Origin of the sequence: Streptomyces sp. OR43, from assembly GCF_008042275.1 — a bacterium.
Taxonomy (GTDB): Bacteria; Actinomycetota; Actinomycetes; order Streptomycetales; family Streptomycetaceae; genus Streptomyces.
The window spans coordinates 1-40,959 of sequence record NZ_RDBK01000025.1 but is presented as its reverse complement, the minus strand read 5'-3'; the positions used below and the strand labels follow the sequence as shown (position 1 = coordinate 40,959).

Genomic DNA, 40,959 nt, shown 5'->3' with positions numbered 1-40,959 from the left:
CCGTACTGCATCCGCATGGCGAAACGGCTCGGCGGCTGGGCCGCGGCGCCGTTGCTCGGCGTGGTGGCCGTCGTCGACCTGCTGCGCTACGGGCCGCTCGGTGACTCCATGCCCTCCTGGCTGAGCATGCTCAACATCCTTCCCGGCTGGCTCTTCGCGTACCAGCTCGGCGTCTCCTGGGCCGAGGGCCGGATCGGGAGGCGGGGCGCCCGGTTGCTGCTCGTCGGCGGTGGCGTGCTGTTCGCCGCGCTGCTGCTGCTCTTCCACTACCCGGCGTCGATGGTCGGGGTGCCGGGCGAGGCGCGTACCAACTCGCATCCGCCGTCGCTGCTGGTCCTCGCGCTGGGCGCCACGCAGAGCGGTGCGGCGATCCTGCTGCACGGCCGGATCGGCCGGCTGCTGCGCAGGCCGCTGGTGTGGGCGCCGGTCGTCGTCGTCAACCTGTCGGCGATGACGATTCTGTGCTGGCACCAGACGGCGATGCTGGCCGCGGCGGTTCCGGCGTCCTTCGCCGGGTCGGTGCCGGGACTGACGACCGGTCCGGACACGCTCGGGTGGATCCTGGCCCGGCTGGTCTGGATGCCGGTGTTCGCGGGGCTGCTGGTACTGATCGCCCGGTACGCGCGGAGGTTCGAGGCGCCGTGGAAGGCGGGGACCCGGGCCGCGAACGCCCGCCGGGCGATGGCGGGCGTGCTCGCGGCTGGGTTCGCGGTCTTCGCGCTGGGGCTGGCGTGAGGCCGGGCGTGCCGGGCCCGGAGCTCCCCAAACACCCTCCGCGCGCACTCCATCAGATGTGGTGAACCCCGCAGCTCGGAGGGGGTGTTCGCCCACTTTGCCGAGCAGGATGGCGTCGTACCACCCCCCTTCCTCCGAGGAGTACGCGCATGTCCGAGACGACCGAGCCCAACGTCGGTTCGTTCACCCTCAGCGGCCACCCGGCCGCCGAGCCGGTCGAGGTGCCCGAGCACGTCGAATGGCCCCTGCCGAACGGCTTCGCCTGGGTCTTCCCCGGGGAGGGAAACAACGGCGAGCTCGTCCGGCCCGTCATCATGGCCGACGGGTTCAACCTCGGCCGGAGCAAGCTCGACGTCCTCTACCAAGGGCTGGAGGGAGGCGGTGACTTCGCGCTCATCAGCGAACTGCGCCGGCGCGGCAGGGACGTCATCCTCCTCGGCTTCGAGGAGCGCAGCGCGTCGATCCTGGACAACGCGGAGGCGGCCACGGCCGCCATCATGCGGACCATCGCCGAGCAGGTGGGCAACACCCCGCTGGTCGTCGGCGGCTTCAGCATGGGCGGCATCGTCACCCGCTACGCGCTCGCCAGGCTCGAGACGCAGCGGATGGACCACCGGACCGCGCTGTACTTCTCCTACGACAGCCCGCACCGCGGCGCTTCCATCCCGGTCGGGGTGCAGGCGTTCTCGCACTTCATCCCCTTCGCAAACGACTTCGCGAAGCAGATGGACAGCCCGGCCGCGCGCCAGATGCTGTGGCGCCACTACGACAAGGACACCCGCACGGTCGGGGTCGCCCCGGAGCGCACGGAATTCCTGTCCGCGCTCGACCGAGTCGGCGGCTGGCCGCGGGTCCCGAGGACGCTGGCCGTGGCCAACGGCCGCGCCGACGGGGTCGGCCTGCCGGAGGTGAGTCCCGGCGACATCGCGCTGAAGGTCGACCGGATCTACCCGGGCACCACCTTCTACGCCCAGGCCCAGGGCAACGACGTGACCGTCGCCCAGCTGAACCGCAGGTTCCCCAAGGACGAGCAGACCGTCACCACCAACGGCTTCCCGGAGATCGACGGCGCGCCCGGCGGCACCCTGCACACGTACAAGATCCTCGCCGACACCCTGAAGAAGCTCGGTGGCGCGACGGATCTGCGGTACGAGAACGTGTGCTTCGTCCCCTCGGTCAGCGCGGTCGCGATCCGCGACGTCGAGAAGCAGGACGACCTGTATGTGAACATCGACAAGCTCGAACCGCAGGAGAGCGAGGTGGACGAGTTCCTGTGTTCGTCCACGACGACCGGGCACACGATCATCACCGAGGAGCTGTGCACCCGGCTCCTGGACCGTCTGCCCAGCTGATCGAGCCCCGCCCGTCCGGTGCGGCCGCCCGCCGCACCGGGCGGGCGCACCGGGCCGCGCCCCGCGCTACTCGCGGGCCGTGGCCGTCGAGCTCATGTCCGGGTAGCGGTCCCCCGCCACCTGGTCCGCGATGGGCTCCAGCAGGGCCAGTTCCTCGGCCGACAGCGTGAGCCGGGTCGCGCCGATGTTCTCCAGCAGCCGGCTGCTCTTACGCGTACCGGGGATCGGCACCACGGTGAGGCCGTGCACCTGCGCCCGCTGCTGCACCCAGGCGAGCGCCACCTGGGCGGCGGTCGCCCCGTGTGCGGCGGCGATCTTGTGGACCGGCTCCAGGAGGGCGGCGTTCGTCTTCGCGTTGTCGCCGGTGAAGCGCGGCTGGAACTGCCGGAAGTCGTTCTTCCCCAGGTCCTTGCCCGCGTCCGCGAACGCCCCGGTCAGGAACCCCCGGCCGAGCGGCGAGTACGGCACGAGGGTCACGCCCAGTTCCACGGCGGCGGGCACGGCGCTGCGCTCGACGTCCCGGCTGAAGAGCGACCACTCGGACTGGAGGGCGGCGATGGGGTGCACGGCGTGCGCCTCGCGCAGCTCCGCGCCCGTCACCTCGCTCAGACCGAGCTGCTTGACCTTGCCCTGCTCCACCAGCTCGGCCATCGCGCCGACGGACTCCGCCAGCGGTACGGACGGGTCGCGGCGGTGCATGTAGTAGAGGTCGATGACGTCGGTGTTCAGCCGGCGCAGGCTGTTCTCGACGGCCCTGCGGATGTACGCGGGGTCGTTGTTCACGCCCCGGTAGTGCGGGTCGTCGTCGCGCCGCTCGATCGCGAACTTGGTGGCGAGGACGATCTCGTCCCGGTGTGCGCCGACGAAAGGCGCGATGAACTTCTCGTTGGCGCCGCTGCCGTAGACGTCAGCGGTGTCGAAGAGCGTGACACCGGCCGCGAGCGCCGTCTCCAGCGTCTCGCGGGCGGCGGCCTCGTCGGTGTCGCCGTAGAACTCGCTCATCCCCATGCAGCCGAGCCCCTGGACGCCGACCTGCGGGCCGTCCTTGCCGAGCTCCGCGGTCTCGATCTTCTGGTCACTCATCAGGCACTGGGCCTTTCCGGCGCCCGCTGGGCGCCTGCGTAGAACTCGATCTTGTAGTCGAGGACGGCGAGCGTGTCCTGGAGCTCCGCGATCCGCGTCCTCACGTCGCGGCGGGTCGCCTCCAGCAGTTCCTTGCGTGCGTCGAAGGTGTGGTCGCCCTCGCGCAGCAGCTCCGCGTACCGGACCATGTCGGCGACCGGCATGCCGGTCAGCCGCAGCTTGCCGACGAAGCCGAGCCAGTCCAGGTCGGCGTTGGTGAAGCGGCGCTGTCCCGTGTGCGAGCGGTCGACGTGCGACATCAGCCCGATCCGCTCGTACCAGCGCAGCGTATGGGCGCTCAGCCCGGTGAAGGCGGCCACCTCGCTGATGGTGTAGCGGTCCTGACCCTCGGGGCGGMGGTGGGGCCGGGGGGCCGACGCGCAGGTGTCCACCCCTGTCGAAGTGGTCTCCGCCGCCGTCTCCGTCACCGTCATGCCCTCCACGCTAGAACCCTGGAGTGCACTCTAAGCAAGTACCACCGGATGCGCGTTTCGGTCATTGACTCCAATGGCTAATACCGATAGCTTTTAGCTAACAACATTAGCTCCAGCTCTGGAGGACGTCATGACCGAATACCTCGCTGTCGACGGTGGCACGATCGCTTACGAAGTGACGGGGTCCGGTCCACTGATCGTTCTCGCGCACGGCATGGGTGACAGCCGCGCCGCGTACCGCACGGTGATCCCTTCGCTCGTGGCGGCGGGCTACCGGGTCGCCGCGGTCGACCTGCGCGGCTGCGGCGAGTCGAGCACGGGCTGGCCGGACTGGAGCCGCACCGCCATCGCCGGGGATCTGCTCGCGGTGATCCGCCACCTGGGCGGCCCGGCCGTGCTCGTCGGGCACTCGATCTCCGGCGGTGCCGCCACGGTCGCCGCAGCGCGGGAACCCTCGCTGGTCACCGCGGTCGTCGAGTTGGCACCGTTCACCCGCAAGCAGTCGGTCCGTCTCGGCGACCTGCGAGTGAAGCGCTTCCGGCAGGGCATGCTGCGCCTGCTCGGCACGGGCGCTCTCGGCAGCGTGCCGCTCTGGCGCTCCTACCTCGACGTGGCCTACCCCGGGGCGAAGCCGGCCGACTGGGACGAGCGGCTCGGCCGCGTCGACTCGCTGCTGCGCGAGCCGGGCCGGATGAAGGCCCTCCAGGGCATGGGCCGCAGCGCCCCGGTCGACGCCGGCGCCCAGCTCGGCAACGTCCGCTGCCCGGTCCTGGTCGTGATGGGCACGCTCGACCCCGACTGGGCCGACCCGCACGCCGAGGGCTCGGCGATCATCGGCGACCTGCCGTCCGGCCTCGGCCGCCTGGAGATGATCGAGGGCGCCGGGCACTACCCGCACGACCAGTTCCCCGACCAGGTGGTCTCCCTCATGCTCTCCTTCCTCGGCTCGGACGCCTCCCGTGCCTAGGGCGGGCCTGGACCCGGCGGCCGTGGTCGCGGCCGGTGCGGCCCTCGCCGACGAGGTGGGCCTCGGCAACCTGACGATGGGTGCGCTGGCCCAGCGGGTGGGCGTGCGCACCCCCTCCCTGTACAAGCACGTGAGCAGCCAGGAGGACCTCAACCGTCGCATCGCGGTCCTGGCGCTGAGCGAGGCCGCCGACGCCGTCGGCGGGGCGATCCAGGGGTACGCGGGCCGCGACGCCCTGGCAGCCGCCGCACGCGCCTTCCGCGCCTTCGTGGTGGAGCACCCCGGCCGGTACGCCGCGACGATCGGCCTGGAAGCGTCCGGCCCGGACGATCCGCTGGCCGGCGCCGGGCAGCGGCTGCTCGACGCGTTCTCGGCAGTACTGCGCGGCTACGGGATCACGGCACCGGATACGGACCACGCCCTGCGCATGCTCCGCAGCCTCCTCCACGGGTTCGCCACGCTGGAAGCGGGCGGAGGCTTCCGGTGGAGCACCGACATCGACGAGAGCCTGGAGTGGCAGATCGCGTTCACCGACCGGGGTCTGCGCGCGCTGTGACCCTGCCGGCCGGGGCATTAACCTCGTACGCATGCAGAGCCTGGCGATGATCGAGAACTGGCCCGTCCCCACCGCGGCAGCAGCCGTCGTACGAGCGGACGGCACCGTCCTCGGCAGGCACGGCCCCACCGCGCACCGCTTCCCGCTCGCCTCCGTCACCAAGCCGCTCGCGGCCTACGCGGCCCTGGTGGCGTACGAGGAGGGCGCGATCGAGCTCGACGAACCGGCGGGCCCGGAGGGCTCCACGGTCCGGCACCTGCTCGCCCACACCAGCGGCCTCGCGTTCGACGAGCACCGGGTCACGGCCCCGCCCGGGACCCGGCGGCTGTATTCCAACGCGGGCTTCGAGGTCCTCGGCGACCACCTCGCGAAGGCCACCGACATCCCGTTCCCGGAGTACCTGCGCCAAGCGGTGCTGGAGCCGCTGGGCATGACCGCGACGACACTGGACGGCTCCCCGGCCCGCGACGGCGTCTCGACGGTCGAGGACCTGGTGCGCTTCGCGGCGGAGGTCCAGGCGCCCAGGCTCCTGGATCCGCGCACGGTGCTGGAGGCGCAGAGCGTCGTCCACCCCGGGCTGAAGGGCGTCCTGCCGGGCTACGGCCACCAGAACCCGAACGACTGGGGCCTCGGCTTCGAAATCCGCGACCACAAGGCCCCGCACTGGACCGGCGCTTCGTCCTCCCCCGCGACCTTCGGCCACTTCGGCCAGTCGGGCACGTTCCTCTGGATCGACCCGGTGGCGGGCGCGGCCTGCGTGGCCCTCACGGACCGCGCGTTCGGCCCGTGGGCGGCCGAGGTATGGCCGCCGTTCACGGACGCGGTACTGGCGGAGCTGGCGGCGTAACCGGGTCGGCGGCGGGCCTCGGCGGGGCGGCCAGGCACTCGAACCACACCGCCTTGCCGCCGCCATCGCGCCGCGCCTCCACGCCCCACTTGTCGGTGACGGCGTCGACGAGGAGCAGCCCCCGCCCGCCCTCGTCGAGAACGTCACCCTCAACCGTGCGGGGCAACTGCGGCCAGTCGTCCGCCACTTCGACGCGCACGCCCTCGCCGCCCGGGAGCCGGAAGATGAAGGTCTGGCACCGGCGGCCGGGCACGTGCCGGACGACGTTGGCGATGAGCTCGGTGAGCGCGAGCTCCGCGGCGTCGGCCACGGCCTCCAGCCCCCACCCGTTGAGGTAGAGCCGCAGGATGCGGCGCAGGTGCCGGGCCGAGTGCTCACCCATGGCGAAGTCGGCGCGGTAGACGGGCTCTTCGGGCGACCCAGTCCGGGGGGCGATTACGTGATTCATGTCACCATCGTGCGAGCACGTGACTACGCTCGGCTACGTACGGAAACGAACGCCGCGAGGCGTTGCACACCGGAGGTCCTGCCGTGGCCAACGTCCAGACTCTCGACCCCAGCGCATCCCCACTGAACTACTACGGCTGGGAATTACGTCGCCTGCGCGAGGCAGCGGGCCTGAACCAGGCCCAGTTGGGCGAGATCATCTTCTGTACGGGCTCGCTGATCGGCCAGATCGAGACGACGAAGAAGGTCCCCACCCGCGACTTCTCGGAACGGGTCGACGCGGCGCTCGGTACGGACGGCACGTTCTCCCGGCTGATGGGCCTGGTCCTGCGGAGCCAGCTGCCGACGTGGTTCCAGCCGTACGCGGAGATGGAGGCGAAGGCCGCGTACATCTCGACGTACCAGGCGCAGTTGGTCTACGGGCTGTTGCAGACGGAGGGGTATGCGCGGGCGGTGCTGGCCACCGGGATGCCCGACGACCTGGACGGCTTGCTCGCCGCCCGCATGGAGCGCCAACGCATCCTGGAGCGCGAACGCCCGCCGCTGGCCTGGGCGGTGCTGGACGAGGCCGTGCTGCACCGGCCGATCGGCGGCCATGCGGTCATGCGCGCCCAACTGGCGCGGTTGTTGGACTTCACCACCCACCGGTGGATGCGCATCCAGGTGCTGCCCTTCTCGGCCGGTGAACACTCAAGCCTGGCTGGCTCATTCAACCTGCTGCGCTTCGACGATGACCCGGACGTCGTCTACACGGAAGACCTCATCTCCGGCCACATGACCGCCAACCCCGACACGGTCCGTGAGGCCTCGCTCCGATACGCTCATCTGCAGGCCGCCGCCCTCTCCGTGGAGGACTCGGCGGCTCTGATCGCCCGCGTGATGGAGGAGCGTTATGGAGACCGGCCCCGGCTTGAAGAGCGCGCAGTGGCGTAAGTCCAGCTACAGCGGAAACACCGGCGGCGAGTGCGTCGAGTGCACCGTGACCGGCGGCGCGACTTGGCGCACGTCCTCGTACAGCGGAAACACCGGCGGCGACTGCGTCGAGGTCGCCGACGGCACCTGCGGCGCCGTCCCCGTCCGCGACAGCAAGGTCCAGGACGGCCCCGTCATCGTGATCGGGGCGGGCGCGTGGCGCGGTTTCGTGGAGGGGTTGCGCGGGGCGTGACGCCTCGCCTCTCCTGCGACGCACTGTTCGCGACCTCGACGGCGTGATCCGCCCTTGGTCGGCTGCGGACGAGTGGGAGCGGGAGCACGGGCTTCCCCTCCCCGCGCTCGCAGCCGTGGCGATCGACCGCCTCACAGGAGTTCGAGGCAGCCACCGAGAGTGAAGACAAGCCCGCACATGACGACGAGAGTCGCGACCCGCCGGAAGAACCGGGCGGAGGGCGCTGTATAGGAAGGCCCGAGCTCGCCGCGCGCCTGCATCACCCGTGCATGGTTGGCTGCGGCCCAGCTCTCCAGTCCGCGAGCGGCTCCCCGGACGTTCAGGGCGACCGCTCCGCTCAGGAGAAGTAGCACGGGACCAACGGTCAGCAGCACAACAGCCGTCATGGCTCCCCCAGGTGGTGTGATGATCACCCGGACCCTAGCAGCGCCCAGGAGCTCTGCCCCCCTTCCGGACCGGAGACTGCCAGCACAGGAATCCTGCCACTATTGAACGCGTTCAGTAACGGGCGTAGGGTGTGGCCGACACGCTCGCAGGGTGGCATCCGGGGGCCGGGGAGGGCGGGATGGCGCAACCGTGGGACGGGCGGGCAGCGAACCGGCCGGGCGCGGCGCCGTCGTCCGTGTCGATGGCTGTCCTGTGCGTGGTCATCGCCGCACTCGTGCCGGCGTGGACCGCATGGTCCGGCGGCGGCTCTTCGCCCGGAGTCGGCGCACTCTCCCTCGTCATGGTGCTCGGGCTGCCGGCCCTGCTGGGTGGGAGCGCGTTGCTGACAGCCGTATACGTTCTGCCGACCGTGGCCCTGGGGCATTGGTTCGGGCGGCTCGCGGGCCAGGGGCGACGGTGGTGGTGGGTGGCGGCGACCACCGCGCTGGGACTGCTGCCCGCAGCCGCCCTGACCGTGATGGTCCGCGTGCTGCGGAGCGGAAGCCCTGCGTGGCAGCAACTCGCCCTCGAAGTGCTGCTGTTCGCCGGCGCAGTCGGGGCGGTTTCGATGCCGGCCTCCGTCGCCGTCCACTTGACCATGCTGCGCGAAGACGCCGGACGCCCGGTCCGGCCGGTCGGCGGCATCCTCCTGTGGGGCGCCCTCGCCTTGTCCGGCGAGGTCACGGCGTGCATGGCGTTCATGTGAGCCGGCGCCTACCCGTCAGCGACTCGAACCCCGCGCTCATCCTGAACCGCGAGAAGGACACGGTCTTCCGGTCGCGGGACCATGAGTTCCCCACCGTCAATCCGCGGGCCCGGGTCGAGCTGATCCCGCGGGCGAGGCATCTCGCGAACTTCGACGATCCGGACGGCCTCAGCGATGCCGTCCGCCGCTTCGCCTGTGAGCTGACCGCCGTCGGCTGAACGTACCCTTCCGTCTCCCTGACGAACTCTCGCCATGACGCAGTCCCGCCACAGGAACCGCGATTGGCAGGATCTCCGGCCGCGCAGACCCCACCTATGACGCGACCAAGACGCAAACTTCGGTATCTCCCCGCGGCGACCGCCACCGCTCTGCCCCTGGCGCTCAGCGGCGCGCTTCTGGCCTCACCGGCGGCCGCCGCGGACGACGCCGCTTCGACGAGCAGCGCTACCACCGCGGTCACGGCGGCGGCCGGGCAGGCCGCCCACGACATCACTCTGGTCACCGGGGATGTCGTCCATTACACCGACCGGCCCGGTGACCAGGACGACGTCACCGTCGACCGGGCCCCGGGCGCTCACGGTGGAGTGAGCGTGCAGAGCTACGGCCACCACACCTATGTGATTCCGACCGAGGCGATGGGGCTCATCGCCGCCGGGAAGCTCGACGCGAAGCTGTTCGACGTCACCGGGCTGGTGGACATGGGCTACGACGACGCCCACTCCGGTGGCATCCCCGTGATCGCCACCGGTGCGAGCGGGCGCAGTGCCGCGGCGCCCGCCGCGCCGGAAGGGGCTTCGCTGGTACGGAAGTTCGCCAGGGCCGACGCCACGGCGATGAAGGCCGACGCCGGGCACGCCCGCGCGTTCTGGAAGGACATCGCCCCGGCAGCCTCGGCGAAGACGCGCAGCTTCGACGCGGGCAGCGGCATCGGCAAGCTGTGGCTCGACGGGAAGGTGCAGGCGGCGCTCAGCGATTCGGTCGCGCAGGTGCGCGCGCCCGAGGCCTGGGCGAAGGGGTTGGACGGGACCGGCAGCAAGGTGGCCGTCCTCGACACCGGGATCGACGACACCCACCCGGACCTGAAGGACGTGGTCGCCGCCGAGAAGAGCTTCGTACCCGGTGAGAGCGCGGACGACGGACACGGGCACGGTACGCACGTGGCCTCCACGATCGCCGGGTCGGGCGCCGCGTCCGGCGGCAAGGAGAAGGGCGTCGCACCGGGCGCGAAGCTCTACATCGGCAAGGTGCTGTCCGACACGGGCGGCGGCGCCGAGTCGGGGATCATCGAGGGCATGGAGTGGGCCAGGGCGCAGGGTGTCGACGTGGTGTCGATGAGCCTGGGCACCAACACCTCGTCCGACGGGACGGACCCGCTCTCGCAGGCCGTCGACCGGCTGTCCGCCGACGGCGGCCCGCTGTTCGTGATCGCCGCCGGCAACAACTACACGGCGGGCTCGATCGGTTCGCCGGGCGCCGCGGCCTCCGCGCTGACGGTGGGCGCGGTCGACCAGCGCGATGGCCGGGCGGCCTTCTCCAGCATGGGGCCGGTGGCGCACTCCTACGCCCTGAAGCCGGACATCTCCGCGCCCGGCGTGTCCATCAGCGCCGCTGCCGCCCACCCGGCGGCCGGCGCACCGATGTACCAGTCGATGAGCGGTACGTCGATGGCCACGCCGCACGTCGCGGGCGGCGCCGCGATCCTGCACCAGGCGCACCCGGACTGGGACGCGAACCGGATCAAGAACGCGCTGATGACGACGTCGAAGAAGCTGACCGGCATGACGCCCTATCAGCAGGGCAACGGACGCATGGACGTCACCGCGGCGGTGGAGTCCACCATCGAGGCCTCCGGCTCCGTGCCCACGGCGGCCTTCAAGTGGCCGAACGCGGACGCGGCGCCGGTCGACCGCACCGTCACCTACCGCAACACCGGCACTGCCGACGTCACCCTGGATCTGAGCCTGGACACCAAGAGCACGACCGTGTCGCTGCCCGACTCGTCGGTGACCGTCCCGGCGGGCGGCACCGCGCAGGCGACGGTGCGAATCGACCCGACGGGTCTGCCCGTGTCCACGTCGGCCGCGGGTCTGTCCGGTCAGGTCACCGCGACGGACCGGGCGACCGGCCAGGCCGTCGCGCACACGGCGTACGCCCTGTTCAAGGAGCCGGAGGCCTACGACTACACGATCGAGCTGACCGGCCGGGACGGAAAGCCCGCCAACGGTACGGTCGCCCTGACTTATCCCGGCAACGCGTCGCCCGGCTTCGTCGCGGTGTACGGCAGCACCACGCTGCGCCTCCCTCCCCGCAGCTACTCGGCGTTCGGCTTCCTGGACGTGAACGGGGAAGGCCCTGACGACCTCGGCATGGCCATGCTCGTCGCTCCGGACGTCGCCGTGGGCCCCGGCGGTGCGACGGCGCACCTCGACGCCACCAAGGCCCGCCGGGTGCGCGCCGTCACGCCGCGCGAGACGGAGAACGGGCAGACGGTCATCCAGTACCGGCGCAGTCTCGCCGGTGGTGGCGCCCTCGGTTCGGCGTTCGTCCTGGACAAGACGTACACGGACCTGTACATCTCGCCCGCGGCCCAGACCGAGGACGGCGTGCAGGACCTGATGGTCCACTGGCAGCTGCGGCAGAAGGCCCTCGACGCGACCACCGGCACCGGTCGCACCGTCGAACTCACCGGGCAGGACGGCACCGCCTACCACGACGGTCACCGGATTCTGCGGACCGTCTACGCGGGCGCCGGCACCCCGGCCGACTACGCCGGCCTGAACGCGAAGGGCAGGGCCGTCATCGTCGACCGCGGCTCGTCGAGCCCCGATGAGCGGGCACGGGCCGCCGCCGACGCGGGAGCGGTCATGCTGATCACCGTCGACGACCAACTCGGCAGGCTGTACGAGACGTTCGGCGACAACCACGGTCTGACGCTGGCCGGCACCGGCAGCGCGGACGGGGCACTGCTGGCCAAGGAGGCGAAGACCGGCTTCGGCGTCCTCAACCTCACCGAGCACCGCTACCCGGACTACCAGTACGACCTGCTCCAGTACCAGAACGGTTCGATCCCGGACCGGGACCTGGTCTACTCCCCCGGCGCCGCCGATCTGGCGCGTGTGGACACCTCGTTCTACGCGCTCCGCAAGGAGGCGGGGACGCGCGAAGGGCTCGGCCACCGCCTCTTCACGCCCGCCTGGGGGCAGGGCGTGGGCGGTACGCAGAAGGAGGGCTACCCGGCCACGCGCACCGACTACATCACGCCCGCGCCCGCCGCGCTCGGCAAGTGGAACGAGGATCACCGGCTCAACCTGAGTTCCCTCGGTGCCGACTCCGTCCTGGAGGTCGCGCCGGGGCAGGTGTACGCCGCGGGCAAGCGCTACCCCGGTGACTGGTTCAAGCCGGTCAACGCGCCCCGGTTCGGTGAGGGCCTGTGGCGGCCCAGCCGCACCAGCAACGGGATCTCGTGGAGCGTGCCGGCCTGGTCCGGTGGCTCGGACGGCCACATCGCGCGGTCGCCCGGCGGCACCACGTCCTCCCAACTGCTGATGGGTGGAACGACGGTGGCCAAGGGCACCTACGCCGGCTACTCCACCGGCCTGCCGACCGCCGAACAGGAGTACACGCTCACGTTCAAGGCGGACCGTGACAACGGCACCTGGGCCGCGTCCACGTCCACGGACACCACCTGGACGTTCCGCTCTGCGGCGCCCCCGCAGGGCACTCCCAAGAAGGAGGTCCCGGTCCTCGACCTCGGCTACGACGTCGACACCGACCTGCGCGGGCAGGTGCGCGCGGGGAGCAAGGTGCCGCTGGGTCTGAGCTCGTCCAGCTACACGAGCGGCGTCACGGCGACCGGGGCCACGCTCCAGGTGTCGTACGACGACGGGGCCACCTGGCGGCCGGTGACGCTGACGCGGTCCGGCGACGGGATGTGGCGGACGACCCTCAGCACGCCGCGCCACCCCGACGACTGGGTCTCGCTGCGGGCGACCGCCGAAGGTCCCGACGGGCTGAAGGTCACGCAGGACGTCATCCGGGCGTTCGGCCTGAAGTAGCCCTGACGCGAGTCGGCGTGGCGGATCCCGGCCCCGGGCGGCGCCGGGATCCGCCGCGTCGGTCAGCGGTCGCTCAGCGCCTGCCTCAGACCGTCGCCACCCGCCCCGCGTACCGCTGGGTCCAGCCGGTCCCCGTGTCGGCGGTGAGGACCACGTCGTAGTAGCCGTGCTCGGTGGGCCAGTGCACGGTCCTGGAGGAGCCGCCCCGGACCGTGTATCTGCGGGTGCCGCCGGCGTAGTCGTTGGCGTGGAGGGTGTAACGGAGCGGGTGCTTACCGTCGTTGTGCAGTCGGAGCGCGACCGCCGTGCGACGGCCCTTGACCAAGTCCGCCTCGACGCGCGGAAGGCCGATGTGGCGTGTGCTCGCGCCGTCGGTGAGCACCTGGCCCGCGAAGGAGCGCAGGAAGCCGTCGGGGCCGTAGACGGAGAAGGCGTACTTGCCGTCGGTCGTGTTCGTGTCCCAGGTGTATGAGCGGGGGGCCGACTCGCTGACCGTGTACGGGGTGGTGGCGAACGCGAGGTACCGGTCGGGGAAGACCTGGAGGCTCACCGCCTTGCCCTCCGGGCCGCCGGTCAGCGTCATGGACGCGGTCACCGTGCCGGCGGCGCGGTCCTCGGTGAACGTGGCGTGCGGGTGGAAGGAGAGGCCGCGGGGCTCCAGCCGGTCGCGCGGCGGCTTCGGCGGGGTGCCGGTCACCGGGTCGGCGATGACGACCGGGCCCGGGCGCGGGTGGGCGAAGTCGATCGCGCTCGTCAGGTCGCCGGCGATCGAGCGGCGCCACTCCGTGATGTTCGGGCAGGTGAACGGCTTGCCCAGGTGCGCGGCCCAGGTCTCCAGGAACTTCACCGTCGACGTGTGGTCGAACACCTCCGACGCGACGTAGCCGCCCCGGGTCCACGGCGAGACCAGCACCATGGGTACGCGGGGGCCGAACCCGTACGGAGTGGTGCCGGAGTACTCGCCGGGCGTGCCCTCCTCCGGGCGCGGGGGCAGGACGTGGTCGAACTTTCCGTCGTTCTCGTCGTAGGTGATGATCACCAGGGTGTGGTTCCAGATGTCCTCGTTGCTCTGGAGCGTCTTGAGGATCTTGTTCATGTAGCGCTCGCCGTGCACCGTGTCGAAGCCCGGGTGCTCGCTCCACGCGGCGGGCATCACCACCCAGGAGACCTCGGGGAGCGGGTGCTCGGCGCCCGGCTCACAGGCCGCGATCAGGTCGCGGAGGACCGCGTCGAGGTTCGCCTCGGAGTCGTCGTTGGGCGTGGTGGCGCCCTCGTAGACGAAGGAGTTGGCCTTCCAGATCTTGCCGGTGCCGGGGGCGAGGTCGGCCTCGTCCGCCGTGCGGGGGTCGAAGGCGGCGAAGCTGTTGGTGACGTTGCAGCCGTACTCGCCGACGTAGCCGCTCTGGAGGCTGCCGCCGACGCCGTTGCCGCTGTTGTCGGAGTAGACCCGCCAGTCGATGCCGGCCTGCTGGAGCTGCTCGGGGACCGTGGTCCAGGTGCGGCTGTAGTTGTTCTGCTTGGCGTTGGTGGTCTCGCCTCCGCCCGAACCGGTCATCAGGTAGTAGCGGTTGGGGATGGTCGGCCCGTGCATCGAGCAGAAGTTCATGTCGCAGACGGTGTAGTGGGAGGCCAGCGAGTACATCCAGGGCATGTAGTCGGGCGTGTAGTACCACATGCAGTGGTCGCCCTTGTCCTTCACCCAGGTGTCCCACCGTCCGCCGTTGGCACCGTAGAAGTTGTGCTTGTCGCTCCAGGTGGCGGTCGACACGGCAGGCGTCACGATGGCGCCGGTGGCGTCGCGTTGCTGGAAGACGTTGGTGCCGTCCTGGAACTTCAGGACCTGCTTGTCGTCGTGCCCGCGCACACCGCGCAGCTGACCGAGGTAGTGGTCGAAGGACCGGTTCTCCTGCATCAGGATCACCACGTGCTTCAGGTCGGATATGTCGCCGTTGTAGCCGTTGGGCAGGTGGTACTCGGCCGCACTGGCCCGCGCCCCGCCGATCGCCTCGGCGACCGGCCCGGCGGCGATCGCGCCGAGGCCGACGGCGGCCGTCCGGAGCATCCGGCGGCGGGTGATGCGGAATGCGTCGGCGTTCTCGCCGGTGGCGCTGTTCTCGGTGTCGGGGCACGGGGACTCGGTGGTGTGGAGCGTCATCAGGGGCACCTCCGGGGGAGCGATTCGAGGGGGAGGGTGGGACGTCGGCGCGTGCCTGCGCAAACTAGGCCGACGGAACGAACGGCGGGCGAACCGTGGACGTATTCCTGAGGCACCGGCAGATTTCCACGGCCTTCCGCGCCGGGTCGAGACGCTGCACGGTGATAGCCGAAACTCGTGCCCCGGTGGCCGGTTGATCCACAATGACCCGCCTCTGGTCGGTGATCACCGATGACCGCTACGCTCCCCGGCCATGGCCGACACAGTCCGCGCAACCGCCTCCGACGTCCCGGCGCTCGCCGCCGTCCTCGCCAGTGCCTACGCCGAGGACCCCGTCTGGTCCTGGCTGATGCCGCACGACCGGGACCGGAGGCTGCGGCTGCTGTTCACCGCGCATCTGGCCCAGCAGGTCACGGCAGGCCGGGTGTGGACGGACGAGGAGCGCACGGTGGCGGCGGTGTGGGCGGAGCCCGGGCAGTGGAAGCTCCCGGTCACCTACCTGCTGCGCAACTCGGGGACGCTGCTGCGGGCGGCGCGGACCCAACTCCCCCGGACCGGAGTGCGGTTGCTCGCGATGGAGCACCGCCACCCGGCCGGTCCCCCGCACTGGTACGTCGAGTACATCGGCACCCACGCGGACGCGCGCGGCACCGGGCGAGGTTCTCAGGTGCTGGGCGCCCTGCTGGAGCAGGCCGACGCGGACGGGCGGCCGGTGTTCCTGGAGTCGAGCAACCGGCGCAATCTGACGTTCTACGAGCGGCACGGCTTCGTCCTGCACGAGGAGATGACGTTCCGGGCCGGGCCGCCGATGTGGTCGATGTGGCGGCGGGAGACCGGCCGGTTCTGAACGGTCACCGTTCAGCGGCCTACAGCTCGCCAACGCGAAGGGTCCACGGGGACAGTCCTCCCTGCTCATAAAATCCTCGACAGGCCGGCGGCGCCATGGAACCGTTCGCTCTACGATGCGCTGAGTCATCCGTACAGTGCAGTGCTCTCGGGGGAGGGTTCCGGCATGCGACGGATTCGAGCGGTTCGGACACGTGCGGGAGCGGGTGCCGCCGCTGCCGGACTGGGGGCTTCTGTCACGGTGGTGCTGGGTACCGTTGCCGAACGCGCGGGCGCGGTGGCTCCTGAATGGGCCGACCATCCCTGGGTGGTCTGGACGGTGTTCGGTGTACTCGGCGTCCTGAGCGCGGGTTTGGCCTCCGCGAGCCGCTGGCTGGACGGTGCCGCCGAGAACGGCGGAGGCCCGGCATCCAGCGCCCGGACCGGTTCACTGCATCCGCCGCACGTGGTCCTTCAGCGCGTGCGCGGCCGCGACCGGGAGATCTCTCGGCTCAGGGCGCTGCTCAAGAAACCCGACGGCCGGTTTGCGGTGCTGTGCGCGGCAGGCGGCATGGGCAAGACAACGCTCGCGTCGGCACTGGCCGAGTACGCCCGCCGCGACGGATACGCGGTTTTCTGGATTCGCTGGCGCGGTCCGGAATCGCTCTCGGACGACTTCATCCAGGCAGCCGTCGGCTGTGGCATGCCACGCAGCGCGATAGGTGCCGCGCAGTCCGGCAACGACAACCTGCCCGATGCTGTGTGGCGGCACTTCTCCAGAACAAAGAAGTGGCTGCTGGTCGTTGACAACGCCGACGAAGCCGAGCAGATCAGCCCGGAAGGCGAGGGTGTCGCCGACTACCGCGGCTGGATCCGCCCCTACGGACGGGGCCTGCTCCTGGTCACCAGCCGGGATACGGCCTCCGCGACGTGGGGACACGCGGCGGATCTGATCAGGCTCCAGCCGCTTCCGGCGGCGGCGGGCGGCAAGGTCCTGTTGGACAGTGCACCCGATGGCGGCACACTGGTGGAGGCCGAAACGCTGTCTTCCCGGCTCGGCGGGCTGCCCCTGGCCCTACAGGCAGCCGGACGCTATGTGACGGGATCCACGAGCAGGCACCGTGACTTCGCCGCGTATCAGACCGCGCTGGAAGAGGAGTTGACCGCCTTGGTAGGTGCTGACAACCCGCGTCCTACGGATCCGAACGTGGCCAGGTCCACCGTCCGGCGTACCTGGGAGGTCTCACTCGATCAACTCGACCGCGAAGGTGTACCACTGGCCCGCCCACTGTTACGCCAACTGTCTCTGTTCGCGGAGGCACCGGTGCCACTGGCCTTCATCACACCGGAACTGCTGACGACGGCAGTCGGTCAGCCCGTCGGCCAGGCCGCCCTGGACCAGGCCTTGACCGGTCTCGAACGCTACGGCCTGCTGGGCGTTCCGGCGGAAGAACCAGGCGTGCCCGGAACAGGTCCTCGCGCAGGGAGCAGTGTCACCCTCCACCCGCTCGTCCGCGAGATCACCGCACTGTCTCTGACCACCGATGAGACGGGCCGTCTCCACAGCTACGAGCAGGCAATGATCGACGCCCTGCGGAGTGAGGTGACGAATCTCGGCGTCGCCGGAGTGGACGGCTGGACCACCGCACGGTTACTCGCCCCGCATCTGTCTCTTCTGCTCGACCACCCGGCGCTCGTGCCGTCCGAGGACGCCTGCGCCGCCCTCAACACACTGGCGGACGTGCTGGGGGACGCGGGAAGCTATGCCCTCCAGCTCAGCCTGCGGCAGACCGTACTCGCCCACCGCGTCGAGTTGCTCGGCGACCAGCACCCGGACACCTTCACCGCCCGCAACCACTTCGCCAACAGCCTCCACAGTCTCGGCAGGTACGAACAGTCCGAAGAGATCCACCGGCAGAATCTGGCCGCCCGGATCCGGGTACTGGGACCGGAGCATCCCGATTCGCTCACGAGTCGGAACAATGTCGGATACGTTCTGCAGCTTCGCGGTCAGTACGCAGAGGCCGCCTCCCTGCACTCCATGGTGCTCGCAGACCGCACCAGGCTCCTGGGAGCGGATCACCTCCTGACCCTGACCAGCCGCGACAACCTGGCCAAGTCATTCGACCAGCTCGGTGACCACACCGCGGCGGCTACGCTGCACACGCAGAACATCGCCGAATGCACCCGCGTACTGGGGCCCGATCACCCCCTCACCTTCACCAGCCGCGACAACCTTGCCGCCACGGTCAACCATCAGGGCGATCCGGCCCGCGCCGCAGAACTGCACCGGACTGTGTTCGCAGACCGCAGCCGTGCCCTCGGCCCGGACCATCCTCATACCTTGACCAGCGGAAGCAATCTCGCGGACGCACTGCACCAGATGGGCGAACACGCTCAAGCCGCCGAGTTGCTGGAACAGACCCTCTCCGGCCGCGTGCGCATACTGGGCGCCGACCACCCGGACTCCCTGGCCACCCGCTCACAACTGGCTGTCTGCCGGTCCGAGACAGGACGGCGACAGCGACGCCGCTGAACTGGTCCAGTGGTGACGTCGAGCGTGCGCCTGACTTCAACTCGTCTACAGCTCAGAGGGTTTCGAATGAGAGGTACGCCGCCATGGGTGTGTACGACCGGCTGTTCGTGACGGCACCGGCCCCGTGCCCTCAGTGCGGTGCGCAGGGGGATCTGGTCATCCAGTTCCACTTCGGGGACGTGTACCTGCACAGGTTCCGCGTCGGCGACACGATCGCGTGGTCGGACAGGGCCAAGGGGTCACCTCGGACCGGTCGTTTCGAGGTGCCCGGCTATCCGGAATGGTGCACGCGGTGCGGGTTCGACCCCGAGGAGTACTACCTCGTGCAGTTCGACGGTGACGTGATCGTCGGCTACCGCGAAGCAACAGCCGGGGACATGGAGAGATTCGACTGGTGACGCCGGCGAGGGCGGCGCGCCTCAGTCCGGCAGTTCCCACATCAGCAGCTCGGCCGGAGCCCCGCCCGCGACCAGCTCAAGACCCGTCTCCCCGCTGATCCGCGCCGCGTCGCCCGCCGCCAGTTCCTCGTCGCCGAGCGCGACCCCGCCGCGCACCACGTGCACGTACACCCGTGGGGCGTCCGGCACCGCCGTGCGTTCGTCCCCCGCCAGCCGGCGTACATGGAGCATCGCGCCGGCTTCCGGCAGGGCGTACGGGGTGGAGTCGGCGATGCCGGGGACGGTCGTGTACGAGGGGTCGCCGCCCGGTTCCAGGGGGGCGAGCCACATCTGGAGGAACGTCAACGGGCTTTCGCCGTCGTTGCGTTCGACGTGGCGGACGCCGGAGGCCGCGCTGAGGTGCTGGACGTCGCCGGGCCGTACGACGGTGGCGTGACCGGCCGAGTCGCGGTGGGTCAGCTCGCCCTCCACGACCCACGTGACGATCTCCGTGTGGCTGTGCGGGTGCTCCTCGAAACCGGCGCCTGGCGCGAGGCGCTCCTCGTTGCAGGCCAGGATCGGGCCGAAGCGGAGGTGGTCGGGGTCGTAGAACGTGCCGAAGGAGAAGGAGTGCCGGGACTCGATGCCGGCCGCTCCGTCCCCACCCCTGAAGCGGTCGCCCGAGCGACGTACGGAAATCACCCGCCCCACGGTAGCCCGGCCGGGCAGGACCAGGGTCGGCTACCCGGCGGTACGACCCGCCACCCGCCCCGCCCCTTCGGGCACGCGTCCGGATAGGGCAGTCTTGTCCCCGTGCCCCGACCCGATCCTGAGCAGCCCGCCGCCAACGCCGCCCATCTCCATGCCGCGACCCTGAAACGGCTGGAGCAGTCCTCCGGCCGGCTGGCCGCGAACGCGATCGCCCGCATGGACGAGTCGCTGCCGTGGTACCGGGCGATGCCACCGGAGAACCGGTCCTGGATCGGCCTGGTGGCCCAGGCCGGTATCGCCGCGTTCACCGAGTGGTTCCGGCATCCGGAGACCCCGCAGGCCATCTCGACCGATGTGTTCGGTACGGCTCCGCGTGAGCTGACCCGGGCGATCACGCTGCGGCAGACCGTCGAGATGGTCCGGACGACCATCGAGGTCATGGAGGCCGCGATCGACGAAGTCGCCGCGCCCGGCGACGAGTCGGTGCTGCGCGAGGCCCTGCTGGTCTACGCGCGGGAGATCGCCTTCGCGACCGCCCAGGTGTACGCGCAGGCCGCCGAGGCCCGTGGCGCGTGGGACGCCCGGCTGGAATCGCTCGTGGTCAACGCGGTGCTGTCCGGCGAGGCCGACGAGGGCGCGGTGTCCCGGGCCGCCGCGCTCGGCTGGAACTCCCCCGAGCATGTGTGCGTGCTGCTCGGTACGGCACCGGACGGGGACAGCGAGCTGACGGTGGAGGCGATCCGGCGGGCCGCCCGGCACGCCAAGCTCCAGGTCCTGACCGGGGTGCTGGGCAACCGCCTGGTCGTGATCGCCGGCGGCAGCGACAACCCGCTCCAGGTCGCGAAGGCGCTGATCGGCCCGTACGCGGCGGGACCGGTCGTCGCCGGCCCCGTGGTGCCCGACCTGCTGGCCGCGACCCGGTCCGCGCAGGCGGCGGCCGCCGGGCTCAAGGCGTGCGGCGCCTGGCAGGACGCCCCGCGGCCGGTCCTCGCGGACGATCTGCTGCCGGAACGCGCGATGGCGGGCGACCCGGCGGCACGGGATCAGTTGGTGGAGGAGATCTACAGACCGCTGGAAGAAGCAGGTTCTGCCCTCTTGGAGACGCTGAGTGTGTATCTGGAGCAGGCGAGCAGCCTCGAAGGCGCGGCCAGGATGCTCTTCGTTCACCCCAACACCGTGCGCTACCGGCTCCGACGTGTGACAGACGTCACCGGCTGGTCCCCGTCCGATGTCCGTTCCGCGTTCACTCTGCGGATCGCCCTGATTCTGGGGCGTCTGGCCGACAGGGATCTCCAGTCCTAGACTTTTGTCGGTAATCAACAATTCCCCCTACGGTTCTTCGTCCCTGTCCCCACGGGCGTTCCGTACCGTTCACAAGAGAGAGTGTGAGGGTGCTCGTACTCGTCGCTCCCGGCCAAGGCGCTCAGACGCCCGGCTTCCTGACTCCCTGGCTCGACCTCCCCGGTGCCACCGACCGCATCGCGGCCTGGTCCGACGCCATCGGGCTCGACCTTGCCCACTACGGCACCAAGGCCGACGCGGACGAGATCCGCGACACCGCGGTGGCTCAGCCGCTGCTGGTCGCCGCAGGTCTGCTGTCCGCTGCCGCGCTGAACGCTTCACCGGCTGTCGTCGCAGGTCACAGCGTGGGCGAAATTACCGCAGCCGCTCTCGCCGGGGTCATCGGCGACGAGGCGGCGCTGCGTTTCGTCCGCACCCGTGGGCTCGGCATGGCCGAGGCCGCGGCGGTCACCGAGACCGGCATGGCCGCGCTGCTCGGCGGCGACCCGGACGTCACCGTCGCGCATCTGGAGAAGCTCGGGCTGACGCCCGCGAACGTCAACGGGGCCGGTCAGATCGTCGCCGCCGGCACCGCCGCGCAGATCGCCGCGCTCACCGAGGACAAGCCCGAGGGTGTGCGCCGGGTCGTCCCGCTCAAGGTCGCCGGCGCGTTCCACACGCACCACATGGCTCCCGCGGTCGAGCGTCTCCGTGAGGCCGCCACGGCCCTGGAGGTCTCCGACCCGGCCGTGACCTATGTCTCGAACGCGGACGGGCAGACCGTCGCCACCGGCGCGGAGGTAATCTCCCGGCTGGTCGGCCAGGTCGCCAACCCGGTCCGCTGGGACCTGTGCATGGAGACGTTCAAGGCGCTGGGCGTCACCGCGATCGTCGAGGCCTGCCCCGGCGGCACGCTGACCGGTCTGGCCAAGCGCGCGCTGCCCGGCGTGCAGACCCTCGCGCTCAAGACCCCCGACGACCTCGACGCGGCCCGCGCGCTCATCGCTGAGCACGCGGGCGCCTAAGGAGCCCGAGAGCATGTCGAAGATCAAGCCCAGCCAGGGCGCCCCGTACGCACGGATCATGGGTGTGGGCGGCTACCGCCCGACCCGTGTCGTGCCCAACGAGGTGATCCTCGAGACGATCGACTCGTCCGACGAGTGGATCCGCTCCCGGTCCGGCATCGCCACCCGCCACTGGGCCTCCGAGCAGGAGACCGTGGCCGCGATGTCCGTCGAGGCGTCCGGCAAGGCCATCGCCGACGCCGGGATCACGCCGGAGCAGATCGGCGCGGTCATCGTCTCCACCGTCTCGCACTTCAAGCAGACCCCGGCCATCGCGACCGAGATCGCCCACAAGGTCGGTGCGGGCAGGCCCGCCGCCTTCGACATCTCGGCCGGCTGCGCGGGCTTCGGCTACGGCCTGACGCTCGCCAAGGGCATGATCGTCGAGGGCTCGGCCGCGTACGTGCTCGTCATCGGCGTGGAGCGGTTGAGCGACCTCACCGACCTGAGCGACCGCGCGACGGCGTTCCTGTTCGGTGACGGCGCCGGCGCCGTCGTCGTCGGTCCTTCCAAGGTGCCGGCCATAGGCCCGACGGTCTGGGGCTCCGAGGGCGACAAGTCCGAGACGATCAAGCAGACCGTGGCGTGGGACACCTTCCACGCCGAGCGTCCGGAGAAGTTCCCCGCCATCACGCAGGAGGGCCAGGCGGTCTTCCGCTGGGCCGTCTTCGAGATGGCGAAGGTCGCCCAGCAGGCGCTGGACGCGGCCGGGATCTCCCCGGAAGACCTGGACGTCTTCATTCCGCACCAGGCCAACATGCGGATCATCGACTCGATGGTGAAGACACTGAAGCTGCCGGAGCACGTCACGGTCGCCCGTGACGTGGAGACCACCGGCAACACCTCCGCCGCCTCGATCCCGCTCGCGATGGAGCGGCTCCTGGCGACCGGTCAGGCGAAGAGCGGCGACACCGCGCTCGTCATCGGCTTCGGGGCGGGTCTCGTCTACGCCGCGACGGTCGTTACCCTCCCCTAGGCACACCGGGTCTTTTCGCCCGGTCGCCCGAACCCAGCAGATATACACCGAAGGAGCGCCGACATGGCCGCCACGCAGGAAGAGATCGTCAAGGGTCTCGCCGAGATCGTCAACGAGATCGCCGGTATCCCGGTCGAGGACGTCGAGCTGGACAAGTCCTTCACCGACGACCTGGACGTCGACTCGCTGTCCATGGTCGAGGTCGTCGTCGCCGCCGAGGAGCGCTTCGACGTCAAGATCCCCGACGAGGACGTCAAGAACCTCAAGACGGTCGGCGACGCCGCCGAGTACATCCTCAAGCACCAGGGCTGATCCCAGCCGAGCTGTGTCGCCACCCGGCGGTGGCGCCGCTGATTCACGACCCTCTACACGTGGAGAAGATTTTCCAGTGAGCTCGACCAATCGCACCGTGGTCGTCACCGGTATCGGCGCAACCACTCCGCTGGGTGGCGATTCCGCATCGACCTGGGAAGGTCTGATGGCCGGCCGTTCCGGCGTCAAGCCTCTTGAGGGCGAACGTTTCGCCGAACTGCCTGTCCGGATCGCGGCCCTCGCGGCCGTGGACCCGGGCGACGTCCTGCCCCGCCCGCTCGCCCGCAAGCTGGACCGCTCGGCGCAGTTCGCGCTGATCGCGTCCCGTGAGGCGTGGGCGGACGCGGGCTTCACCGGCCCGGCCGGTGAGGACGAGAAGATCCGCCCCGAGCGGCTGGGGTCGGTCATCGCCTCCGGCATCGGTGGCGTGATCACCCTGCTCGACCAGTACGACGTGCTGAAGGAGAAGGGCGTACGCCGCGTCTCCCCGCACACCGTGCCCATGCTCATGCCCAACGGCCCGGCCGCCAACGTGGGTATCGAGGTGAACGCCCAGGCGGGCGTCCACACCCCGGTCTCCGCCTGCGCGTCGGGCGCCGAGGCCATCGGGTACGCCGTCGAGATGATCCGTACCGGCCGTGCCGACGTGGTCCTCGCCGGTGGCACCGAGGCGGCGATCCACCCGCTGCCGATCGCCGCGTTCGCCAACATGATGGCGATGTCCAAGAGCAACGACGAGCCCGAGAAGGCCTCGCGTCCGTACGACACGGGCCGTGACGGCTTCGTCCTCGGCGAGGGCGCCGGTGTCGTCGTCCTGGAGTCCGCGGAGCACGCCGCCGCGCGCGGCGCCCGGGTCTACTGCGAGGTTCTCGGCCAGGGGCTGTCCGCGGACGCCCACCACATCGCCCAGCCCGAACCGACCGGGCGCGGCATCGCCACGGCGATGCAGAACCTGCTGGACCAGACGGACCTCAAGCCGTCCGAGGTCGTGCACCTCAACGCGCACGCCACGTCCACGCCGCAGGGTGACATCGCGGAGCTGAAGGCACTGCGCAAGGTCCTGGGCGATGACCTGGACCACGTCGCGATCTCGGCGACGAAGTCGATGACGGGGCACCTGCTCGGTGGCGCGGGCGGTATCGAGACCGTGGCGACCGTGCTGGCCCTGCACCACCGGATGGCTCCGCCGACCATCAACGTCGAGCACCTCGACGAGGCGGTCGAGGCGGACATCGTGCGGGACGCTCCGCGGGCGCTGCCCGAGGGCCCGATCGCGGCGATCAACAACTCGTTCGGCTTCGGCGGCCACAACGTGGTGCTGGCGTTCCGCAGCGTGTGACGTTGCGCACCTGAAGCCCGCTTCCCTGCGTGTGGGGAGGCGGGCTTCACGCTTGCTTCAAGCCCCTCCGGCGATTGAGGAGCGGGTTCCGGGGCGGAGCCCCGGAACCGTCACACCACCTGGTGCAGCCACCGCACCGGCGCGCCCTCGCCCGCGTGGCGGAAGGATTCCAGCTCGTCGTCCCACGGCTTGCCCAGGAGCTTGGCGATCTCGCCCTCCAGGTTGCTCTCGCCGCGCAACGACCGTGCCAGCGCGGCGCGCAGCCGGTCCTCGGGGACCAGGATGTCGCCGTGCATACCGGTGACGGCGTGGAAGATGCCGAGCTCGGGCGTGGAGCTGTAGCGCTCGCCCTCCGCGGTCGGCGAGGGTTCCGCCGTCACCTCGAAGCGCAGCAGATCCCAGCCGCGCAGCGCGGAGGCCAGTTTCGACGCCGTGCCCGGACTGGCCTGCCAGGAGAATTCGGACCGCCAGGTGCCGGGCGCGGCCGGCTGTCTGATCCAGTCGAGCTGGACCCGCACGCCGAGTACGCCCCCCACCGCCCATTCGACATGGGGGCAGAGCGCGCGCGGGGCTGAGTGGACGTACAGGACTCCACGTGTCGTCACCGGGACCTCCAGTGTGGGACGAGGTTCGCCTTCCCCAGCGGCCTCGCGCCCGTACTGCCTCTTCTCGGCCGACTTCCCGAAGCTGTCATCAGTAAACAGTATCGGGAGTTAATGTCCGGAGAAGGGAGGGTATGTGACGTGATGTGATGTTCGAGAGCCACCCGAGTGGAGCGAGGCGGCCGAAGGAACCACTGGTTCGACGGGGAAAAGCTACCGTGCGGCGGCGTCCGAGGTGTGACGTACCGTCGGTCCCGGGCCCATGATTCGCTCAGCATTCACCCTGCGGAGCGCGCGGGCCCGCCGACCGGTGCCGCACGGGTGTGCCGGAGGCATGGGACAGGAACAGGAGGGGACGAGGGCAATGCCGGATCGCTCCGTACGGCACCGTTCGCGCACCGCACTGGCCGCACTGGCCGCCGTGACGTTCCTCGGCACGGCCGTCGTGACGGGCTGTGACTCCGGGCCCGACGGGACGACGAAGGGCGCGAAGGCGGACGCGGGCCGGAAGCCGGCCGCCGCACCGCTCTGGGACCGCAGTCCGGAGTCGGTCGCCGCGGTCGGGGACTCCATCACTCGCGGCTTCGACGCCTGTTCGGTGCTGGCCGACTGCCCCGAGGCCTCCTGGGCGACCGGGACGGACAGCTCGGTGCGCAGCCTGGCGGTACGCCTCCTCGGCGCCTCGGGCGCCGCCGACCGCAGCTGGAACCACGCCGAGACCGGTGCCAGGATCGCCCAGTTGCCGGAGCAGATGGCGCTGGCCGCGCAGGAGGACCCCGATCTGGTGACGGTGATGATCGGCGCGAACGACGCCTGCCGGGACACCGTGCGGGCCATGACTCCGGTGGCGGACTTCCGGGCGTCGTTCGAGGCGTCGCTGCGTCAGCTGCGCAGCGCGGCACCCAAGACCCAGGTGTATGTGTCGAGCGTGCCGGACCTCAAGCGGCTCTGGTCGACGGGCCGGGTCAACCAGTTGGGCAAGCAGATCTGGAAGCTGGGCATCTGCAAGTCGATGCTGGGGGACGCGGACAACATGGGGGCCTCCGCGGTGGCCCGGCGCACGGCGGTGCAGGACCGCGTCGTCGCGTACAACGGGGTACTGCGCGAGGTGTGCGCGAAGGACCGGCGCTGCCGTTACGACGGCGGGGCGGTGTTCGACTACCGGTTCACCGGCAAGCAGCTCAGCCAGTGGGACTGGTTCCATCCGGGGATCAACGGGCAGGCCCGGCTCGCCGAGATCGCCTACCGCAACGTCACGGCGGCCCGGCCTCCGGCGTAGGACGGTCAGGCTAGAGTTTCCGATCATGGATTCGAACACGGTGATGCGTACGGAACACTTCGGCACCCTCGGGGACGGCACCGCCGTGGACCGCTGGACGCTGGAGCGCGGTGGCACGCGGGTCCGGGTGCTGACGTACGGCGCCGTCGTGCAGTCGGTCGAGGTGCCGGACCGGGACGGTACGCGGGCCGGCGTGGCGCTCGGGCTGCCGGATCCGGCCTCGTACCAGCAGTACACCGGGCCGTACTTCGGCGCCCTGGTCGGACGGTACGCGAACCGGATCGGCGGGGCGGCGTTCGTCCTCGACGGGCGGACGCATCATGTCACGCGCAACGAGGGCCGCAACCATGTGCACGGCGGGGCCACCGGCTTCGACAAGCGCGTGTGGGACGCCCGTGGGATCGACGGCGGGGTGGAGCTGTCGCTGGTCGCGGCGGACGGCGAGGAGGGCTTCCCGGGGCGGCTGGAGGTCTCGGTGGCGTACACCCTGGACGAGGACGGGGCGCTGCGGATCGCCTACCGGGCGACGACGGACGCGCCGACCGTGCTCAACCTGACCAACCACACGTACTGGAACCTGGCGGGCGCCGAATCCGGCAGCGCGCTCGGCCAGCGGCTGCGGATCGCGGCCGGGCGGATCACCCCGGCCGACGCGGAGTCCCTGCCGACGGGCGAGTTCCTGCCGGTGGACGGGACGCGGTTCGACTTCCGGGAGCCGCGGCCGGTCTCCAAGGAGTACGACCACAACTTCGTGCTGGACGAGGACGTGACGGGCCCGGTCGCCGAGCTGTACGACGAGGCGTCGGGACGGGTCCTGACCGTGACGACGACGGAGCCGGGCCTGCAGCTGTACACGGCGGACCACTTCGAGGGACGGCCGTTCGTGCCGTGTGCCGGAATCGCCCTGGAGACCCAGCACTTCCCGGACTCGCCGAACCGGCCGGAGTTCCCGAGCACGGTCCTGCGGCCGGGCGAGGAGTTCGTGTCGACGACCGTGTACGGCTTCTCGGTGCGCTGAGGCGGGCGTCGGCAGAGCTTGGCTGACCTGCGGGAACGCCGATATTACAAGATCGCTAAGCTCCCCCTGCGGGTGATTCCGGATGATCTACGCGCGTCCGCGTAATGCGCCCCGTCACGCGCCCCTCAGGGTGACCGCATGACTTCCAAGCCTGCCGAACCGACCTCCGGCCTGCCCTCCAGGCGCACCATGATCGCGGGTGCCGCCGCGGGTGCCGCCGCTCTCACCGCCGGCGCCGTGACCACGGCCGACGCCGCCTCACCCGGCTCCCTCACGGCCCCGGCCGCGGCGCCCGGCTCCGACTGGGACGCCTGCCTGACCGTCGCCCGCGCCATCCTCGTCTACGACGAGCAGGACAAGTCGCTGGTACCGCACTACCGCGAGGTCCTGCTCTCCAAGGGGCTGCCGCGCAGCCGCAAGGCCCCGAAGAAGGTGCTGGTCATCGGCGCGGGCCCGGCCGGGCTCACCGCCGCCCATCTGCTCCGCGAAGCCGGTCACACCGTCACCGTCATCGAGGCCAACGGCAACCGCGTCGGCGGCCGGATCAAGACCTTCCGCAACGGCGGCCACGAGAACGCCAAGTCGCCGTTCGCCGACCCGAAGCAGTACGCCGAGGCCGGGGCGATGCGGATCCCCGACAGCCACCCGCTCGTCACCGGACTCATGGACGGCTTCGAGCTGAAGCGCCGCCGCTTCCACCTGGTCGACGTCGACGCCGCGGGAAAGCCCGTCAACCACACCTGGATCCACGTCAACGGCATCCGGGTCCGCAAGGCGGACTACGCGAAGAAGCCGCAGGCGGTCAACCGGTCCTTCGGGGTTCCCGCCGCGTTCGAGGACAAGACCGCGTCGGCCATCGTGCGGGAGGCCTTCGCCCCCGTACGCAAGGAGTTCGAGGGCAAGGAGGGCTCGGAGCTCGTCCAGGGCTGGGCCCGGGTCATCGAGCGGTACGGCCACTGGTCGATGTTCCGCTTCCTGACCGAGGCCGCCAAGCTGGACGAGCGCACCATCGACCTCATCGGTACGGTCGAGAACCTCACCTCGCGGCTTCCTCTCGCCTTTGTGCACAGCTTCATCGGGGCTTCCCTGATCAGCCCGGACACCGCGTTCTACGAGCTGCCCGACGGCACGGCGACGCTGGCCGACGCCATGTACGCGCGGGTGAAGGACCTGGTGCGGCTGGACCGCCGGGCCGCCAGGATCAGTTACGGGGAGAACGGCGTCCGGGTCGAGACGGTGTCGGAGGGCCGTGACGGCAAGGTCGTACGGGAGACCTTCACCGGAGACCGGGCGATCGTCACCGTGCCGTTCTCCGGCCTGCGGCACGTCCCGGTCACGCCGCCGCTCTCGTACGGCAAGCGGCGGGCGATCACCGAGGTCCACTACGACACCGCGACCAAGGTGCTGCTCGAGTTCAGCCGCCGCTGGTGGGAGTTCGAGGAGAAGGACTGGAAGGCGGAGCTGGAGAAGGTCCGGCCCGGTCTGTACGACGCGTACCGGCTCGGCAAGGCGCCGGCCGACGGATCGCTGCTGGGCGCGCACCCCTCCGTACCGTCCGGGCACATTCCGCCCAACCAGCGCGTGCACTACGCGGCGTACCGCGCGACCGCCCGTAACCAGCCCGAGGCGGCCCATGTGATCGGCGGCGGATCGGTCACCGACAACGCCAACCGCTTCATGTACCAGCCCTCCCACCCGGTCGAGGGCAGCAAGGGCGGGGTCCTGCTCGCCTCGTACAGCTGGGCCGACGACGCCCTGAAGTGGGACTCCCTGGACGACGACGAGCGCTACCCGCACGCCCTGGGCGGGGTCCAGGACGTGTACGGGCAGCGCGTCGAGGTCTTCTACACGGGGGCCGGCGCCACCCAGTCGTGGATGCGCGACCCGTACGCCTACGGGGAGGCGTCCGTGCTGCTGCCCGGCCAGCACACCGAGCTGCTCGCCGATGTCCGGTCCGTCGAGGGGCCGTTGCACTTCGCGGGCTGCCACACCTCCGTCAAGCCCGCCTGGATCGAGGGCGCGTTGGAGTCCGCCGTGCGCACCGCGCTGGAGGTCCACGCGAGCTGACCGCTCAGGGGCGTGGTGGCGGCGGTACCGCCGCCACCCGCTCCTCCCCCACGCTCTCCTCGCCCACCAGTTCGCGCGCCAGCAGCGTCGCCCCCGCGACGGCCCCCGGCATCAGGAACACGGCGACGAACGGGACCAGGAACGCGAGCCCGAGCGGGACGCCGAAGCCCAGGATCAGCAGGCGGCGGCCGCGCAGCAGGACGAGCCGGTCCTTCAGCACCATGCCGCGGCGCTGGAGGGCGACGGCCGTGAGCTCCTCGGCGAGGAAGTACCCCGTGACGCAGAACCCGAGGAGCGGGACGACGGTCTGGCCCGCGACCGGGACGAAGCCGAGGGCGAAGAGCAGGACGGCGTACAGCGCCACGCGCACCAGGATGCGCACGCTGTCGCGGGCGGAGATCCACAGCTCCCGCCACAGCGGCAGTCCGGACTCGGGGGCCTTGCCTCCCTCGGCGCGGTCCACCTCCTCGGAGAGCGACTCGTAGAAGGGCTGCCCGACGAGGAGGGTCACGGCCGTGAACGTGATGACGGCGAGGAAGAGGCCGAAGGCGAAGACCAGCACGGTCAGCGTGTTGCGGAGCAGGCCGAGCCAGGGCGAGGACCAGTCGTCGGCGAACGGGGTCGCCCAGCGCGCCAGGTCGTCGGCCCCGAAGCCGAGGCCGACGAGGGCGCCCGCGTACAGGACGAGGGTGATCAGGCCGGGCAGCAGCCCGAGGCCGAACCATCTGCCGTGCCGGACGACCCAGCGCTGTCCTTTGATCAGATGGCCGAGGCCCGCCCCGAGATCACGCATGTGCGTCAGCGTAACGGGACCGGGTGCGGTCGCTGTGCGCGGATCGGACCAGGCGGACCACGCGGATCGGACCAGGCCGGTCAGACCAGGCGGATCATGTTCCAGGACATCGGCTCCAGCGTGGCCCGCAGCACTCCCCCGTCGAGCACCGTGCCCTGCGCGGGACGCGGGGCGACCCGGCCCGGTTCGGCGAGGGTGTTGCGGGCGTCCGGGTCCGCGTCGGCGAGGACCTGGTGCTCGGCGATCCCCGTCAGCTCGAAGCCGTGCAGGGCGACTTCGAGCGGGAGGGCCGTGTCCTGGCCGCGGTTGACCGCGAAGACGGTGACCGCGCCGGTCTCGGGGTCGCGGACGGCGGTGGCGTGCAGCAGGTCGGTCTCGCCGTACCTGGCCGTCCCGTACGTGGGCGAGTCGACCCGTACGTCCAGGACCTGGCCCCGCCCGTGCCGCGCGGCCTGGGCGAACGGGAAGAAGGTGGTCTGCCGCCAGGCGGGTCCGCCGGGTTCGGTCATGATCGGGGCGATCACGTTGACCAGCTGGGCCAGGCAGGCCACGGTGACCCGGTCGGCGTGGCGCAGCAGGGCGATGAGCAGGGTGCCGAAGACGACGGCGTCGGTGACGGAGTAGTTGTCCTCCAGCAGGCGGGGTGCCTCGGGCCAGTCGAGGGGGTTCGCCTCGGCCTCCTGCTGACTGCGGGCCATGTACCAGACGTTCCACTCGTCGAAGGAGAGGTTGATCTTCTTCGTGGACTTCAGCCGCGCTCCGACGTGGTCGCAGGTGGCGACGACGTCCTCGATGAAGGACTCCATGTCGACGGCGGAGGCCAGGAACGAGTCGCGGTCGCCGTCGAGTTCCTCGTAGTAGGCGTGCAGCGAGACGTAGTCGACGAGGTCGTAGGCCTCGGCGAGGACGGTCGCCTCCCAGGCGGCGAACGTGGGCATGGACCGGCCCGAGGACCCGCAGGCGACGAGTTCGACGGAGGGGTCGATCTGCCGCATCGCGCGGGCGGTCTCGGCGGCGATCCGGCCGTACTCCTCGGCGGTCTTGTGGCCGGTCTGCCACGGGCCGTCCATCTCGTTGCCCAGGCACCACAGCTTGATGCCGAAGGGGTCCTTGTCGCCGTGGGCGATGCGGCGCTCGGAGAGCTCGGTGCCGGCCGGGTGGTTGGCGTACTCCTGGAGTTCGATGGCCTCCTGGACGCCCCGGGTGCCGAGGTTGACGGCCATCATGGGCTCGGCCCGCGGGCCGATCTTCCGGCAGAAGGCGATGAACTCGGAGAGCCCGAAGCGGTTCGTCTCGGTGGAGCGCCAGGCGAGGTCCAGGCGGCGCGGCCGCTCGTCGGCGGGGCCGACGCCGTCCTCCCAGCGGTAGCCGGAGACGAAGTTGCCGCCGGGGTAGCGGATGGCGGTGACGCCGAGCTCGCGGATCAGTTCCAGGACATCGGTACGCAGCCCGGCCTCGTCGGCCGAGGGGTGGCCGGGTTCGTGGATGCCGTCGTAGACGCAGCGGCCGAGGTGTTCCACGAACGAGCCGAAGAGGCGGGGGTCGACCTCGCCGACGGTGAAGGCGGGGTCGAGGGTGAAGCGGGCGGTGCGGGTCATGACTTCCTTCGGGGTGGTGTCGGTACGGATGCCGGTACGGGTCTCCGTACGGGTCCTGGCGCGGGGCTCCGGTCATGGCTCATGGGCCGGCCAGGCCGGTGGTGAAGCTCTCTTCGGCGAGGTGGAGCAGGAAGCCGGAGCCGGCTGTGCCGAGGTCGGATGCGCGGCTGCCCGGCGCGGTGAAGCCGAAGCCGGCGGCGACGGCGGCGCCGTCAGGCCCCGTGATCAGTTGCCTGCGATTCAGGCCAGGTCGTCCCATGCCCGCCTTCACTGTTCGGTATATCGAATGATGCCCGTAACTTCGAACGGACCGTAAAATCGAAGCGCTTGCGCGTCAATGGATCGCGCAAGAATTCCGAGCGATGTCCGGGATACGGAACGGCAGGTATCGGGGCGGGGTGACGAACGGCCGAGGGCCGCACCCCTCATGGGGTGCGGCCCTCGGCTGCGTACGGGTGGTGCGGACGGTCAGACGACCGAGAGCGCCACCTTGATGTTGCCGCGCGTGGCGTTCGAGTACGGGCAGACCTGGTGGGCCTTCTCGATGAGCGCCTGCGCGGTCTCCGTGTCGACGTTCGGGATGGTCGCGGTGATCGCGACCTCCAGACCGAAGCCACCGGCCTCGGTCTTGCCGATCGAGACCGCGGCGGTGACCGTGGATCCGGAGATGTCGGCCTTCTCCTGGCGCGCCACCACACCCAGCGCGCCCTGGAAGCAGGCACTGTAACCGGCTGCGAAGAGCTGCTCCGGGTTGGTGCCCGCGCCGCTGCCGCCCATCTCCTTCGGCGGGTTGACGACTACGTCGAGCTTGCCGTCGTCCGAGGCGACCCGGCCGTCACGGCCGTTCTCGGCGGTGGCGACGGCGGTGTAAGCGACGGCTATGTCCTGAATGGTCATGCTTGAGGATTCCTCCTGCTGATGCGCCGCGACTCGCGCCCACGATCGCGACGGCCTGGGACGAGCCTAACGGGTGCCCGGAGCGGCGGTTCAGCCGAGGGAGACGATCATCTTTCCGGTGTTCTCGCCGCGGAGCAGACCGAGGAACGCGTCGAAGCCGTTCTCGATGCCCTCGACGGCCGTCTCGCGGTACTTCAGCTCACCCGAGGCCAGCCAGCCGGCCACTTCCTGGACGAACTGCCCCTGGAGATCGGTGTGATCGTTGACGAGCATGCCCTGCAGGCGCAGCCGCTTGCCGATGACGAGGGCGAGGTTGCGCGGGGCGGGGGTCGGCTCCGTCGCGTTGTACTGGGCGATCATGCCGCAGATGGTCGCGCGGCCGTGCACGTTGAACGAGGAGATCGCGGCTTCGAGGTGCTCGCCGCCGACGTTGTCGAAGTAGACGTCGATGCCGTCGGGGGCGGCCTCGCGCAGCTGCTGCGCCACCGGGCCGTTCTTGTAGTTGAACGCGGCGTCGAAGCCGTACTCCTCGACGAGCAGCTTGACCTTCTCGTCGGAGCCGGCGGAGCCGATGACGCGCGAGGCGCCCTTGAGCTTGGCCATCTGGCCGACCTGGCTGCCGACCGCACCGGCGGCGCCGGACACGAAGACCGCGTCGCCCTCCTTGAAGGAGGCCACGTCGAACAGGCCCGCGTAGGCGGTGAGTCCGGTCATGCCCAGCACGCCGAGGTAGGCGGAGAGCGGGGCGAGGGAGGCGTCGACCTTCACCGCGTGCTTCGCGGGCACGTCGGCGTACTCGCGCCAGCCGAGGTTGTGCAGCACGTGGTCGCCGACCGCGAAGCCCTCGGCGTTGGACGCGACGACCTCGCCGACCGCGCCACCCTCCATGGGGTGGTCCAGCTTGAACGGCGGGGTGTACGACTTCACGTCGTTCATGCGGCCGCGCATGTACGGGTCGACCGAGAAGTGAAGGTTGCGGACGAGGACCCGGCCCTCGGCGGGAGCGCTGACCGGAGCCTCACGCAGCGCGAAGTCCTCGGCCTTCGGCCAGCCGTGCGGACGGGCTACGAGGTGCCATTCACGGCTGGACGTGGGAAGGGCTGCAGACATGGGCTCGGATCTCCTCGATGCCTAGAGGGTGCGGGAAGGGTGGTGCGGAAGCCGTTCGCCCGGGTTCGTGCGAGCCGGTTCGTGCGAGCCGCTTCGTGCGAGCGGTTCGTGCCGGGCGGTTCGTGCGAGCCGGTTCGGGGCGGACGGAAAGCTTCATCACGTGAAACAACCATGCGCCTGGATATTTCACCTTGTCAAGTAACCGGCTATCCTGGACCCCATGGCCACCACTCGTACGGACCCCCTGACCCTCGAAGTCGTCGAGCTGATCGGCGCGGTCGTGGCGCGCTACTACGAGGAGTACGAGCAGGCCGCGGCCGCCCACAGCCTCACCGGGGCCCAGGCCCGGGTCCTCGGCCTGCTCTCCCTGGATCCGCTGCCGATGCGCCGGATCGCCCAGAAGCTGAAGTGCGAGCCGTCCAATGTGACCGGCATAGTCGACCGGCTGGAGGCGCGCGGACTGGTGGAGCGGCGGCCCGACCCGGCCGACCGCCGGGTGAAGCTGGCCGCCCCCACGGAGAAGGGGGCTCGCACGGCCCGCGAGCTCCGCGCGTCCCTCGACTTCGCCCGCGAGCCCCTGGCCGGGCTCTCCGACACGGACCGCGCGGTGCTGCGGGACCTGCTGCGCCGGATGCTGGGGATGGATCCGGCGGACCCGGCCGTCCTGTCCTGACCCGCCGCCCGCCCTGAAGCCGCCGGCCCCTCAGCAGAACCAGGGGAACCAGCAGTCGTCGTCCGAAGGGGCCGGCGACGGTGTGGGTGTCGGCGTGGGCGTGGGCCGCTGCGGGGTCACGGACGGTGTCGGGGCGTCGCCCGTACCGCCCGGCTCCGACGGGCCGCCGGTGGTGGGCGACGCGGCCGGCGACGGCGGTACGGAGGAGGCCGGAGCCGGGGCCGCCGGCGCGGAGGTGGCTCCACCCGGACGCGCCTCGTCCGTGGCCCGGGCGGACCGGGTGGCGCCCGGGGAGCGCGTCACCGTGGCCGGGACGGCCGAAGGGCTGCCCGGGGGTCTCCTCACCGGTCCGGGCGGCTCGGCCGTTTCGCTCACCGTCGGCTCCGGTGCGGGAGCGGTGGTGGCGGACGTCGCTTCGCGTACGTAGTCCGAAGCGCCGTCGCCACCGTCCGGTTCGGTCGCGAGCTCGGCCAGGCTCAGCGCACCGGCCGCGAGGACCACCCCGAACAGCGCCAGCAACACCGCACGGCCCTTGCGGCTGCGGCCACGGCGGCCCCGGCGCGGCCGCTCGTCGGGTGCCGTACGCCGACGGCCGGGACCGCGTCCGCCGTGCGCACCGCCCCGCGTCCGGGCAGCATCGCGCTCCCGGCGGCGGTGCCCCGCGGACAGGGGCGACGCGGCCTGCTCGTCCCGCGCTTCCGGCTCGTGGCCGAGGGGCGGGGGCACGGCGTAGGGGCCCAGCGCCTCGGCGGGGGTTCCGCATCCGGCACAGGCCAGGGCGCCGTTCAGATGCCGCTGACAGGGCTGGCAGTAATCCATGGCGCCCGCAGGTTAGATGCCCACCGGACAACGGAGAAAGCCGCTCAGGTGAGGATCCTGTGTGGAACCGTTGGTTCCATGACCACTGCCGCCCCCTTCGGCCCCCGTGAGTTCCAGCTCGTCCTGCTGCGCCGGATGGCCGACCACCAGCCCGGTCTCGTCGAGGACGCCCGGCACGAGCTGAGCGCCACCCTCGCCGAGATGCGTGAGGCCAACCGCCGCTGGCAGGCCATGTCGCGGGCGCCGCGTGGACGGGGGGCGCTGCGCCGCTACCGGTCCGTGCTCGGGGAGCCCGAGTCCTCCCAGCGCCGCACGGTCGGCGATCTGGAGTGCGACGCCCTGTTCTGGCCGGTCCCGCTCTGGCCCGACCTGCGGTTCGAGGTGATGGTGGCGCCGGGCGGCGCGGTGTGGAACGAGTGGCTGGTCCGGGCCCCTGACGCGGCCTCCCCCGTGCTCGGGCGGGCCGGCGAACTGCGTCCCTGGTCGTGCACCGTGAACGAGGTGGCCCGGGCCTTCGCGCCGGCCCGTCCGATGGAGGGCAGCGCGCCGACCCGGTGGGCGCTCGCGATCACCGACGCGGCCACCGGCACCCCGTACGTCGCCGAGTTCACCTGGGGCCTTTTCCAGCGGCTGCTCCCCGGCGTGCCGGGCGCCTGAGAGCCGCGCCGACGAGCCGTCAGCTCCGTACCCCCTACGGCGTATCCCAGCGGGCGCCACGCCCCCGAACGGCGCACGATTCGAAGAGGACCGGCTGCCCGTCGGTCTCCGCCATCAGCGCTCTCGGGAGAACCTGCCGTGACCGTCAGCCTTGAGCAGTTGCGCCGTTGCCATGTCGCCGTCGACCTCGGGGCCGCGCGGACCCGGGTGTACATCAAGGGGCTCGGGCTCGTCGTCGACGAGCCGAGCGTCGCCGCCGTCAACACCCGTACGGGCTCGCTCATCGCCGTCGGCGCGCTCGCCGAACAGATGACGGGCCGCACCCCCGACTACATCCGGGTGGTCCGTCCCGTCTCCGGCGGAACCGTCGTCGACATTGAGATGGCCCAGCGCATGCTGCGCCATCTGCTCGGCGAGAAGCTCCGCCGCCAGCTGCGCCGCAAGCCGCGCCTGCGCGCCGCCGCCTGCATCCCGCACGAGAGCGATCCGCTCGCCCAGCGCGCCGCTGTCGAGACCCTCGTCGGACTCGGTGCGCGCCGCGTCGAGCTCGTCGACACCCTGATCGCGGCGGCCGTCGGCTGCGGGCTGCCGGTCGAACAGCCGACCGCCACCATGATCATGGTGTGCGGGGCCGCGACCACCCAGATCGCGGTCCTCTCGCTCGGCTCGATCGTGACCGCCGTACGCATCCCGATCGGCGGCGACGCCATCGACCACGCGGTGATCCAGCATCTGCGCCAGTACCACGAGCTGGTACTGCCCAGCCAGTCCGTACGCCCGCTCCAACTGGCCCTCAGCGGAGCCGGGCTGACCCCGCACGGGCCCTCCGTGACCGAGATCCACGGCCGGGACGTGGCGACCGGCCTTGCCCGATCCGTCCAGGTCGACACCGCAGCCGTCCGGCAGGCGATCCACACCCCGCTGACCGCGGTCCTCGACGGGCTCGGCAAGATCCTGCGGGACTGCCCGCCCGACCTCGTCGCCGACCTCGCCGACTGCGGGATCATGATGGTCGGCGGCAGCGCGCTGCTGCCCGGCCTCGACCAGATGCTCCGTGACGCCACGGGCATGCCGGTGCACATCGCCGAACGGCCCGACGTCTGCTCGGTCCTCGGGCTCGGCGCCATGCTGGACGGGAAGATCAGCCCCATGGTCCTCGACCCGCTCGCCGGCTGAGTCCCGCGGGCCCGGCGGATGACCGACGAGCCGAGCGGACGGGAGCCCAGCAGCGGAGTCCCCCGGTCACCGCGGCTGCCGATGCTGCTGGAGGCGGTGCTGCGCGTCGGCACCGACCTCGAACTGCGGGCCACCCTGCAGCAGATCATCGACACCGCGACCGCGCTCACCGAGGCCCGCTACGGTGCGCTCGGGGTCCTGGACGCCGGGACCGGCACGATCAGCGAACTGTTCGTCACCGGGCTGAGCGAGAGCGAGCGGGCGGCCATCGGCGACCTCCCCGACGGGCACACCGGCCTGCTCGGCGCGCTCATCGAACAGGCGGAGCCGCTGCGCTCCGACGACCTGGCCGACGATCCGCGCTCCTGCGGTGTGCCGCCCGGCCACCCCGTGATGCACTCGTTCCTCGGGGCCCCGATCCGCGTCCACCACACGGTGTTCGGGAACATCTACCTCGCGGAGAAGGAGACCGGGCACTTCACCGACACCGATATGACGCTGCTCCGCGTCCTCGCCGCGCAGGCCGGCATCGCGATCGGCAACGCCCGGCTGTACGAGAGCGCGCGGCAGCGCGAGCGCTGGATCGAGGGCGCGGCCGCGGTCACCCACACGCTGCTGACCGGCGAGAACGCCTCCGACGCCCTGATGACCGTGGCCGAACGGGCCAGGATGCTCAGCGACGCGTCGGCCGGGGTGATCCTCCAGCCCAATGAGGAGGGCGGGATGGAGATCGTCGTCGCGTCCACCCTGGAGGACCCGGCCGGTCTGGTGGGCACGGCGATCGCCCCCGGCTCGCCCGTCCTCGTCCAGCTGCTGGGCGGCGAGGCCGTCTTCGTCGACGACTCGGCGACCGATCCGCGCATGACCACCCCCGTGCGCGGCCGCTTCGGCCCGAGCATGATGCTGCCCCTGCAGAGCGGCGGGCGGCTCATCGGCACCCTCGCCCTGCCCCGGCGGCGCGGCGCCCGCCCCTACACCGACGTGGACCGGCTGCTGGCCTCCCAGTTCGCCTCGCAGGCCGCGCTCGCCCTGGTCCTCGCGGATTCCCAGCACGACCGCGAACAGCTCGCGGTGTACGAGGACCGTGACCGGATCGCCCGTGATCTGCACGATCTCGTCGTCCAGCGGCTGTTCGCCACCGAGATGATGCTGGAGTCGACCCGCCGCCGGGCCGGTGCCGATGACACGGACGAACTGCTCGGCCGGGCCGTCGACGAGCTGGACTCCACGATCCAGGAGGTGCGGACCGCCATCTTCGCCCTCCAGCAGCCGCCCGCCGAGGCGCCCACCACCTTCCGCGGCCGGGTGCTGCGGGAGACCAGTGGCGCGGCCGCGGTCCTCGGATTCCAGCCGTCGGTGCACTTCACCGGCGCGGTGGACGCGCTGGTGCGGGATCCGGTGGACGGGCGGCTGCTCGCCGCGCTGCGCGGTGCGCTGGCGGCCGCGCACCGGCGGACCGGGGTCTCGGCGATCGAGGTGGAGGTGGACGCGACGGCCGTACTGCCCGACGGCAGGCCCGGGGTCCGGCTGGCGGTCGCCGACGACGGGCGCGAACCGGACGGCTCGCGCGCGCCGACCCTCATCTGGCAGGAGCCGCTCTGAGCGCGATCCTGGTGCTGGAGTGGGCGACGCCCGCCTCGCGTTTGAGCCTGCGCAGCAGGCCGTCCAGCGCCGCGGTGTCGGCGGCCGTGGCCCGTACGAGGTAGTCGTGCGCGCCCGTCACATGCACGACTTCGGTGATGCCGGGCAGGGTCAGCACCGCCCGCTCGAACACCTCGTTGGTGGTGTCCGAGCGCAGGGACACGTCGATGAAGACGACGAGCCCGGTCCGGGTGTCGGCGGCGGGGTCGATGATCACGGTGAAGCCGCGGATGACGCCGTCCCTGCGCAGCCGGCGCACCCGGTCGGCGGCCGCGTTGGCGCTGAGCCCGACCCGTGTGCCCAGATCCCGGTACGAGATCCGCGCATCCTCCTGGAGGATGCCGAGGATTTCTCTGTCCAGACGGTCCATGCGGCGATTGTCCCAGCTTCGGGGCGATCGCGACTGCGGAGACGGCGGTCACCCCATGGGGGCCGGGCCGGGGAGGGGTCCCGTTCGGAGTAACCCGACGGGCTCGTGGTCCGCCCGCGCCCTTGACTGGCTGTGTGGACACCGCAGCGAAGCAGTCACCGGCCCCGGCCGCCGAGAAGCCCTCCGGCGCCGCCTACCGCAACCTCGTGATGGCCACGATCGGCTTCGCGCTCACCTTCTGGGCCTGGAACCTGATCGCGCCCATGTCCGCGGACTACAAGGACCGGCTCGGCCTGAGCTCGTTCCAGCAGTCCCTGCTGGTGGCCGTGCCGGTGCTCGTCGGCTCGCTGGGCCGTATCCCGGTGGGCGCGCTCACCGACAAGTTCGGCGCGCGGCTGATGTTCCCGCTGATCTCGGCGCTCACCATCGTGCCGGTGCTGCTGCTGATCCCGGCGAAGGACTCGTACGGCGCGATGCTGGCCGTGGGCTTCCTGCTGGGGCTCGGCGGAACGACGTTCGCGATCGGCATCCCCCTGGTCAACTCGTGGTTCCCGCCCTCCGACCGCGGCCTCGCGCTCGGTGTGTTCGGTATGGGCATGGGCGGCGTCGCCCTGTCCGGCTACTTCACGCCGCGGATCGCCAAGCACGGCGACAACCTGCCGTTCCTCGTGGTCGCGGGCGCACTCGTGGTGTACGCGGCCCTCGCGGCGGTCCTGGTCAACGACCGTCCGGGCCGCCAGGTGCCCACCGACACGCTGGCCCACCGGCTCGGTGCGGCGGGCAGGCTGCGGGTCACCTGGGAGCTGTCCGCGCTGTACGCGATCGGCTTCGGCGGCATCGTCGCGTTCGGCGTCTACCTGCCGACGTACCTGAAGACCTGGTACGAGCTCTCGCCGACCGACGCCGGTACGAAGGCGGCCGGATTCGCCCTGGTCACGGTCATCTTCCGGCCGATCGGCGGCTGGCTCTCGGACCGCGTGCACCCGGCGGTCGTGACCTCCTTCGCACTCGGTGTCGCCGCCCTGATGGCCATCGTCCAGGCCTTCGATCCGAAGCTGGCGCCCGGCGGCACGATCGCGCTGCTCGTCATGGCGGCCGGGCTGGGCACCGCGAGCGGCAGCGTCTTCGCCCTGGTCTCGCAGGTGACACCGCAGGCGAAGGTGGGCAGCGTCACCGGCATCGTCGGCGCGATGGGCGGCCTCGGCGGCTTCGTGCCGCCGCTGGTGATGGGGGCGATCTACAGCGCGAAGGGCTCGTACTCGATCGGCTTCATGCTGCTGTCCGACCTGGCGCTGGCGGGCTGTGTGTACGCGTACGGGCGGATGCGGACCATCCAGCGGGACGCGTGAGGCGGGCACGGAATCGGATGAGGCGGGTCGCCCGGGGCGGGGACGGAATCGCGTCACTGTGCCGGGACGCCCGAGCCCGGATCGAAATCGCCTTAGGGTCGCAGAGTGATGCCACTTCTGCCTGCACTCCAGGACGCGTCCGCCCCCGCGGCCGCCCGCGAAGCCGTCCGGTTCGACGAAGTCTCCCTGTCCTACGCACAGTTGGCCGCCGCCGCTGATTCGCTCGCGGCCCGGATCGCCGGCGCGGACCGGGTCGCGGTCTGGGCCACGCCCACCGCGCAGACCGTGGTCGCCGTGGTGGCCGCACTCCGGGCGGGGGTGCCCGCCGTGCCGCTGAACCCGAGGACGGGCGAACGCGAGCTGGCGCACATCGTCGCGGACAGCGCGCCGGCCACGGTGCTGGCCTCGTCCTCCGACGCGCTGCCGCCCGCGCTGGCCGGACTGCGACGGCTGGACGTGGCCGTGGCGGCCCCGGCCGGCACGGACGCGGAGTTCCCCGAGCCCTCCCCCGCATCCCCCGCC

General features: G+C 71.1%; 40 protein-coding genes and 1 pseudogene. 27 read left to right on the top strand and 14 right to left on the bottom strand.

All coding sequences use genetic code 11. The features are described from left to right. Both EAO72_RS12935 and EAO72_RS12930 read left to right on the top strand, forming a co-directional pair. A pseudogene (locus EAO72_RS12935) lies at positions 1–735 on the top strand (acyltransferase family protein); the annotation flags it as partial. Positions 736–884: 149 nt separating this feature from the next. Then, positions 885–2,087, top strand: coding sequence for an esterase/lipase family protein (locus EAO72_RS12930; protein ID WP_148017448.1), 1,203 nt, complete (start codon positions 885–887; stop codon positions 2,085–2,087). Between the two features lie 66 nt (positions 2,088–2,153). Here EAO72_RS12930 and EAO72_RS12925 read toward each other — a convergent pair whose 3' ends face one another. Both EAO72_RS12925 and EAO72_RS12920 read right to left on the bottom strand, forming a co-directional pair. After that, positions 2,154–3,170 carry an aldo/keto reductase gene (locus EAO72_RS12925; RefSeq protein WP_148017447.1) on the bottom strand — a complete coding sequence of 339 codons (1,017 nt, stop codon included), beginning with the start codon at positions 3,168–3,170 and terminating at the stop codon, positions 2,154–2,156. After that, the gene (locus EAO72_RS12920; RefSeq protein ID WP_148017446.1) at positions 3,170–3,643 is read right to left on the bottom strand and encodes a MerR family transcriptional regulator; all 474 of its coding nucleotides are present in this window, start codon (positions 3,641–3,643) and stop codon (positions 3,170–3,172) included. Before EAO72_RS12920 ends, EAO72_RS12925 begins: the two co-directional genes overlap by 1 nt. A gap of 130 nt (positions 3,644–3,773) precedes the next feature. Between EAO72_RS12920 and EAO72_RS12915 the strand changes: the two genes are divergently transcribed. The 3 genes from EAO72_RS12915 to EAO72_RS12905 are packed head-to-tail and all read left to right on the top strand — an operon-like array spanning position 3,774 to position 6,013. Then, the gene (locus tag EAO72_RS12915; protein WP_148017445.1) at positions 3,774–4,610 is read left to right on the top strand and encodes an alpha/beta fold hydrolase; all 837 of its coding nucleotides are present in this window, start codon (positions 3,774–3,776) and stop codon (positions 4,608–4,610) included. Between the two features lie 22 nt (positions 4,611–4,632). Beyond that, on the top strand, positions 4,633–5,166 hold the full coding sequence (locus EAO72_RS12910; protein WP_148017798.1) for a TetR/AcrR family transcriptional regulator: 534 nt from the start codon (positions 4,633–4,635) through the stop codon (positions 5,164–5,166). Between the two features lie 31 nt (positions 5,167–5,197). Next, positions 5,198–6,013 (top strand): serine hydrolase domain-containing protein, encoded by an 816-nt coding sequence (locus tag EAO72_RS12905; RefSeq protein WP_148017444.1) that lies wholly within the window; start codon positions 5,198–5,200, stop codon positions 6,011–6,013. Here the strand turns inward: EAO72_RS12905 and EAO72_RS12900 are convergent. Beyond that, entirely contained in the window at positions 5,979–6,461 is a 483-nt protein-coding gene (locus EAO72_RS12900; RefSeq protein ID WP_148017443.1) for an ATP-binding protein, read from the bottom strand. The two genes, EAO72_RS12905 and EAO72_RS12900, sit on opposite strands and share 35 nt — an antisense overlap. Positions 6,462–6,544: 83 nt before the next feature. Between EAO72_RS12900 and EAO72_RS12895 the strand changes: the two genes are divergently transcribed. Next, the gene (locus tag EAO72_RS12895; protein ID WP_148017442.1) at positions 6,545–7,393 is read left to right on the top strand and encodes a helix-turn-helix domain-containing protein; all 849 of its coding nucleotides are present in this window, start codon (positions 6,545–6,547) and stop codon (positions 7,391–7,393) included. Then, on the top strand, positions 7,353–7,625 hold the full coding sequence (locus EAO72_RS12890; RefSeq protein WP_148017441.1) for a DUF397 domain-containing protein: 273 nt from the start codon (positions 7,353–7,355) through the stop codon (positions 7,623–7,625). The genes EAO72_RS12895 and EAO72_RS12890 overlap by 41 nt, the downstream gene beginning before the upstream one ends. A 131-nt stretch (positions 7,626–7,756) precedes the next feature. Here the strand turns inward: EAO72_RS12890 and EAO72_RS12885 are convergent, their stop codons facing one another. Next, positions 7,757–7,978 carry a hypothetical protein gene (locus EAO72_RS12885; RefSeq protein ID WP_148017440.1) on the bottom strand — a complete coding sequence of 74 codons (222 nt, stop codon included), beginning with the start codon at positions 7,976–7,978 and terminating at the stop codon, positions 7,757–7,759. A gap of 212 nt (positions 7,979–8,190) precedes the next feature. Here EAO72_RS12885 and EAO72_RS12880 point away from each other — a divergent pair, with 212 nt between their 5' ends. The 3 genes from EAO72_RS12880 to EAO72_RS12870 all read left to right on the top strand — a co-directional run bounded on the left by EAO72_RS12880 (position 8,191) and on the right by EAO72_RS12870 (position 12,812). After that, entirely contained in the window at positions 8,191–8,757 is a 567-nt protein-coding gene (locus EAO72_RS12880) for a hypothetical protein (RefSeq protein WP_148017439.1), read from the top strand. After that, positions 8,754–8,975, top strand: a complete 222-nt coding sequence (locus EAO72_RS12875; protein ID WP_187285027.1) for an alpha/beta fold hydrolase — start codon at positions 8,754–8,756, stop codon at positions 8,973–8,975. The genes EAO72_RS12880 and EAO72_RS12875 overlap by 4 nt, the downstream gene beginning before the upstream one ends. Before the next feature lie 96 nt (positions 8,976–9,071). Continuing rightward, positions 9,072–12,812: a S8 family peptidase gene (locus tag EAO72_RS12870; protein ID WP_148017438.1), complete on the top strand. Its 3,741-nt coding sequence runs from the start codon at positions 9,072–9,074 to the stop codon at positions 12,810–12,812. Between the two features lie 85 nt (positions 12,813–12,897). Here the strand turns inward: EAO72_RS12870 and EAO72_RS12865 are convergent, their stop codons facing one another. Beyond that, positions 12,898–14,967 carry an alkaline phosphatase family protein gene (locus tag EAO72_RS12865; RefSeq protein WP_148017437.1) on the bottom strand — a complete coding sequence of 690 codons (2,070 nt, stop codon included), beginning with the start codon at positions 14,965–14,967 and terminating at the stop codon, positions 12,898–12,900. 253 nt (positions 14,968–15,220) lie between these two features. On the opposite strand from EAO72_RS12865, the gene EAO72_RS12860 reads away from it, so the two are divergent. The 3 genes from EAO72_RS12860 (at position 15,221) to EAO72_RS12850 (ending at position 18,726) form a co-directional block, all read left to right on the top strand. Next, complete coding sequence (locus EAO72_RS12860; protein ID WP_148017436.1) at positions 15,221–15,814, top strand: GNAT family N-acetyltransferase; 594 nt, start codon at positions 15,221–15,223, stop codon at positions 15,812–15,814. Between the two features lie 444 nt (positions 15,815–16,258). Then, positions 16,259–18,328 (top strand): tetratricopeptide repeat protein, encoded by a 2,070-nt coding sequence (locus EAO72_RS12855; RefSeq protein ID WP_187285026.1) that lies wholly within the window; start codon positions 16,259–16,261, stop codon positions 18,326–18,328. A gap of 83 nt (positions 18,329–18,411) precedes the next feature. Further along, positions 18,412–18,726 (top strand): hypothetical protein, encoded by a 315-nt coding sequence (locus tag EAO72_RS12850; protein WP_148017434.1) that lies wholly within the window; start codon positions 18,412–18,414, stop codon positions 18,724–18,726. A gap of 21 nt (positions 18,727–18,747) precedes the next feature. Here EAO72_RS12850 and EAO72_RS12845 read toward each other — a convergent pair whose 3' ends face one another. After that, the gene (locus EAO72_RS12845; RefSeq protein ID WP_148017433.1) at positions 18,748–19,407 is read right to left on the bottom strand and encodes a pirin family protein; all 660 of its coding nucleotides are present in this window, start codon (positions 19,405–19,407) and stop codon (positions 18,748–18,750) included. A 111-nt stretch (positions 19,408–19,518) separates the two neighbouring features. Here EAO72_RS12845 and EAO72_RS12840 point away from each other — a divergent pair, with 111 nt between their 5' ends. The 5 genes from EAO72_RS12840 (at position 19,519) to fabF (ending at position 24,388) form a co-directional block, all read left to right on the top strand. Further along, a complete protein-coding gene (locus EAO72_RS12840) occupies positions 19,519–20,718 on the top strand; it encodes a PucR family transcriptional regulator (protein WP_148017432.1) in 1,200 nt (399 codons plus the stop codon). Between the two features lie 89 nt (positions 20,719–20,807). After that, positions 20,808–21,722, top strand: coding sequence for an ACP S-malonyltransferase (locus EAO72_RS12835; RefSeq protein ID WP_148017797.1), 915 nt, complete (start codon positions 20,808–20,810; stop codon positions 21,720–21,722). A 13-nt stretch (positions 21,723–21,735) separates the two neighbouring features. Continuing rightward, entirely contained in the window at positions 21,736–22,737 is a 1,002-nt protein-coding gene (locus EAO72_RS12830) for a ketoacyl-ACP synthase III (RefSeq protein WP_148017431.1), read from the top strand. Positions 22,738–22,800: 63 nt separating this feature from the next. Next, positions 22,801–23,049, top strand: coding sequence for an acyl carrier protein (locus EAO72_RS12825; protein ID WP_148017430.1), 249 nt, complete (start codon positions 22,801–22,803; stop codon positions 23,047–23,049). 76 nt (positions 23,050–23,125) lie between these two features. Beyond that, positions 23,126–24,388: a beta-ketoacyl-ACP synthase II gene (fabF, locus tag EAO72_RS12820; protein WP_148017429.1), complete on the top strand. Its 1,263-nt coding sequence runs from the start codon at positions 23,126–23,128 to the stop codon at positions 24,386–24,388. A gap of 110 nt (positions 24,389–24,498) precedes the next feature. Here the strand turns inward: fabF and EAO72_RS12815 are convergent, their stop codons facing one another. Next, positions 24,499–24,993: a DUF3145 domain-containing protein gene (locus EAO72_RS12815; RefSeq protein ID WP_148017428.1), complete on the bottom strand. Its 495-nt coding sequence runs from the start codon at positions 24,991–24,993 to the stop codon at positions 24,499–24,501. A 361-nt stretch (positions 24,994–25,354) separates the two neighbouring features. Here EAO72_RS12815 and EAO72_RS12810 point away from each other — a divergent pair, with 361 nt between their 5' ends. The 3 genes from EAO72_RS12810 to EAO72_RS12800 all read left to right on the top strand — a co-directional run bounded on the left by EAO72_RS12810 (position 25,355) and on the right by EAO72_RS12800 (position 29,354). Beyond that, positions 25,355–26,269: an SGNH/GDSL hydrolase family protein gene (locus EAO72_RS12810; RefSeq protein ID WP_148017427.1), complete on the top strand. Its 915-nt coding sequence runs from the start codon at positions 25,355–25,357 to the stop codon at positions 26,267–26,269. 25 nt (positions 26,270–26,294) lie between these two features. Further along, positions 26,295–27,287, top strand: a complete 993-nt coding sequence (locus EAO72_RS12805) for an aldose epimerase family protein (RefSeq protein ID WP_148017426.1) — start codon at positions 26,295–26,297, stop codon at positions 27,285–27,287. Positions 27,288–27,425: 138 nt separating this feature from the next. After that, complete coding sequence (locus EAO72_RS12800) at positions 27,426–29,354, top strand: flavin monoamine oxidase family protein (RefSeq protein ID WP_148017425.1); 1,929 nt, start codon at positions 27,426–27,428, stop codon at positions 29,352–29,354. 4 nt (positions 29,355–29,358) lie between these two features. Here the strand turns inward: EAO72_RS12800 and EAO72_RS12795 are convergent, their stop codons facing one another. The 5 genes from EAO72_RS12795 to EAO72_RS12775 form a co-directional block, all read right to left on the bottom strand. After that, entirely contained in the window at positions 29,359–30,147 is a 789-nt protein-coding gene (locus EAO72_RS12795) for an EI24 domain-containing protein (RefSeq protein WP_148017424.1), read from the bottom strand. Positions 30,148–30,227: 80 nt separating this feature from the next. After that, positions 30,228–31,745 (bottom strand): arabinosylfuranosidase ArfA, encoded by a 1,518-nt coding sequence (arfA, locus tag EAO72_RS12790; RefSeq protein WP_148017423.1) that lies wholly within the window; start codon positions 31,743–31,745, stop codon positions 30,228–30,230. Between the two features lie 79 nt (positions 31,746–31,824). Beyond that, positions 31,825–32,004, bottom strand: coding sequence for a hypothetical protein (locus EAO72_RS12785; protein ID WP_148017422.1), 180 nt, complete (start codon positions 32,002–32,004; stop codon positions 31,825–31,827). 209 nt (positions 32,005–32,213) lie between these two features. Next, positions 32,214–32,642 carry an organic hydroperoxide resistance protein gene (locus EAO72_RS12780; RefSeq protein ID WP_148017421.1) on the bottom strand — a complete coding sequence of 143 codons (429 nt, stop codon included), beginning with the start codon at positions 32,640–32,642 and terminating at the stop codon, positions 32,214–32,216. Between the two features lie 90 nt (positions 32,643–32,732). Continuing rightward, the gene (locus tag EAO72_RS12775; protein ID WP_148017420.1) at positions 32,733–33,752 is read right to left on the bottom strand and encodes an NADP-dependent oxidoreductase; all 1,020 of its coding nucleotides are present in this window, start codon (positions 33,750–33,752) and stop codon (positions 32,733–32,735) included. 220 nt (positions 33,753–33,972) lie between these two features. Between EAO72_RS12775 and EAO72_RS12770 the strand changes: the two genes are divergently transcribed. After that, the gene (locus EAO72_RS12770) at positions 33,973–34,425 is read left to right on the top strand and encodes a MarR family winged helix-turn-helix transcriptional regulator (protein WP_148017419.1); all 453 of its coding nucleotides are present in this window, start codon (positions 33,973–33,975) and stop codon (positions 34,423–34,425) included. Between the two features lie 30 nt (positions 34,426–34,455). Here EAO72_RS12770 and EAO72_RS12765 read toward each other — a convergent pair whose 3' ends face one another. Then, positions 34,456–35,244 (bottom strand): SCO2400 family protein, encoded by a 789-nt coding sequence (locus tag EAO72_RS12765; protein WP_148017418.1) that lies wholly within the window; start codon positions 35,242–35,244, stop codon positions 34,456–34,458. A gap of 78 nt (positions 35,245–35,322) precedes the next feature. On the opposite strand from EAO72_RS12765, the gene EAO72_RS12760 reads away from it, so the two are divergent. From EAO72_RS12760 to EAO72_RS12750, 3 genes are all read left to right on the top strand, one after another. Beyond that, complete coding sequence (locus tag EAO72_RS12760; protein WP_148017417.1) at positions 35,323–35,901, top strand: hypothetical protein; 579 nt, start codon at positions 35,323–35,325, stop codon at positions 35,899–35,901. A gap of 138 nt (positions 35,902–36,039) precedes the next feature. After that, positions 36,040–37,077 (top strand): rod shape-determining protein, encoded by a 1,038-nt coding sequence (locus EAO72_RS12755; RefSeq protein ID WP_148017416.1) that lies wholly within the window; start codon positions 36,040–36,042, stop codon positions 37,075–37,077. Between the two features lie 18 nt (positions 37,078–37,095). Then, a complete protein-coding gene (locus EAO72_RS12750; protein ID WP_148017415.1) occupies positions 37,096–38,679 on the top strand; it encodes a GAF domain-containing protein in 1,584 nt (527 codons plus the stop codon). Here EAO72_RS12750 and EAO72_RS12745 read toward each other — a convergent pair. Beyond that, a complete protein-coding gene (locus EAO72_RS12745; RefSeq protein WP_148017414.1) occupies positions 38,657–39,088 on the bottom strand; it encodes an Lrp/AsnC family transcriptional regulator in 432 nt (143 codons plus the stop codon). The two genes, EAO72_RS12750 and EAO72_RS12745, sit on opposite strands and share 23 nt — an antisense overlap. A 134-nt stretch (positions 39,089–39,222) precedes the next feature. Here EAO72_RS12745 and EAO72_RS12740 point away from each other — a divergent pair, with 134 nt between their 5' ends. Both EAO72_RS12740 and EAO72_RS12735 read left to right on the top strand, forming a co-directional pair. Further along, the gene (locus EAO72_RS12740) at positions 39,223–40,437 is read left to right on the top strand and encodes an MFS transporter (protein WP_148017413.1); all 1,215 of its coding nucleotides are present in this window, start codon (positions 39,223–39,225) and stop codon (positions 40,435–40,437) included. Between the two features lie 108 nt (positions 40,438–40,545). After that, on the top strand, positions 40,546–40,959 hold a 414-nt coding region (locus tag EAO72_RS12735; protein WP_148017412.1), incomplete at its 3' end, for an AMP-binding protein.

What these genes read in the sequence shown, in the direction of transcription:
- EAO72_RS12860 (WP_148017436.1), top strand. Translation starts at nt 15,221, where the DNA reads ATGGCCGACACAGTCCGCGCAACCGCCTCCGACGTCCCGGCGCTCGCC.
- EAO72_RS12825 (WP_148017430.1), top strand. Translation starts at nt 22,801, where the DNA reads ATGGCCGCCACGCAGGAAGAGATCGTCAAGGGTCTCGCCGAGATCGTC.
- arfA (WP_148017423.1), bottom strand. Translation starts at nt 31,745, where the DNA reads ATGACCCGCACCGCCCGCTTCACCCTCGACCCCGCCTTCACCGTCGGC.
- EAO72_RS12750 (WP_148017415.1), top strand. Translation starts at nt 37,096, where the DNA reads ATGACCGACGAGCCGAGCGGACGGGAGCCCAGCAGCGGAGTCCCCCGG.
- EAO72_RS12780 (WP_148017421.1), bottom strand. Translation starts at nt 32,642, where the DNA reads ATGACCATTCAGGACATAGCCGTCGCTTACACCGCCGTCGCCACCGCC.
- EAO72_RS12810 (WP_148017427.1), top strand. Translation starts at nt 25,355, where the DNA reads ATGCCGGATCGCTCCGTACGGCACCGTTCGCGCACCGCACTGGCCGCA.
- EAO72_RS12775 (WP_148017420.1), bottom strand. Translation starts at nt 33,752, where the DNA reads ATGTCTGCAGCCCTTCCCACGTCCAGCCGTGAATGGCACCTCGTAGCC.
- EAO72_RS12745 (WP_148017414.1), bottom strand. Translation starts at nt 39,088, where the DNA reads ATGGACCGTCTGGACAGAGAAATCCTCGGCATCCTCCAGGAGGATGCG.
- EAO72_RS12765 (WP_148017418.1), bottom strand. Translation starts at nt 35,244, where the DNA reads ATGGATTACTGCCAGCCCTGTCAGCGGCATCTGAACGGCGCCCTGGCC.
- EAO72_RS12770 (WP_148017419.1), top strand. Translation starts at nt 33,973, where the DNA reads ATGGCCACCACTCGTACGGACCCCCTGACCCTCGAAGTCGTCGAGCTG.
- EAO72_RS12880 (WP_148017439.1), top strand. Translation starts at nt 8,191, where the DNA reads ATGGCGCAACCGTGGGACGGGCGGGCAGCGAACCGGCCGGGCGCGGCG.
- EAO72_RS12850 (WP_148017434.1), top strand. Translation starts at nt 18,412, where the DNA reads ATGGGTGTGTACGACCGGCTGTTCGTGACGGCACCGGCCCCGTGCCCT.
- EAO72_RS12930 (WP_148017448.1), top strand. Translation starts at nt 885, where the DNA reads ATGTCCGAGACGACCGAGCCCAACGTCGGTTCGTTCACCCTCAGCGGC.
- EAO72_RS12905 (WP_148017444.1), top strand. Translation starts at nt 5,198, where the DNA reads ATGCAGAGCCTGGCGATGATCGAGAACTGGCCCGTCCCCACCGCGGCA.
- EAO72_RS12795 (WP_148017424.1), bottom strand. Translation starts at nt 30,147, where the DNA reads ATGCGTGATCTCGGGGCGGGCCTCGGCCATCTGATCAAAGGACAGCGC.
- EAO72_RS12760 (WP_148017417.1), top strand. Translation starts at nt 35,323, where the DNA reads ATGACCACTGCCGCCCCCTTCGGCCCCCGTGAGTTCCAGCTCGTCCTG.
- EAO72_RS12800 (WP_148017425.1), top strand. Translation starts at nt 27,426, where the DNA reads ATGACTTCCAAGCCTGCCGAACCGACCTCCGGCCTGCCCTCCAGGCGC.
- EAO72_RS12870 (WP_148017438.1), top strand. Translation starts at nt 9,072, where the DNA reads ATGACGCGACCAAGACGCAAACTTCGGTATCTCCCCGCGGCGACCGCC.
- EAO72_RS12890 (WP_148017441.1), top strand. Translation starts at nt 7,353, where the DNA reads ATGGAGACCGGCCCCGGCTTGAAGAGCGCGCAGTGGCGTAAGTCCAGC.
- EAO72_RS12865 (WP_148017437.1), bottom strand. Translation starts at nt 14,967, where the DNA reads ATGACGCTCCACACCACCGAGTCCCCGTGCCCCGACACCGAGAACAGC.
- EAO72_RS12785 (WP_148017422.1), bottom strand. Translation starts at nt 32,004, where the DNA reads ATGGGACGACCTGGCCTGAATCGCAGGCAACTGATCACGGGGCCTGAC.
- EAO72_RS12830 (WP_148017431.1), top strand. Translation starts at nt 21,736, where the DNA reads ATGTCGAAGATCAAGCCCAGCCAGGGCGCCCCGTACGCACGGATCATG.
- EAO72_RS12915 (WP_148017445.1), top strand. Translation starts at nt 3,774, where the DNA reads ATGACCGAATACCTCGCTGTCGACGGTGGCACGATCGCTTACGAAGTG.
- EAO72_RS12900 (WP_148017443.1), bottom strand. Translation starts at nt 6,461, where the DNA reads ATGAATCACGTAATCGCCCCCCGGACTGGGTCGCCCGAAGAGCCCGTC.
- EAO72_RS12925 (WP_148017447.1), bottom strand. Translation starts at nt 3,170, where the DNA reads ATGAGTGACCAGAAGATCGAGACCGCGGAGCTCGGCAAGGACGGCCCG.
- EAO72_RS12805 (WP_148017426.1), top strand. Translation starts at nt 26,295, where the DNA reads ATGGATTCGAACACGGTGATGCGTACGGAACACTTCGGCACCCTCGGG.